The sequence below is a fragment of the Flavobacterium sharifuzzamanii genome (assembly GCF_003254585.1).
In the GTDB taxonomy this organism is placed as follows: domain Bacteria; phylum Bacteroidota; class Bacteroidia; order Flavobacteriales; family Flavobacteriaceae; genus Flavobacterium; species Flavobacterium sharifuzzamanii.
The window spans coordinates 57,672-115,342 of the sequence record NZ_QJGZ01000036.1 but is presented as its reverse complement, the minus strand read 5'-3'; the positions used below and the strand labels follow the sequence as shown (position 1 = coordinate 115,342).

Below are 57,671 nucleotides of genomic sequence, written 5' to 3'. Positions count from 1 at the left end.
AAAATCAAATATTATAATTAAAGGAGCGCAAGTACATAATTTAAAAAATGTAGATGTAGTTATTCCGAGAAATAAACTGGTTGTTATTACAGGTCTTTCAGGATCAGGAAAATCGAGTTTAGCTTTTGATACTTTATATGCCGAAGGACAAAGACGTTATGTAGAAAGTTTGTCGTCTTATGCTCGTCAGTTTTTGGGGCGTTTAGACAAACCGAAAGTAGAATATATTAAAGGTATTGCTCCCGCAATTGCAATTGAGCAAAAAGTAAATACAACCAATGCCCGTTCTACTGTTGGAACTTCTACAGAAATATACGATTACATCAAACTTTTGTTTGCTAGAATTGGGCGCACGTACTCTCCTATTTCTGGACAGGAAGTCAAAAAAAATACGGTTACAGATGTTATCTCTGATGTTAAAAGTCTTCCTCTTGATAGTAGATGGCTTTTGCTTGCTCCTATTCATCTTGAAGAAGGCAGACAGCTTGAAGACAAACTGAAAGTACTTTTACAGCAAGGTTTTGCTCGTATTTTGGTTGATAACGAAATGGTTCGTCTAGATGAATTTTCTGCTTCAGATTTACATCAATTTGATAATAAAGATATTCTACTAATTATTGATCGTATTGTTGTAAAGGATGAAGAAGAATTCTACAATCGTCTAGCCGATGCTGTTCAGACTGCTTTTTTTGAAGGAAAAGGAATCTGCTATCTCCAAGAATTAAATGGCGAAAAAAGATTTTCTTACTCGAATAATTTTGAGCTTGACGGAATGACTTTTCTAGAGCCAAATGTTCATTTATTCAGTTTCAACAATCCATACGGGGCATGTCCTGTTTGTGAGGGCTACGGCAATATAATTGGTATTGATGCCGACCTTGTGGTTCCAAACACTGCATTGTCTATTTATGAAAGTGCCATTTATCCTTGGCGCGGCGAAAGCATGAGCTGGTATAAAGATGAATTGGTAAAACATGCCTACAAATTTGATTTCCCAATTCACAAACCTTATTTCCAATTAACTGAAGAGCAAAAAGATTTAATCTGGACTGGAAATCAATATTTTCAAGGATTGAATGATTTCTTTAGGGAATTAGAAGAAAAAAATTATAAGATTCAAAACCGAGTAATGTTATCACGTTACCGCGGAAAAACCAAATGTTATGCCTGTAAAGGAAAACGCTTACGCGAAGAAGCTTCGTATGTGAAAATCAATGGAAAAACAGTTTCTGATTTGGTTGATTTACCAATTAAACATTTGGTTACATTCTTCAAAAACATCGAATTAAATCAATACGAACAGCAGATTGCCAAACGATTAATGATCGAAATTAATAATCGTTTATCTTTTTTATCTGAAGTTGGTTTAGACTATCTTACCTTAAATAGAAATTCTGCCACTCTTTCTGGAGGTGAATCGCAGCGAATTAACTTGGCTACTTCTCTTGGAAGCAGCTTGGTTGGCTCTATGTATATCCTCGACGAACCAAGTATTGGTCTGCATCCTAAAGATTCTGAAAGATTAATCAAAGTACTGCTTTCTCTTCGTGATCTTGGCAACACGGTAATTGTGGTCGAACATGATGAAGATATCATGAAAGCTGCCGATATGATTATTGATATTGGTCCTGAGGCAGGAACTTTTGGAGGAAAATTGGTTGCTCAAGGAACTTATGATGAAATTCTAAAGTCTGATTCTTTGACAGCGAAATATCTTAATGGAGACTTAGAAATTTCTATTCCAAAGAGAAGAAGAAAATTCAAAAATCATATAGATATTATAGGTGCACGCGAAAACAACTTAAAAAATATTGATGTCACTTTTCCTTTAGATGTTCTAACTGTTGTAACAGGGGTATCTGGAAGTGGGAAAAGTACTTTAATAAAGAAAATTTTGTTTCCTGCCGTTCAGAAAAAATTAGAGAGTGCTGCTGAAAAAGCAGGGCAATTTACCGAGATTTCAGGATCTTTTTCTCACATTAAACATATTGAATACGTTGACCAAAATCCTATTGGGAGAAGCTCTAGATCAAATCCGGTTACCTATATCAAAGCTTATGATGATATTCGTGATTTGTATGCCAAAGAAAAATTGTCAAAAATAAGAGGTTATCAAGCCAAACACTTTTCTTTTAATGTTGACGGTGGACGTTGCGAAACTTGTAAAGGAGAAGGCTCTATAAATGTCGAAATGGTTTTCATGGCCGATGTTTCACTTCCTTGCGAAACCTGCGGAGGAAAACGATTTAAAAAAGAGATTTTAGAAGTTACTTTCGACAATCAAAACATCAATGATATTCTTACGATGACAATTGATGATGCTATTGCTTTTTTCGAAAAAAACAAACAATCTAAAATCACTCAAAAATTGCAGCCTCTGCAAGATGTTGGTTTAGGATATGTTCAATTAGGGCAATCTTCTTCTACTTTATCTGGCGGAGAGGCACAGCGTATTAAGTTGGCTTCTTTCCTTGTAAAAGGTGCAACAAAAGAAAAAGCCTTATTCGTTTTTGACGAACCTACAACTGGTCTGCACTTTCATGACATTAAAAAACTTTTGGCATCGTTTGATGCTTTAATAGAAAAAGGACATTCGATAATTGTAATCGAACATAATCTGGATCTAATTAAATGCGCCGATTGGATACTTGACTTAGGACCTGAAGGTGGAGAAAATGGAGGTCGTTTATTGGCATCTGGAACTCCAGAAGATATTCTAAAAGTAAAAGAATCTGTAACAGGAGTTTATTTAAAAGATAAATTGTAGCACCTCTAGCCGTTTTCAAATAACAAAGCCATAAATACAATTGATTAGTTTGTATTTATGGCTTTATATTTTATTTCTCTTTTTTAATGTTCTTAAGCTACTAAACATCTTTCCTCAAAAGGAAGACCGTCTTCATCAATAGCTACTAAAATCTTTTTCTGTTTTGAAGCCTCAAAAGTGAGATAAAGCCACGCAAATGACCACAAACCTAGAGTTAAACAGAAAATCATAAAATTTAAACTGTGATTCACCACTTTTCCGCCTTTAGATAAGACTGCAAAAAGAAGCTCATCATTTCTTTCTTCTAAAGTAAATCCGTTATGAACTTTGTTTGATATCATATTAGAAAATACTTGCATGCTTTGTTCATGGCTGAGATGATTGTACTTCATAATTACTAATCTACAATTAATTCTGGTTACACTTTTATTCGTAATTTCCTGCAAAAATATTTAATTCTAAAAAATAAAAAAATACCTACATTTAATCGTTTTGTTAGAAAAAAACCTGCGATTTAAGCAAAGTATTGCTAAACATTCATGCTAAAGTTAATTTTTATTCGATTAATTACAAAGTATTCAAGTGTTAAAGTTTTAAATTTAATCACTCGTTATCAATTATTTAACCTTTATTTTTAATATTAAAAACAGGAGATTCATAATCTTCTTTTAAATAATTTGGCGGAATCGTTGTGGTATTTCCGTCGCGCAAAGCACTGTAATGTGGTGACATGATCTCAATACCCGCAGCATTAAAAGAATCTTGAATATTCTGATGAAGCGAAGAATAAATCCGTGGCTGTTTTGTAGGCTCTTTTGTATAAACATTGATTTGATACGAAACATAAAAATCGTCTAAACTGGTTTGAAGCACAAACGGTTTAGGTTCTTTTTCTGTCATTTCTGTTTTTCCGGCAGCATCAATCAAAGCAGCGTGAATGTCTTTCCAAGGAACATCATATCCAATTGTCACTGTCGTATGAATTAATAATCCGTTAGTCGAGTGATTTGTATTTGCCGAATAATTGGTAGAAGTGCTCGATAAAACGGTAGCATTTGGAATCGTAATATCTTCAAATTTTGGTGTTCTTATTCTAGTGACCAAAGCCGTTTTTTCTATCACTTCCCCACTCACATCACCAATTTTTATAAAATCTCCAATCTTAAACGGACGCATGTAGGTAATAACCAAACCTGCCACCATATTGGCAATCGCATTAGAAGAACCAAGCGAAAATAAAACCCCAACAAATACCGAAACTCCTTTAAAAATTGGAGAATCTGAGCCTGGCAAGTACGGAAAAATAATCACCAGCATAAAAGCATACATCAAAAGACGGATAATATTGAATGTCGGCAATGCCCAATCGCTATAAAAACCACTAATCTTAATATTCTCTGATTTTATTTCATAAAAGAAAAACTTAATTATTTTGATTGAATATTTAAAAATAACGATGATTACAATTATGGTAAATAAGCTCGGAAGAAAACCAACAAATCCCATAAAGGCAGATTTTGCAGGAGTTAAAATCCATCTAAGCAATGTTGTAGTGTAGTCTTTTGTTGCTGGAAAAATGCTGAATAAAACAGGAAGCGAAAGATAGACTATTAAAATAAGCGTTATTATCTTTATAACACCAAAAATTCGAAGCAATAGAACCAGTTGCTTCTCCGGAGATAATATTTTAATGGAATTATAACTTACCCCTTTAAAATACTTTGCTCTATTTTTTACAATATATTTTTTAATAAAATTAAATATCCTAGACGTCAAAAATAAAACTATGCCAATTATAAGAACCAATAACGCTGTGTAGCCAATTCGTTTTGGCAATTGTGAATAATTTTCATTCTGAAAAAGTATTGCGCTTTTAATTTTATCCAGATTGCGATTGGCAATAACCTTTATTGTAGTATTTTCCGCTTTTGCATCGGCTTCTAGAACAGACATTATTACCAAATCACTTTGATACACAATATCCATAGAAACATCAGAAGGAATAACTTTTATAGAGTCTTTTTCAAAAAAGGACTCATTGTACAACCTTTTAATTTTATCTGTAATGTATTGTGCCCGCTCTTTTGCAGAAAAGGATCCAACATTATGATAAATAAAAAAAAGCGTGTCGTTAAAAGGCTTAACAGGATAACCTTTTAGTTTTACTGCTATAGAATCTTTTTCAGGGCTTTTCAGATTATTTTTCTGAGCAATTACCGAAAAAGAAAACAAGACAAAAAAGAAAGCTAATGACCTAAGTACTTTTATTTTCATATTCAATTAGAAATAAATTAGTTATCCTTTCTAACAAATATAGAAACAAAAAAGCTACGATTCTTTAAATTGTTTTCTTTTTTACAGAAAAATCACATCAAATTTTAACGCCTAACTTTTTGAGAATCGAATCAATCACATTATTAATATCTGACGAAATCTTGAACTTATAGTTCAAATACAGATATAAAATGGTCACCAATATCGATTTTAAAGCAATACTGATTAATTGAAAAAACGGAAATTCCCAGAAATAAAACAATAAAAACAATGCAAATGTCAGAAGTATTGAATGAATTGTCTGCTTGGTAAAAGGATACAAATCAAGCTTCTTAACTACAAAAAGTAATTTTGCTAAACTGTATAATGTAATAGATAAAAGTGTTGCAAATGCTGAACCCATAATTCCAAAATCAGGGATGAACAACATATTTAAAATCACAGTTAAAACAACCAGCATTAATCCTAAATACAATACCATTCGGTAATATTTGGTATTGAAAATAATGGCGTTATTATTTCCTAAAATCAGATCAAAATATTTTGAAAGACCAATCATAAACACAACTGAGATACCGCCACTGTATTCCTTTGGAACCAATTCATATAATTGTCTGATATTCACAAAAATGCATAACATTACAAATCCGCCGACAATCTGTAAATTAATTGACGTTTTTTTGTATAGCTGATTCAATTCGTCATGTTTATTTTCATGCATTAATTTGGCTGTAATTGGATATACGATTTGATGCATGGCGCGACTCGGCACCGAAATAACCAAAGCGATATAAGTTGCCACAGAATAATAAGCGATATTCTCAATCTTCATGTATTGATTCAGCATCAGTTTATCACCGTCTAGAAGCAAATTGGCTACACTTCCTGACAAGATAATATAAAAAGTATACTCCATTACTGCCTTTACATTTTCAGGTATTGTAATCTGGAAATTCGGCTTTTTGATGTAGAAGGCATAAAACATGGTTACGATAAAAGCAAGAAAATAAATCCCAGCAGTAACGTAAACAAACTGAACTAAGCTGATCCAATTGAAATACAATCCGATCAAAGCAAATGTAGAAAGCAGTCTTAAACCGACTTCTTTAATAAAGTTCCCAAAAACCGAATGCATATGCACTCTCGCCCAGGCATAAAAAATTTCAAAATAAGCCATACAGATTCCGATAAACGGAATAAGAAGCATAAACTCACGAACAACTGGGTTTTCTTTAGAAACAAAATCGGTTATATCGTCATAGAAGAAGATTCCGATAAGTCCTAACGGAATACACATTAAAATTGGAAACAGCGCTGTAAAAGATAAAAACTGCTCTCTTTCTTCTTCTGTTTTATACTGCGAATAAAATTTTACAAGCGTATTCTGCATTCCAATTGCGAACAAAGGCATAATTACGTTTGCTGCAGAAGTAATGTAATTTGTTAATGCGTAATAAGTTGCCCCAAGAAAAACGGGATAAAGATATAATGTATTAATGGCTCCGATACCAAAACCAATGTATGTAATTATAGTGTTTTTAAAAGACTGATTTAAGACAATACCCATTTCTTGAGTTTAGATTGTATTTGATGTTTAATTGATTATCCTTTAATCAGCTGGGCTAATTGTTTGGTTAGGTTTTTTCTTGAATATTGCTGTAAACCAATCCCATGCGATTGCAGCTTCCCTTCCAAAAACTGATTAAAAAAGTCCAAAAGTACACTTTTTAACTTCGCTTTTTCAGAATAATCAAAAAATACTCCAGTATTCGTCTGAGTAACAATATCGGCAAAATCAGAACCTTGAGGCCCAATAGCGATTATTGGACGGTTTGATACCATATATTCGAATAATTTTCCTGGAATAATGCTTTTAGTATCCTCAGAATTAATTTCTATTAAAAGTAAAACTTGAGATTTTCTTTGGTGTGCAACGGCTTCTTTATGAGAAACGTAACCCACTAAATTCAAATAATCTTTTAATTGATGTTCTTGAATAGCATCTAAAACTTCCTGACTTACTGCTCCAATTAATTTTATTTCTAAATGAGACTTAAATTCTGGAACTTCTTGAAGCAATTCAACCAAAACTTCCCATAAAAATGGTGGGTTTCTATCAGACAAGAATGAACCAATATGAGCTAATGTAAATTTTGTATCTAAAGTTTGTTTTTCTACAGTTTCAACATCGTAACCATTTGTAATTACCGTGATGGGTTTGTTAGTAATTGCTTCAAATTCAGCTTTTGTAGTTTTACTTGTTACAATGATTTCATCTGCTGAGTTAAGTACTTTATGCTCTAAATTTTTATGCTTTTTTTCGGCATAAGAAGATAGACGAAGTGCTTTATGATATCCGATTGTTGTCCAAGGATCACGGAAATCGGCAAACCATTTTACTTTTAATTTCTGCTGCAATTCTAAACCAATTAAATGCAAACTGTGCGGTGGTCCAGAAGTTACAATCGTGTCAATATTATTGTCTTTAATGTATTTTTCTAAATAAGAAACAGATGGTTTTACCCAAAAAACACGTGCATCTGGAATAAAAAGATTTCCTCTAACCCAAAGAAATGTCTTATCCAAAAAAGTCTGTTTTTTCTTTTGCGGAAAAATGCCCGAACTAATTTTCTTGGTTTTATTTTTCGAAAAAATGGAAGCCAATTGGTAAGGCTCCCAAATTTTATTCTTTAAAACAATTACTTTATCTAATATTTCGCTTACTAAACCTTCATCAACAATTGGATAAGTCGGGTTTTCTGGAACATAAACTATTGGCTGAACATCAAATTCAGGAAGGTATTTTACAAATTTTAGCCAACGCTGTACCCCTGGCCCACCCGCAGGCGGAAAGTAATAGGTAATTATTAAAAGTTTTTTTTGTTCCAACGAAAATGAGTTTACTATTTTTAAAGTGCAAATTTAGAATTTTGGAATTCTAGACTTCTTTTTTCTTATTAGAATTTCTACTTTCAAAATAAATCCCTCCAGCTAAAAGCAACAGCATTCCAATTGAACTTATTAAAGTAATTGTACCTCCTGTTTTAATAATCTGAGGCTCAAATTTAAATTCAATAGTGTGTTTTCCAGCAGGAATTTCCATTGCTCTTAAAACATAATCAACAGGGAAATGATCTGTTAGTTTACCGTCAATATAAGCGTTCCAGCCATTTTTATAATACATTTCAGAGAAAACAGCTAAACCGTCTCCGTTATTTTCCGATTTGTATTTGATATAATTTGGCTTATAAGTAACAACCTTAATAGCTCCTGTAGTATCGAAAGCTTTCTTTAATCTTGCATTTTGGAATTTGCTTTCATGTTCGTGAACATTAAATACTGCAACTTTTTTAGTATCCAAAGTATTCAACGCTTTCATTACATCATCTGGTTTATTTACCAGTTTTACTGCACCCACAAACCAAGCATTTCCGTTAGCATCTGGGTTAACAGCAGGAATTTGGTTTCCGTCTTTATCCACTTGAATCACATACTTAACATTCAACATATTAAGCACTTCTAAATTATTTTTAGCAATTTGGTAATCATACAATTGCTGCATTCTTCTTGGTCTTACAGCACTATAGCCCCCAATTGTTTTATGGAAATAAGAAGATCGTCCTTGTAATTGTCCTTGAAGATCAAATACACGGTAAACTGAAGTATCTTTTAAAATCTGAGCATCTGCCTGCGTTTCTTGGAAAGGCGCTGCAATTTGAACTGGGCTCACAAAATCTTTAGCAGAAACGTATTTTTTATCCACAAAGAACAGATCAAAAATCATTACGATTCCAACCACAATTAAAGTTGTAGTTTGAGAAAATTTGTTCTTTACAAACATCCAAAGAACCACAAATGTCACTATAATTAAGAATCCAGATCTTAACAAATCTGCATAATACATAGTCATTCTATCTTCTCTTAAAGCATCAACAAATCCTGGTCCGTAACTTTCCAAATAAACATTATCGTTCATTCCTGTAAAATGGAAAAAGCTTTTTGCTATTAAAAGAATAACGAGAACTCCCAAACCAAAAACTCCCGTCTGCACTAATGCTTTCTGCTGTAATTTCGGCTCGTCTTTAGCTTTAAAAAATGACTGTAATCCCATAACGGCTAAAACAGGAAAACATAATTCTAATATAACCTGAATTGAAGATACTGCTCTAAATTTATCGTAAAGCGGAACATATTCAATAAAAAAGTCTGTTAACAAAGAGAAGTTTTTACCCCAAGAAAGCACTAAAGTAAAAAGTGCTCCAGTAAGGAAAACATATTTGATTTTTCTTTCATCAATAAACAAAGCTAAAACTGCCAAAAAGAAAACTACAGCTCCAATATAAGCTGGTGCCGAAACAATTGGCTGATCTCCCCAATACGTTGGCATTCCAGAAACAAAATCTTGAGCTTGAGAAGTAGGAACTCCCTGTTCAAGCATAAATGCATACATACGGCTATCTGTACCTACATTTTCGTGACTAGAACCTCCAAAAATTCTTGGAGCAATTAAATTTAAACTTTCCGCAATACCATAACTATATTCTGTAATATAATCTGTAGTCATCGATGCAGTGGTTTCATTTTTAGATCCGTCTGGATTAAAAGTCAGCTCACTTTTATCTCTGATACTATATTTAGCATATTCGTTTGTTGCCATTAAATTACCAGCGTTGGCACCCAATGCAAAAATTCCAGCAACTAATAAAACTCCGCAAGAAATTAGAAGTCCTTTAAAATCTTTCTCTTTGATATAATTAAAAGCAAAATAACCTGAAAGTATCAATAAGAAAATCAATAAATAATAGGTCATCTGGAAGTGGTTGGCACTAATTTCTAATGCAACAGCAAACATGGTGAGCAGACCACCCTTAATATACTTCTTCTGAAAGACGAGTATAAATCCAGCTATTACCAAAGGCATATAGGCTATTGCATGCGCTTTGGCATTATGTCCAACTCCTAAAATGATAATCATATAAGTTGAAAAACCAAATGCAATTGAACCTATAAAGGCTTTCAAAGGATCTGTTTTTAAAACTAACAATAAGCCATAAAAACCAAGGAAATATAAAAATAAGTAATCTGCAGGACGTGGAAGAAAACGCAAAACGTCATCAACTTTACCAATAAAATCGTTCGGATAATTTGCTCCAAGCTGATACGTTGGCATACCTCCAAAAGCAGAGTTTGTCCAATAAGGCTCAGCATTTTCTGCAGCTCTAAAGTCATTTTGCTCTTTTGCCATTCCGGTGTATTGAGCAATATCAGACTGGAAGATTTGTTTTCCTTGCAGAACTGGATAAAAATAAATTAACGAAACAAAAATAAAGCCCAAGATAACAAGGGCGTGCGGATAGAACTTATTTACTATTTTCAATTTTGGCTAGTTTGGGTTAAAATGAATCCTAAATTTTCAGGACACAAATCTAATCTATTTCTTCGTAATCGACATACTCTCCCACTTTTTTGGTTTCGCGTGGATTTTTAGCATTAGCAGTATTAATGATTATTTCATCATTATTATTTGTATTGCGATTGTTCTGATATGTATTGCCTTGATTATATTGCTGCTGTTGTCTTTGAAAATTTTCACTAGCATTCTCTACCGCCTTTTTAACCAATACTGGCAAAAAGATTCTAGCTAAAAATTTAAAAATGTAATAAAAAGCTATAACCCACATGATGGTCTTAAACAAACCTGAAAATGATGCTTCTTGCATAACTATATATTTTTTTCCAAAATTAATAAATCCATTCCTTAAAAATAAAATATGAATCTTAAATAAATAATAAAATATGTACATTTGAAATGCGTTATTATTTTTTAATCCAAAAAAAATTATATGTCCAAAATTAAAAACTTACTTGCCCCGGTACTTTTTTTTATTCCACAACTATTTTTTGCGCAATACACCGACGTTATTAATTCCAACCGTCCTGGCGAAACTATGTCAGCTTATGCTGTTGGAAAATCTGTAATTCAGGCCGAACTTGGTGTTTATGGCATTAAAGAAAAACACGATTTATTAGACTACGATGGTAGCGGATTTGGCACTGATTTAACCATAAGATTTGGTGCTTTTCTAGAACAATTAGAATTTATTGCTGATCTACAATATCAAGCAGCTAATTATGATACTCCGTACACAAGCTACAAAAAGAACAATTTTAGACAAACTGTTTTAGGAGCTAAATATCTTATTTACGATCCGTATAAAAATTACAAAAGAGAAGTGAATATTTACAGCTACAAAGCCAATCGTAATTTTCAGTGGCGCGAGCTGATTCCTGCGGTTTCGGTATTTGCAGGAGCTAATTTCGTTGGTGCCGACAATCCATATTATTTTTCTCCAGATGGAGCCATTTCTCCTAAGGTTTCGATTATTACCCAAAACCTTCTTGGAGGAGGATCTTGGGTCTTTGTTACCAATATTATTGCAGATTATATCGGTACAGACTATCCAAGTTACGGATATATATTAACTTTGACGCACGGATTTAATGACCGTTGGTCTGGTTTTATTGAAAATCAAGGATATAAAAGCGACTTTTACAGCGATTCAATTCTGCGTACAGGTGCTGCTTATTTGCTTTCTTCAAACTTACAGGTTGATGCTTCTATAAGCACTAATTTTAAGAATACGCCGTCAATTTTATATGGCGGAGTTGGAGTTTCATGGCGCTATGATGGCTGGTACAAAGAAAAACAGATAGAAAACAAAGCAGCCGCAAAAGCAAAAAAGAATCCTGACAATGAGAAACCAATAGATTATCAAGAAAGAGAAAGAAAACGTAAAGCGAAATACGAATAAACATAAATAACTAGATCTTTTTTAAAGACTCTCAATACCATATAATGATTACAATTAAAGAAGCCAAAAGCAAGAAAGAATTAACCGAATACATCAAATTTCCTTTTTCATTATACAAGGACAATCCGTATTGGGTACCGCCTATTATTTCAGATGAATTGGCATCTTTTGATAAAACTAAAAATCCAGCTTTTGATAATGCCGAAGCTTATTTTTATTTAGCATACAGAGACAATAAAATTGTTGGCCGTATTACAGCTATTATCAACTGGTCTGAGGTTAACAATCAACATAAAAGAAAAGTTCGTTTTGGTTGGTTTGATGTAATTGATGATATTGAAGTTACTAAAGCTCTTCTTGAAAAAGTATATGAATTGGGAAGAAAACACAACTTAGAACACGCTGAAGGGCCAATGGGTTTTTCAAATCTAGACAAAGTTGGGGTTCTTACCGAAGGATTTGATCAAGTTGGGACTATGATTACATGGTACAATCATGAATATTATGTGAGACATTTTGAGGAATTAGGCTTTCAGGTTGAAAAACAATATATAGAAAGTATATTTCCTTTTTCTAATGTTAAACCAGAATTTTTCCAAAAAGCACAAGAGTTAATTAAGAAACGTTACGGACTAAAAGCGCTTAATTTTACCAAAACAAAAGACATTATGCCTCACGTAGACAAAATGTTTGATTTGTTTAACGAATCTTATGAAAAACTGGCTTCGTTTGTAGCTATTTCTGATGTACAGAAAGAGTATTTTAAAAAGAAATACATCAGTTTTATCAATCCAGAATACATCAAATTTGTGGTTGATAAAGATGATAAACTAGTAGCTTTTAGTATTGTAATGCCAAGTTTTGTTGAAGCGTTGCAAAAAATAAGAGGCAAACTATTCCCATTTGGTTTTCTGCAATTACTAAAGGCTAAAAAACATAGTAAAGATGTTGTTTTTTACCTCATCGGAGTTCATCCTGAATATCAGAATAAAGGTGTAACCGCTATTATTTTTGATGAATATTACAAGACTTTTTCTGCCAAAGGAATTCAGACTTGCATTAGAACGCCAGAGTTATTAGAAAATAATGCTATTCATTTACTATGGAAAAACTTTGACCCAATTATTCACTGCCAGAGAAAGACTTATTTGAAGAACCTTTAATTTTTTTAGTCATCAGTTTACAGTTTTTAGTGTACAGTTTTAAAGTGAATCTAAAATTCTAGCGCTTTACAAATCAACTTAAATACGAAAATATCTTTAAAAATAAAAAAATCCATTCGCCCCCAAACGAATGGATTTTTCACTTTATAAAACACATCATTACTCTACTTTGCAATCTACTTTAATCAAAGTATTTTTGGCATCAAATTTTAGTTTTGATTTATCTTTAAAAGAAACTTTATTATTTGCTTCTACAACATCTCCGTATCCTTCAATAAAAGCCCCGTCTTTTTGTAGAAAGACAACTTCTCGAACAGATGAAGCACCTTCAGAGTTAAAGGTATAATCAGCAACCAAAGTATCACCTTTCATGTTGCCTATTAAAGTTCCTTCATTTTTATCTTTTCCAACCAAATTATAGCTTAGTTTTCCGTTTACCTCTTGATGTGAGTTAACATTAAAACTCATCTCAATAATACTTCCATTAGATTTCCAAGCATAACATTGATCTCCAGCAGGTTCAACAATTTCAGCTTCTTTTGGCGGACTTGGTGTAATTTGTACTGGCTCTGTTGTCGTTGTTTCTTTTTTACAAGAAGCAAAAACAAACAGCGCTATCACAGCTATTGTAAGTACTTTTTTCATATTTGTCTTTTATTTTGTTGATTATGAAATAAAGTTACTTTAAATAAAAAAAATCCATTCGCATAACGAATGGATTCTTTTACATAATTCCCATGTTTCGAGAATTTATTTTCTTAAGTCATTACGAAACGTCAACAGTTGTACGTTCTGCAATTTCTTTATAAGTTCCGTTAGTCAGTTTCTCGCGGATTGCTTCGAAAGCTGTTAACGTTTCATTGATATCTTCTAATGTATGAGAAGCTGTTGGAATCATTCTCAATAAGATAATTCCTTTTGGAATAACTGGGTAAACTACAATAGAAAGGAAAATACCATAATTTTCTCTTAAATCGTTCACCATCACCATTGCCTCAGGAATACTTCCTTCTAAGTAAACTGGTGTAATACAAGTATTTGTATCTCCAATATTAAATCCTTTTTCTTTAAGACCGTTTTGCAATGCATTTACGTTTTCCCAAAGCTTGTCTTTAATTGCAGAAGATTGACGTAATAACTCTAAACGTTTCAAAGAACCAATTGTTTGAATCATTGGTAAAGCTTTAGCAAACATTTGAGAACGCAAGTTGTATTTCAAATAATCGATAACCGTTTTATCAGCAGCTACGAAAGCACCAATATTAGCCATAGATTTTGCAAAAGTAGAGAAGTAAACATCAATCTGATCTTGAACTCCTTGCTCCTCACCTGCTCCAGCACCAGTTTTACCTAAAGTACCAAAACCGTGAGCATCATCTACTAATAATCTGAAATTGTATTTTTTCTTTAGTTCAGCAATTTCTTTTAATTTCCCTTGCTGTCCGCGCATTCCGAAAACACCTTCAGTAATAAATAAAATACCTCCGCCTGTTTCTTCTGCCATTTTAGTAGCACGCTGCAAGTTTTTTTCCATACTTTCAAGATCATTGTGTTTGTATGTGAAACGTTTCCCCATGTGTAAACGAACACCATCAATGATACAAGCATGTGAATCAACATCATAAACAATAATGTCATTTTTAGTAACCAAAGCATCAATAATAGACACCATTCCTTGGTAACCAAAATTCAATAAATAAGCAGATTCTTTCATTACGAATTCAGCTAATTCATTTTCTAATTGTTCGTGATACGTAGTGTGTCCAGACATCATACGAGCTCCCATTGGATATGCTGCACCAAACTGAATTGCTGCATCTGTATCTGCTTTACGAACCTCTGGATGATTTGCTAAACCTAAATAATCATTTAAACTCCAGTTTAAAATATTTTTTCCGTGAAATTGCATTCTAGGACCCAACTCTCCTTCTAACTTTGGGAAAACATAGTAACCTTCTGCTTGAGAAGCCCATTTTCCTAATGGTCCTTTATTGTCCTGAATTCTTTCGAATAAATCTTTTACCATAATATATTGTAGTAATTTTTTTTACTTAATCAGCGAGCAAAAATAATCATTATTAATTTAAAATGAAGAGCCTCAATTATTTTTATTCAAAAATATTATGCTTACATAAAATAATAAGATTTTACGTATATTTGTTTAATCCCTAAAAGCCCTTAGCTCTGTAATTGTGTAAAAACATGATTAATATCATAATAAAGGATAAAAAAGTCTTTTATTTTTGTTTAGAAATTTAACGCAAAATAAAATCTAAATATATCATGAAAAGAACTAACAAAACCTGGATTAAAACGAGCTTTCTTATGTGCTCGTTATTTATGCTGCTGATTTTGGGCAGCTGCAAAAAAGAAGAAGCTAAAAGTTATTCAGACATTATGACTGAAGGCGAAATGGATGCTGAACTCACATCTCCTCCACACGTTCCAAAACCAGTTGGAAACAGAACCGCCATGAAGCTAAAACTAAACATGGAAATTAAAGAACAAGAAGGAACAATGACTGATGGTGTAAAATATACCTACTGGACATTTGGCGGTTCGGTTCCTGGAAGCTTCATCAGAACACGCGTTGGTGATGAAGTAGAATTTCACTTAAAAAACCATCCTGATAATAAATTACCTCACAATATAGATTTACATGCCGTAACTGGCCCAGGTGGTGGAGCAACCTCATCTCTTGTAGCGCCAGGGCATGAAAAAGTGTTCAGCTTTAAAGTTATAAATCCTGGATTATATGTTTATCACTGTGCTACTGCTCCTGTTGGAATGCATATTGCAAATGGTATGTACGGATTGATTCTTGTTGAACCTGAAGGTGGACTTCCTCCTGTTGATAAAGAATACTATGTAATGCAGGGTGATTTTTATACTCAAGGCGAATATGGAGCAAAAGGTCTTCAGCCATTTGACATGAATAAAGCCGTAAAAGAAACTCCTGATTATGTTGTATTTAATGGAAAAGTTGGGTCTTTAACAAATGGAAATGAATTAACAGCAAAAGTTGGAGAAACTGTTCGTCTGTTTGTTGGAAACGGCGGACCAAATTTGGTTTCTTCTTTCCATGTTATTGGAGAAATTTTCGATAGTGTACATATTGAAGGCGGAAGTACAATCAACAAAAATGTTCAGACAACCTTAATTCCTGCTGGCGGTGCCGCAATTGTTGATTTCAAAGTTGAAACTCCAGGAACTTTCATTTTGGTTGACCACTCTATTTTTAGAGCATTTAATAAAGGAGCACTAGGAATGCTAAAAGTGGAAGGAAAAGAAAATAAGAACATTTATTCTGGAACAATTCAAGAAGGTATTTATCTGCCTGAAGGTGGAACAATCCAAAAAATGCCAGGCGGATCAGCTGCAAAAACTGCAATTCCGAAACGAACAGTTGCTGAGAAAATTAATATTGGTAAAGAAATTTTTGGAACAACTTGTTTTGCTTGCCATCAATCTGAAGGACAAGGAATTCCGAGCACTTTCCCTCCTTTAGCAAAATCAGATTATTTAAACGCTGATTCTAAACGTGCCATAAAAACCATTCTGCATGGTTTAACAGGAGAGGTAACAGTTAATGGTAAAAAATACAACAACGTAATGCCTGCTCAGAATTTATCTGACGATGAAATTGCAAATGTATTGACCTACATTTATAATAGTTGGGGCAACAATAAAACCGAAATTACGCCAGAAATGGTAAAAGCTTTAAGATAAGCAGCAAACATTCAGCATGAAAAAATACATTTTCATACTAACTATCTTTTTCTCTGTGTCTAGTGTCATGAAAGCTCAGGAAAAAGAAATGGCTTTCATAAAAGAGGGATCTTATGTCCCTCTTTATGGAGCTGTTTCTCAAAAACCTGTCGCTGTAAAATCATTTTATATAGACATTTATCCAGTTACAAATAGTGAGTTTTTAGAGTTTGTCAAAAGAAATCCTTCTTATCAAAAATCGAAAATTAAAGGAATTTTTGCTGATAAAAGTTATCTCTCTTATTGGGCAACTGATTTTGATTTTGGAAATGCCAAACCTAAATCGCCCGTAACAAGTGTTTCTTGGTTTGCAGCAAAAAAATACTGCGAATGCCAAGGAAAACGTCTGGCAACAATGGATGAATGGGAATATGTAGCAATGGCAGACACAAAAAAAATAGATGCTAGAACCAAAAAGGAATTCAACGAATACATTTTGTCTTGGTATGAGAAATCAAGAACGTATGAAAATGAAATTGGAAAAACTTTCAAAAATTATTGGGGAGTTTACGATATGCACGGTTTGGTTTGGGAATGGACTTCTGATTTCAACAGTATCTTTTTATCAGGAGAATCTAGAAAAGATAAAAGTACAGACAAAAACCTCTTTTGCGGAAGCGGATCTGTAAACGCATCCGATTTAATGGATTATGCAGCATTTATGCGTTACGCGTTCCGTGGGAGCTTGAAAGCGCAATATTCAACACGAAATCTGGGCTTTAGATGCGCCAGCACAACAAAACCGAAAATCTAATTTAAAATTAGTTTACAATGAAAAAAATAGCAATTGCTTTTCTTCTCCTATTCTCATTTTACAGCTGTAAGGAAGCAGATAAAAAAGAGGTTAAAGCAGAAACAAAAAAGGAAATCAGCGATTTATCAATTTATAATCTTCCCTCAAAATGGACAACACAAGACGGAAAGGATATTGAATTGAAATCGCTTAGAGGAAATGTCCTTGTAATGGTTATGATTTATACCAGTTGCAAATCGGCTTGTCCTAGATTAGTGGCAGATATGCGGGATATTGAATCAAAACTGGAGAAACAAACAAAACAGCATGTAAAACTGATTTTGGTCAGTATAGATCCAAATACAGATACTCCAGAAAGATTAAAATCGTTCGCAATTGAAAATAAAATGAATCAAGATCCTTGGATTTTTCTTCGTTCAACAGAAGAAAACACACGAGAATTTGCTGCAGTTTTGGCTGTCAATTATAAAAAAATCTCTCCAATAGATTTCTCACATTCGAACATTATTAGTGTTTTTAATCCAGAAGGAGAATTGGTTTTTCAGCAAGAAGGTTTAGGTGTAAATAATGAAAAAACAATCGAAACAATAAATTTAGAAGCAGGAAAAATATAGACATAATTTTTAAACACATAGAAACATAGATTTTTAAGAAAGTAAAAAAAGATAATTTTAAAAAATCTAGATTTTAACACATAGCTATGTGCATTGATGTAAGTGAAACTCCTTTTATGCGTTTGCAATCCCGATAGCTATCGGGAATGTTTCTATGTGTTTAAAATAAAAAAATCATTAGATAAATAGGTTAATTAGTAAGAAGCAAGAGCAAGTTTAGAAATAAATTGACTCTTGTTTTTTATTTAAAAAGCTAAGTTAAGCTTCGGAGAAGCAAAATATTTATAGAAAAATCTAAACCAACTACATAGAGCTCCAGTGAAGCGAAATATTTATCAGGTTAACAAATTACAATCCTAATATGATTCTATAATTATGTCGCTCCGCTGGAGCTTTTTATCTTTGCCAAACGCTTTCTATAAATATTTCGCTTCTCCGAAGCTTTACAATATGTCATCTCTCAGCTATAAAAATGCCGTCCTGCTCGGACTTATTTACTATGACAATATGATTTTCGTTTAACTATTGAAGTCATTATTAAAACCAACCCCAAAACCAAAAGAATACTAAAAATCAAAATACTCTGAAAATATCCTGGAATGCTTCCTTCTCCAAAAAAGAAAAACCAGCCTTGCAGAAACAATAAAACTTCGGTTGTAATATATCCTAAAATAAAACACTTCACTCCTATTTTCAATATTGAAGAATCAGCAGAAAGTATTTTATTCTGCAGTAAAATTCCAAACAAAAATCCTGTTATGATTCCCAAAGTAGTTAAGTGAATAAATCCAATTACAAAATTTCTAATTTGATGTGAAACTTCGGCCAAATTTGGAAAAAGAGTCAGCAATTGAATTCCGACTTTCAAAAACAAAGAACATAAAGCCAAACCGTAAACCATTTTAGTTGTTTTATCTAAAGTATTTTTGAAATGACTGATTTGAGGCTGTAACATTTTATAAAAACAAATAAATGCTCCTAATTGTATTAAAACCCCCAAGCCATTGATATAACTCAAAATATCATTTTCGATAAACCAACGCACTGGAAAACAAACTGTCAATAGCGTAGAAGCAACCATTAGAAAGTAAAACTTCTTAAACTTTACCTCATCAATTTTATTTTGAAATTGCTTTAAAAACAAAGCCAAAATCGCCAGTATAAACCAGCCGTTAAATTGAAAATGAAGAAAAAACTGAATCGCAATTTGATAAAAAGCACTTTGTTTTCCTAACGTGCTCACGGCCGGACCCAGACACCAAACTCCAAAAGTCGACAAAACCATAAATAAAATTGAAGTCAATAAAAGTCTTTGCGATGACGATTTATCTCTTAAGCCGTCTTTCCAAACTAAACGGCAAAAAACATAACTCAGCAAAATATGCATGGTTGAAAATACGATCGAAAACAAAGCATATCCTTGAATTGGAAAAGCAATCATCATTCCGATTACTGAAAATTCTGTCAGCCAAAATAAACGGTTATAAATTGGTTTCTGGCTTTTTTCTTTTGGAATAAAAAAATGAACAACCAAAACATAAACGATCATATAAACCCAGCCTAACATCGCAACATGCGAATGCGCATGAAGCAGAAAACTATAGTTCAAAAAATCTAAAGGAAAGAGATACATAAAACGCATTAATAATCCGAAAACGCAGGCCATCAGAAAATTAAAAAAACAGCACAGTATCCAGCTTTTTTGAGAATTCATAGATTATATTTTTATTTAAACACATAGAAACATAGATTTTCTAGACGCTTAAAAGGCGTTTCACTTGCATTAATACACATAGCTATGTGTGAAAATCTAGATTTTCTAAAATCATCTTTTTAAGCTTTAAAATCTATGTTTCTATGTGTTTAATTTCAATTAAAAGTAAGATTTCTTGAAATAAAAAACACCGATAATTATCATGTTTAGATATTTTATCGGTGCTTTTTCCACTATTAAAATTAACCTTTATTCTACTTCAACAAAGTCTTTTTCTAAAATCACAGCTTTTGGAAACAAAATATTATTTTCCAAATGAATGTGTTTATGCAGATCTGCTTCAAACTCTTTCAGCATAGCAAAAGTCACTCTGTAAGTCGTACAAGCATCTGCTGGCGGAGTATAATTATCTGTCAACGTAGCGATTTCTCTAAAACGTTCGCCTTCATTGTCGTGTTCATGCATCATCATCGCAATCGGATTAGAAACGGTTCCGAAAGATGGCTGATGTAAAATTCCGTCTGTATCTTTCGTTTTCACCATCCTTTTTACAAATGGAAATAAAACCAATTCTTCTTTTTTCATGTGCTGAGATAATTCTCCTGCACAGCCAATAAACAGTTCATTGATTTTGAATAACTCAGGATGATTTGCACCATGCACTTTGCATAATTTATCTAAAAACGGAAGTAAAACGTTTATTTTTTCTTCGACATAACGATGGTGTGTTTTCTCAATATAATCTGCCAATAAATCTAATGGCCATGAATTGAAATCGATCGTTCCATTGTTTTCTGATTGTACAACTTGCAATACATTTTCTAGTAAAGCATCTGCATCAATATTTTGTTTTTCGCAAACTTCAGTAACTGTCCTGTTTCCTTTGCAGCAAAAATCAATTCTATATTTAGAGAATACTGCAGCTGTTCTAAAATCTTCAGCTACAAATGATCCTATTGTTTTATTTTTTAAATTTTCCATGATAATTAATTTTAACGTGTTTTTATTTTTTGTTTTTTAATGTCAGTTCAAATACAAACCAAGCCATTGTAATAAATCCAATTCCGAAAATAGAATCTCCAATTGCGCGAAGCCATTTTAAAGTAATCATTGCTGGCTGCTGCATCAATTCTGATGAACGAGCATACCACATTCCGTTACTGATACTTTCAATTGCCTGCCACACTCCAATTGGAAGCAAACTCAAGATTGCCATCAGAAATAATCCAATATTTAATGACCAAAAAGTGATTTTAAGCAGTTTAGTATTCCAGCTTACATTTCGGTATAAACTTCTCAATACAAATAATACCAGCCCAATTCCCAACATTCCATAAACCCCAAATAGAGCTGTATGTCCATGCAAAGGCGTTGTGTTTAATCCTTGAACATAGTACAAGGCAATTGGCGGATTAATTATAAATCCGAAGATTCCGGCTCCGAGAAAATTCCAAAATGCTACAGAAATCATAAAATAAATTGGCCATTTGTAATCGGCAATCCATTGTGTTGATTTTGAGATTTTATAGTTTTGATACGCTTCAAAACCTATTAAAGTTAGAGGCACAACTTCTAAAGCACTAAATGTTGCTCCTAAAGCCATAATTGCCGTTGGCGTTCCTGAGAAATATAAGTGGTGAAATGTTCCTAAAATACCTCCAGACATGAAAATAATGGTTGCAAAAAGCACATTTAAAGTAGCCGTTTTTGTTTTTAATAATCCCAAACGAACAAACAAAAACGCAATTACAACTGTTGCAAATACTTCAAAGAAACCTTCAACCCAAAGATGAACGACCCACCATCTCCAATATTCTGCAATGGCTAGATTGGTTTGTCTTCCCCACATTAATCCAGCTCCGTAGAACATGGCAATTGCAGTACAAGAAACTAAGAACAAAATGATTAGATTTTTCTCTTCTGTTTTTTTCTTTAAAACTGGAAGTAACGGACGAATCATTAAAGCCAGCCATAAAAACAGTCCAACTAAAAGGAAAATCTGCCAGAAACGACCTAAATCAACATATTCATAACCTTGATGTCCAAACCAGAAATTTTGAACTAAATTCAGCTTTTGCATTACTCCAAACCATTGCCCAACCATTGAGCCCAAAACAATAATTAGTAAAGCGACAAATAAGAAGTTAATTCCAAAACATTGAAATTTAGGATCTTTCCCCGAAACTGCCGGAGCAATGTACAATCCAGTTGCCAGCCAAGCCGTAGCAATCCAGAAAATCGCCAATTGTGTGTGCCATGTACGTGTTACAGCATAAGGCAGGATTTTATCAATCGGAATTCCGTATAAACCATTTCCTTCAACTCCATAATGCGCTGTTATGATTCCGAAAACCATTTGCAGAACCATCAGTAGACTTACAATCCAGAAATATTTGGTCACCAAGCCCATAGATTTGGTTTTTCCCTGCTTAATAAGCGGATCTTCTTTTGGAAGCGGAAATTCTTCTTCTTCACCCGATTTTGCATGATAGAAAACTAAGATTCCAACACTTAAAATCAATAAAATAATACTTACTCCAGACCAAGCCAAAAGTTCTGTTGTGGCAGTATTTCCAACCAAATCATCTGACGGCCAGTTATGTGTATACGAAATATCTCCATTAGGACGATTGGTAACTGTTGCCCAAGTTGCCCAGAAGAAAAAGGCATTCATTTTATGCATTCTCTCCACATCTTTAATCGAGTTTTTCGGAATCGCATATTCTTCTCTCAACTTATCAAATTGAGGATCATTTGTAAAAAGTCCTTTATAATATTCGCTTAAATGTTGAATCGCTGCCAAACGGTTTTCAGAAATGGTAAGTATACCTGTTTGAGCATCATATCGATTGGTTCTTAAATCTTTCTGCAAGCGAACCTTTAGAGCTGATTGTTTTTCGGCATCCAATTCTTCATACTTTTTATTGAAGTCTTTTTTAGCATAAATATCCAATATAAAAACGGCTTCCCTATGCAGCCAATCTGCAGTCCAGTCTGGGGCCACATAGGCGCCGTGTCCCCAGATTGATCCTACTTCCTGGCCTCCTATACTTTGCCAGATATTTTGTCCATCCTTAATTTCGCTTTCGCTAAAAACAACTTTTCCAGAATCGGTTACAATTTCTTTTGGTACTGGTGGCGCTTGCTGATAAATCTCATAACCATAATAACCTAGCACTGCAAATGATATACTCATTACCAATGCAAATACTATCCATAATTTTTTTTCTCTTTTCATTCTTTTTTCATTCAATAAAAGACATTTTTATCTTTTATTAGTTTTTAAAAAAACTCCAAAGCCAGTTACAGCATTTGGAGCTTTTGTTTATTTACTCAACAATTAATACACCTTTCATCATGGCTACGTGACCAGGGAAAGAGCAAATAAATGGGTATGATCCTTTTTTATCAATTGTAAACTCGATTGTGTCTTCTTCTCCACCACCAATTAATTTAGTGTGTGCAATGATTGAAGCTTTTTCAGATTCAGGAATATAATCAGTCGCTTTGGCATCATTAGCTTTTAAAGCAAAAGCAGCTTGATCTGTTCCTTCCTGTAAAATCACTAAATTGTGTCCCATTGCTTCTTTCGGAATTTTTCCAACGTGTTTCAAAGTCAATTTAATTGGTTTTCCAGCAACAGCTTTCAATTCACTTGTATTAAACTGCATTTGGTCATTTCCTTCAATAACTAAAACATTTTCTTCCGTTGAAGTTACAGGAGCAGCTTCACCCTCTGTAGACTGTTCAGTTGTTTCTGTTTGATCAGCTGGAGCTGTTTCTTTTTTACCGCAAGAAGTAACTGCTAGAAATCCCATTAGGATTAGTACTGAAATTTTGGTTTTTGTATTCATTTTTAAGATATTTAATAATATTAATTGTTCGCATTTGTTGCTTTAAGAAAGAAATCTCCCGATTTTACATCAGAAGCAAGCTGTTCTAAAGTTGTATTTTTAAGCATTTCTAATAGCAGTCCACGTATTTTCTTGAATTCGTGATGAACTGGGCAAGGATGTTCTTCTGAGCATTCTTTTAATCCAATTCCGCAGCCGCTGTAAATTTTGTTTCCATCAATAGCATCTACAATCTGAATTAACTTAATAGATTTTGATGCCTCTGGCGAAACTTCAAATCCGCCTCCTACTCCTTTTGTCGAATTAATTATGCCACTTTTTGTCAAAATCTGCATAATCTTGGCTGTAAATGGTTCTGGCGAATCAATTTCTTTTGCTACATCTTTTATTCCAACCCTAATCCCTTTAGAAGATTTGGTCGCAATAAATATTGAAGCTCTTATTCCGTATTCACACGCTTTTGAAAACATACATCCTTAATTAATTCTAGACAAAGATAGAGAGGTTTTTAATAAAAGACAAATTTATCTTTAATTATTTTCCTAAAGAGCAAACATTATTTATAATGAAACTAATTAATAGTCATAAAAACATATATTCATCATTCAATTCTGATAAAAACCAATTTTAATTTTAACTTTGAGAGTATTAAATTTTAAATATTTAACAAATGCCTTTAAGCAATTCAAAAGATTTAAAACTGGCAGTTCTTATTGACGCTGACAATGTGCCCTACAGCAATGTAAAAGGTATGATGGAAGAAATTGCAAAACTAGGAACACCAACTACGAAAAGGATTTATGCCGATTGGACAAAACCAAATGCAAATGGCTGGAAAGGTGTTTTATTAGAACATGCTATCACTCCTATTCAACAATATAGTTACACGGTCGGAAAAAATTCATCAGATTCTGCTCTAATTATTGATGCTATGGATTTGCTTTATTCTGGAAAATTAGATGGCTTTTGCATTGTTTCTAGCGACAGCGATTTTACAAGACTTGCTGTGAGGCTTCGCGAATCGGGAATGAAAGTAATCGGAATTGGAGAAAAGAAAACGCCAAACTCGTTTATTGTGGCCTGCGACCGATTTATTTATATTGAGGTTTTGGATGGAGCAATTCAAAAGAAAAAACCTAAAACAACCGCTACTGATACCAAAAAGCCAATTGAAAAACCAGCAGAAAAAGCTCTTCATAAAATTGATAAACAGACTATAGAACTAATTGAAGCTACTATAGAAGACATTGAAGATGATGATGGCTGGGCGTTTCTTGGGGATGTCGGAAATCTAATCGTAAAGAAAAAACCTGAATTTGATCCTCGAAATTATGGTTATTCAAAACTGACTCCAATGCTTAAATCGCTTACAGATATTTTGGAAATCGATGAAAGGGAGTCAGACAAAAAAGGAATCAAACACGTCTATGTACGTTTAAGATTCAACTAATTATCGCATTTATTACTATTTAATTTTTTTAAAACATGAGAAAAAAATTCTTCATTTACGGATTCTTATTGTTTATAATTGTTGCTGCAATTTATTATTATACCGGACGAGGCTATTTACTCGTATTTATTATTCCGCTTTTGCTAATTGTCGGAGTCTACAACGCATCTCAAGAAAAACATGCTATTTTAAGGAACTTTCCAGTTTTGGGATATTTCAGATATTTATTTGAAATGATTGCGCCTGAGATTCAGCAATATTTTATCGAAAGATCTACAGACGGAAAACCTTTTTCAAGAAATCAGCGTTCTTTAGTGTATCAAAGAGCTAAAAACATTGATTCTAGTACACCTTTCGGAACGCAATTAAACTTAAATACAGAAAATTACGAAGGAATAAAACATTCTATTTTTCCAGCAAAAGTAAACGAAGAATTACCTCGCGTATTAGTGGGTGGAAAAGATTGTAAACAGCCTTACTCTGCTTCTTTATTTAACGTTTCGGCAATGAGTTTTGGTTCGTTGAGCGAACATGCTGTTCGTGCCATTAATATTGGAGCGCAAAAAGGAAATTTTTATCAAAATACAGGAGAAGGCGGATTAACAGAATTTCACCTTGCTGGAGGCGGAGACATTACTTGGCAGATTGGAACAGGATATTTTGGTTGCCGTGATGCAGAAGGAAATTTCAGCCCTGAAAACTTCAAAGAAAAAGCCAATCTTCCAAATGTAAAGATGATCGAAATCAAAATTTCTCAAGGTGCTAAACCAGGTCATGGTGGTGTTCTTCCTGCAAGAAAAAACACAGAACAAATTGCTAAAATTAGAGGCGTCGTGCCACACACGATGATTCTTTCTCCTCCAGGCCATCATGCTTTTTCTGATGCTAATGGACTAATTCAGTTTATTAAACAATTACGTGATCTATCTAATGGTAAACCAATCGGATTTAAATTATGTATAGGAAATACAGCTGAGTTTGAAGCTATCTGTCAAGAAATGATCAACGAAGATACTTACCCAGATTTTATTACTGTTGACGGTGCAGAAGGCGGTACAGGAGCTGCTCCTCTTGAATTTGCAGACGGAGTAGGAATGCCTTTTGAACCTGCTTTGATTTTTGTAAATAAAACATTGGTACGTTTAGGTATTCGTGATAAAATGCGCATTATTGGAAGCGGAAAAATCATCTCTGGTTATTCTATTCTACATGCGATTGCGTTGGGCGCAGATATGTGTAACAGCGCAAGAGGATTTATGTTTTCTTTAGGCTGCATTCAAGCATTGCGCTGTCATAATAATGAATGCCCAACTGGAGTTGCCACACAAAATAAGATGTTGATGAAAGGTTTGGTTGTTACAGATAAATCTGAAAGAGTGTATCACTTTCATAAAAACACGCTTCATGCGGCAAATGAACTTTTGGCTGCGGCTGGAAAAACTTCATTTGCAGATGTTGATATCAACATATTTATGCGTGGAGATGAGTTTACTAATTTATCAGAACTTTATTTCCCAGATAACTTGAAAAACGTTACTCAGTTCTCATAAACAAAAAGCCTCTTCAAAACTGAAGAGGCTTTTTGTTAAAATCTATTTTAATTACAATTTTGCTGTCTCTTTTGATTTAGCTGTTCCTTCCAAAACTGCCAGCTCATCTTGGTCAACTAATTCCTGCGCCAAAATAGCATTATTATAAGCTAAGAAATACACATCAAACTTTACTCCTTCAGCAATAAGAGAAGAAGAAATCTGGTCGTTCTTAATCATCTCTTTCAATAAATCTGGAAAAGATTCTTTGTAGGCTAATTTATTTGCATCGTTTTCTTCTAAATTGGTTTCGATTCTAATTTCGATTTTATTATCATCCAGAAAAGCTTTTGCTGCTGTACTGGTAATACCACTTCCTTTTATAGAAACAGAATTATTGTAATTACTTACATGTTCCTGAATTTTCTGTTTGGTATTTTTACAGCTAATTAAAAATAATGCAAAAGTAAGCACGAATGCGATTTGGGTAATTTTTTTCATAATTTTTTGATTTAATAGTTATTTTTTAACTCAAACATAATTAATTCATAACATAAAAACAACATTCGATTACAAAAAGCACACATATAATTCTTTGAATACAAACCGATTATCTGCCTAAAAGAGTAAAATTTGTAAGAATAAAAACGTCTCATTTACACTTAATTTTTAACTGTAATTACAAAAAAATCTCTTTAAATAAACTTTAAAGAGACTTTTAATATGTAAGAATCAAAATGATCGGTTTCCTGTAAAAATGTGATTTATTATTTCAAAATATATTTAAGAGATTCCCCTGTAAGCACCTCTTTATCTAAAACAGTATTATCATTTGCCAAAAAGTAAACATCAAATTGTACCCCCTCTTCTATTAATTGTCTTGGAATCTCATCTTTTTCAATCATCGATCTTATCAACTTTACAAATGATATAGAAGAAGCTAATTTATTGCCTTCATTTTGGTCTAAGCCAGTTTCAAATCTCAATTCAATTTTATTATCATTAATGTAACCTCTTGCTGTAGTAAGCGTTACATTTTCGGCTCTAAAACTTGGAGCAATGTTTTTATTGTACGTAACAACATACTCTTGAAGTTTCTGTTTGGTATTTTTACAGCTTACAAGCATCAATACCATCATTATTGCAAAGGCAATCTGGCTTATTTTCTTTAGCATAATTTTCTATTTTAATTTTTGAAGTCTTAATAATGCCTCAAGATAGTAATAATCTGCGTAATTTATAGAACAATCTATCTCACTATTTGCAGGTTTATGTCCTGTTGAATGCAGTAAAAATGCCGAATTTACATCATGGCTTTGGTAATTATTTGAAAGCGAAACAATCATCTTTTTGGCTTTCGTCAAATATTCTGCTTTTAGATTCTTGTCTTTTGTGTACGAACTTAATTCTAAAAGTGCCGAAGAAACAATTGCCGCCGCCGAAGCATCTCGAGGTTCATTAGGAATATTTGGCGCATTAAAATCCCAATACGGCACTAAATCTTCGGTAGTTAATTTATCTAAATAAACACGAGCCAATTTATGAGCAAAATCTAAAAATTTAACATCCTTTGTTTCTCTATAGGTCATCGTAAAACCGTAAATCGCCCAAGCCTGACCGCGCGCCCACATACTGTCATCACTATATCCTTGCGCTGTTCTTCCTTTGATCTTTTTTCCAGTTTCATAATCATAAATTATAACATGATAAGACGTATTATCTGGTCTAAAATGATTTGCCATTGTAGTTTCGGCATGTTTTACAGCTATGTCGTATAATTTTTTACTTCCGCCATTTTTTGAAGCCCAAAACAAAAGCTCCAAATTCATCATATTGTCTATAATAGTATTGTGTCCGCCCATTTTATTGTGAGGCCAAGACTGAATCGTCCCTACTTTTGGATTAAAAAGCGTTGCCAATGTATCGGCAGTTCTTAAAATAATTTGCTTGTATTCTGGATTTTTAGTCAATCTGTATCCATTTCCAAAACTATTAAAAACTTGAAAACCTAAATCATGATCAGCAGCTTTACTAGTAGATAATGGCGTTAAAAAACGACTAAATTTATCAGCCTCTTTTTCCCATTTTTTATCTTTCGTTGCTTCATACAAAAACCACAATTCTCCAGGCCAGAATCCGCTTGTCCAATCTTTATAACCTACAAATTTCCATTCTTTACTTCCGTTTGGAACCGTTCTAGGAGAAGTCCCATCATTTGGAATTACTTTTAAAGTTTTTGAAGCTTGTTCTGCGCAATAATCCAATTGCTTTTTAATATTAAACGAATTGTCTTTTTGAGAATAGCCTTGGTTTCCTAAAAGAAACAAAGCTGCAATCAGGGTAAAAAATTTTGCCTTCATGTGGTTATTTTGATAGATAATTAATTAACTGATAAATTTATAAAATAAAGTGACTCTATTCCGTTTTTGTACTTTTTGTTACCTAAAAATGGATTATTGATGTACTATTTTATTTAGACTTTTTCCTGTTATGCTTCTCTTTGTCAAAGTTTAAAACCAATATTATAAGGTACTTTGATAAAAAATAAATCATAAAGCTATTTTTTACGCATTTTTGTCATTTCGACGAAGGAGAAATCTTCACAAATAACTCCGCAAAGAAAATCCAATCTTTGTCGAGCTTCTTAGAGAGATTTCTCCTTCGTCGAAATGACAAAAATTGTGGCTATTCTGTGTAAAACTAAAATTTCTTATACTCTTGTTTTTAAACTTTGACAAAGAGGAATTACAACTGATTATATACATTTGTTTTAACTAAAACCCAATATCAACTTGAACAAAACCAGAATTACCTATTTCTTAGCTTTTCTAAGTATCACTTTCCTCGGGATCCTTTCTAGAAAAATATCCTTTATTCCATTATGGATTGGTGATTTTCTGTACGCAGTGATGATTTATTTTCTGGTTAGAATATTTCTTCCATTCAGAAATGCTTTCGCAATTGCATTCCTTTCTCTATTGATTTGTTATGGAATTGAATTTCTACAATTGTATCAAGGCGAATGGATGATAGAACTCAGAAAAACATTTTTTGGAAGATATGTTTTAGGTCAGGGATTTCTTTGGGAAGATATTCTGGCTTACACTTTTGGAATTTTTGTTGTTTTTATGACTGAGAAAATTACACTGAATTATTTCAATCAAAAGTCTGTGTGATTTTTTCAATATTCAAACTATTGGCCATTGCCATAAATATTTGATAATATGTTCCTTTATTATCATACAATTCATCATGAGTTCCTTTTTCTACACATCTTCCCTTTTCTAAAACTATAATATTAGAAGCATCAATAATCTGGGAAATGCTGTGCGATATAATAATCACGGTTCTATCTTTTTTGATGGCATCCAAAGATTTCTTAATCTGTTCTGTCGCGATGGCGTCCAAACTTGCCGTTGGTTCATCAAGAAAAATAATCGGCGGATTTTTTAGAAAAAGTCTAGCAATAGCGATGCGCTGCTGCTGGCCGCCTGAAAGCAAATGCGCATCTGAATCGTAACCTTTTGGCAGTTGCACCACTTGTTCATGAATATAAGCTTGTTTTGCCGCTTCAATAACTTCTTCATGCGACGCTTCAGGATTTCCGTATAAAATATTCTCTGCAATTGTGCCTTTAAAAATGTGATTTTTCTGAAGTACCAAACCAATATTTTTACGCAAAAAGTCTGTATTGTATTCCACCAAATCAACTCCATCTAGAAAAATCTGTCCTGATGTGGGAAGATAAAATTTATCCAGCAAATTGATAATAGTACTTTTTCCTGCTCCACTTAATCCAACCAAAGCTGATGTTTCATTTGGTTTGACGGTAAAATTAATATCGTAAAGTGCTTGGGTTCCGTTTGGATATACAAAATCGACATTTTTGACTTCGATTAATCCAACAATTTTTTCTGGAATATAATCTCCACTGGTTTCAACTTCTTTTTCTGCTTCCAAGATATCAAAGAATCCTTCAGAATAGATAAGCGCATCATTTACCTCGTCATAAATTCGGTGTAATTGTCTAATTGGTGACGAAACATTATTAAACAGCATAATATGAAACATAATCGCACCAATTGTCATTTGATTATTCAAAACGAAATAAGCAGTCAAAATAATGATAATTACCACTCCAATCTGTTCGACAAAGCTTTTAACGCTTTCAAAAATAAAACTGGTTTTTCTGGTTTGCAGCTGATTTTCGGTCATCTCAAACTGAATCTTTTCATGACGATCGGCTTCTGTAGATTCGCGTACAAAGGACTTAATTACCGTTATGGATTCAATTAAACTAATGATCCCGTTGTTTTTAGTTTCACGATAATTGCGCATTCTTCGTCGGAATCCACTCAATCTCGTTGCTTGCAATTGACTAATATAAAAGTAAATCGGAATAATACACAAACTTACCAAACCCACATAAACATTAGCATAAAACATAATTACCAAAGCCACGAAAGCGTTAGCAAACAAAGGCAAAATATCAATAAAGAAATTTTGCACCAAACGCGTTAAACTGCTAATTCCTGCATCAATTCTAGTCTGCAGTTTTCCGCTTTCATTTTCATCAGAAGTATAAAACTCCATTCTATAGCTTAGAATTTTTTCTACTATGGTTTGAGAAATATCACGCGTAATAAAAATTCGGAGTTTTTCGCCATAGAATTTTTGTCCAAATTGAACCACAGAATTAACCAATTCTTTAGTTAACAAGACGATACTAATAATTCCTAAAAGATGAAATCCTTTTGATAATGGTTCATGCGCTACCATCAGATTATTTATGGTATCTACGGTATATTTTAGAATTACGGCATTTACCTGCGCTGCAAATGACCCTAAAAATGTGAGCAGTAAAGTAGCAATTACCATTTTTCTGTACGGCTTTACAAAAGGCAAGATTTTTTTATAAAGTACTGATAATTGCATTTATTTGAATTTTAGCTAACATATCAAATATAAGAATTCTAAATTTGTGTTGAAAATCATTTAAACACAATATTCTATGAAACTCGTTTTCGCTTCAAACAACAAAAATAAAATCGCAGAAATTCAAAGCATGCTCCCAGAAAGCATCAAAATATTAAGCTTAGAAGATATTAATTGTTTTGAAGATATTCCGGAAACAGCCGATACCATTGAAGGAAATGCCATTTTAAAAGCCGATTATGTAACCAAAAAATATGGTTATGATTGTTTTGCCGATGATACAGGTTTAGAAGTAAATGCTTTAAATGGAGAACCTGGAGTTTATTCTGCGAGATATGCAGGCGAACAAAAAAACGCTGATGATAATATGAACAAGCTCCTGGAAGCTTTAAAAAATGAAGAAAACCGCAGTGCCCAGTTCAAGACCGTTATAACATTAAACCTAAATGGAAAGCAATATTTGTTTACCGGAATTGCAAAAGGAGACATTACCTTAACCAAAACAGGCACAAATGGTTTTGGCTATGACCCCATTTTTAAACCTGAAAATTTCAATGAGACCTTTGCAGAATTGCCTTTAACAACCAAAAACACTATAGGTCATCGCGGAAAAGCGGTTAAGCAACTAATTGATTTTCTGAGCACCACAAAATAATTGTTTAAAATACAACATTTTAGAGGCTAAATTTTACATTTCACGACGTATTTTTTGGCGTGTTTCCTCATTTCTTGCAAAAAATTATTTTAATAAAACTGTAACTTTTTGATAATCAATTCTTAACAAATACATAATTCTTAAAATTGCATTAGTTTATCTGAATAATTAACAGTAATTTTGCACCCTATTTTAAAACACATATGAATAAATTTGAACAATTAGGATTGAATGAATCGTTACTGAAGGCGATTTTAGATCTAGGATTTGAAAATCCGTCAGAGGTACAGGAAAAGGCGATTCCCCTATTATTGGAAAAAGACACGGATATGGTTGCGTTGGCTCAAACAGGGACAGGGAAAACGGCAGCTTTCGGTTTTCCGCTAATTCAAAAAATTGATGCCGACAACAGAAATACACAAGCATTAGTTTTATCGCCAACACGCGAGTTATGTTTACAGATTACTAACGAACTTAAAAACTACTCAAAATACGAAAAAGGTATTAATGTGGTAGCAGTTTACGGAGGAGCTAGTATAACAGAGCAAGCAAGAGAAATAAAGAGAGGTGCACAAATTATTGTGGCAACTCCAGGAAGAATGCAAGACATGATTAACAGAGGTTTAGTAAACATTAAAAACATAGATTACTGTGTTCTTGATGAGGCTGATGAGATGTTAAACATGGGATTCTATGATGATATCGTATCTATTTTATCAGATACTCCAGACGAAAAAAGCACATGGTTGTTCTCTGCAACTATGCCGCAAGAGGTTGCTAGAATTGCAAAACAATTCATGAGCGAACCATTAGAAATTACTGTAGGAACTAAAAACTCAGGTTCATCTACAGTTTCTCACGAATTTTATTTAGTTAATGCTCGTGACCGTTACGAAGCTTTGAAACGTTTAGCTGATGCTAATCCAGACATTTTCTCAGTGGTTTTCTGTCGTACAAAAAGAGACACACAAGCTATTGCTGAGAAATTAATTGAAGATGGTTATAGCGCCGCTGCGTTACACGGAGATTTATCTCAAGCGCAACGTGATGGTGTAATGAAATCGTTCCGTGGAAGACAAATTCAGATGCTTGTTGCTACTGACGTTGCTGCACGTGGTATTGATGTTGATAATGTAACTCACGTTGTTAACTACCAATTACCTGACGAAATCGAAACTTACAACCACCGTTCAGGACGTACTGGTAGAGCTGGAAAATTAGGAACTTCTATTGTAATTGTTACAAAAAGCGAGTTACGTAAAATTTCTTCTATCGAGAGAATCATCAAACAAAAATTCGAAGAAAAATCTATTCCATCTGGAATCGAAATCTGCGAAATTCAGTTATTACACTTAGCAAACAAAATTAAAGACACTGAAGTTGATCACGAAATTGACAACTATTTACCAGCAATCAATAATGTTCTTGAAGATTTATCTAAAGAAGAATTGATTAAGAAAATGGTTTCAGTAGAATTTAACCGTTTCATCACTTATTACAAGAAGAATAGAGATATCTCTGTAGGTGGCGGCGAAAGACGCGAAAGAGGTGATTCTGAGCCAAGAGAATTCAGCAATAATGGAGCAGTTCGTTATTTTGTAAACATCGGTTCTAGAGATAATTTCGATTGGATGTCATTAAAAGATTACTTGAAAGAAACATTAGATTTAGGTCGCGATGATATCTTTAAAGTAGATGTAAAAGAAGGTTTCTCTTTCTTTAACACAGATCCACAGCATACTGACAAAGTAATGGATGTTTTAAACAACGTTCAATTGGAAGGTCGTCGTATCAATGTTGAGATTTCTAAAAATGATGGCGGAGGAAGACGTGATCACAACAACCGTGGTGGAAGACGTGATTCTGGAAGAAGAGAAGGAAATTTTGCTCCAAGACGTGAAGGCGGATTCAGAAGCGATAGAAATTCTTCAAGAGATGGAGGTTCACGCGAAGGCGGATCTCGTGATGGAGGTTTTAGAGGCGACAGAAACTCATCTCCAAGAAGAGAAGGCGGTTTCAGAAGCTCTGCCCCAAGAAGCGAAGGCGGTTCAGACAGAGCTCCAAGACGTTCAGAAAACTTTGGCGATAGCTCAAGACCAAGAAGATCAAGAAGAGATTAATACTTCAATTTCTTAAAATACAAAATCCCAAATTCCAATTTTATACGGAATTTGGGATTTTTTCTTATATCTAATAATCTTATCAATGTCTTTGTTAATTTTCTTATAATTAAATTCCAAGACTGCGAGATATTTAATCCCTATTTACTACTTTTAGAACTTTAAATCAGGATATGAAATATTTCGCAATTTTCTTTTTTACACTTCTCGCCAACATTGGTTTTGCACAAGATACGCAAGATACACAACCAACAGTTCCACAAAGAGTTTCAGGTTACGTTATTAATGACGACAGCAAACAACCACTTGCCGGAGTAAATATTATCAACACCAACAAAGTGCGTGGTGCAAAATCTGACGAAAAAGGATATTTTGAAATTGACGTACAAGTCAACGATACACTTCATTTTTCTATTCTAGGATTTCAATCATTAAGAATTAGAGTTACAAATGACTGGATAAAAAATAAAGTAACTAGAATTCAGCTTACTGAAAAAGCAATTGCTTTAGAAGAGGTTGTTATTGCTCCTTTCTCTCTAACAGGTTATCTTGAAATTGACTCTAAATTAATTCCGACAAAAGAAAACTATCGTTACAGCATTTCTGGACTTACTCAGGGTTATGAAGCTGGAGAATATGCGCCAAATGCTTTTGGAAAAGTCCTTGGTTCGATTTTTAACCCCGCCGATATGCTCTATAATTTCTTTGGAAAGAACGGAAAAGAACTCAAGAAGTTAAAAGAGATGAAAAAAGACGATACCGTACGAACGCTTTTAGAATCGAAATATGATCGTGAAACCGTTGCAGTATTATTAGGCATCAGCAAAGACGAAATTCCTGAAATTATGCATCGCTGCAACTATTCTGATTCATTTATTCAGACAGCAAACGACCTCCAGATTATGGATGCAATAAGCGCTTGTTATGAACAATATAAAGTTTTGAAACGAAATTAAACTCACAACATAAAAAAATCAATCCTCATTTTTAAAACTGAGGATTTTTTTTGTTTTAAATATAACTACTAACTATCTAAACCACAAAAAAAATGTCTACAATACCTTTTCAGACGATTGATTGGAGTCAAATTGAAAAAACAGAACACATAGGAGAAACCGGAACTGCTTATTGGCAGACCATACAATTAGGAGGTTTACGTGTTCGAAAAGTTGTTTACAGTAAAAATTATCTTGCTGATCACTGGTGCCAAAAAGGACACATTGTGCATTGTTTGAAAGGAGATTTCATCAGCGAATTAGATAACGGTGAAAAAATGACATTAACAAAAGGAATGACTTATATTGTTTCTGACGATATGAGTTCTCATCGCTCTATTACAACTAAAGGTGTCGAATTGCTAATAATAGACGGGGACTTTCTAGTTTAATCTAGTCTCAGTATACAGTCTCAGTGTACAGTTTGATAAAACCGAGTACTGAGACTGTGACTGAAAACTAATATTATTTAACTGGTATATTTGAAAGAATTTCCAATACGAATTTCCAATATTTTTGAGCTGAAGAAATACTTGCTCTTTCGTCTGGCGAGTGAGCTCCATGAATTGTTGGGCCGAAAGAAATCATATCCATATCTGGATAATTTGTTCCTAAAATCCCGCACTCTAAACCTGCGTGGCAAGCTACAACTTTTGGCTGTTCTCCGTTTTGTTTTTCGTAGATTTCTTTTAAAACTTCTAAGATTTCAGAGTTTACATTAGGCGTCCAACCTGGATAAGAACCAGAAAGTTCTACTTCACATCCAACCAATTCAAAAGCAGAACGTAAAGAATTAGCCAAATCAAATTTTGAAGATTCTACAGAAGAACGTGTTAAACATCCAACCAAAATTTCTCCATCTTTTATAACTACACGAGCAATATTATTTGAAGTTTCAACCAAATCAGCCATATCAGCACTCATTTTATAAACTCCATTCTGAGCTGCATAAATCGCTCTGATAATTCCTTCTTGAACTCCAAGATCCATTACTTTCTCAGGCAAATCACCTTTTACGATTTCAATAGATAAGTTTGGTTCAGTCGTTTTATATTCCGCTTTGATATCAGAAATAATTTCCTGCATATCATATACGTAAGCTTCATCAAACATTTGAGAAATAATTACTTTGGCAACGCTTTCTCTCGGAATTGCATTTCTAAGACTTCCTCCATTAATTTCAACAATCTGTAAACCAAAGTTTTCAAATGCATCAAATAATAAACGGTTCATAATTTTGTTGGCATTTCCTAAACCTTTATTAATATCCATTCCTGAATGCCCTCCATTTAATCCTTTTACTGTAATAGTATAACCAACAGAACCTTCTGGAACTTCTTCTTCATGATAGGTTCTAGTTGCAGTTACATCAATTCCACCAGCACATCCAATATCAATTTCATCATCCTCTTCTGTATCCAAATTCAGTAAAATCTGACCTTGTAAAATACCTCCTTTTAGATTTAAAGCACCTGTCATTCCCGTTTCTTCATCAATTGTAAATAAAGCTTCAATTGCAGGATGCGGAATGTCTTTACTTTCTAGAATAGCCATAATAGTCGCCACTCCTAGCCCATTATCAGCCCCAAGTGTTGTGCCGCGCGCGCGAACCCAATCACCATCAACGTACATATCGATTCCTTGCGTATCAAAATCAAAGACAGTGTCTGCATTTTTTTGATGCACCATATCTAAATGCCCTTGCATTACAATTGGTTTACGATTTTCCATTCCTGGAGTAGCCGGTTTCCTGATGATTACATTTCTGATTTCATCTTCGAAAGTTTCTAAACCTAAGCTGTTTCCAAAGTTCTTCATAAACTCAATTACACGTTCTTCTTTTTTAGATGGACGCGGAACAGCATTTAAATCTGCGAATTTATTCCAAAGTGCTTTAGGCTCCAGATTTCTAATTTCTTGACTCATTATATTTTGTTTGATGTTTAACAATTAAGAGCCTCAAAGTTACAAAGTTTATATTTTTTTTCGCCACAAATTTCACGAATTAGCACTAATTATCCACTTTAAAATCAAATCTCACAAATACTATTCTTTTTAGTTGTAAATAATTGTGTTTATATTTACGTATCTAAAAATTATACTGTGAAATCAAAATACGTTTTGCCTTTATTTCTCTTAGTTCAAATTATTTTTTACAAAATCCTACCATACTTTCCAGACTTCGTGGAAGGCTTTTACAGCAAAAATTTATTCGTTAGAATTTCTCATTTTTCTAGAACAGTTTTAGGTAATATTCCGTTTTCTGTCGGCGACATAATTTATGCTCTTTTAATGATTTCTATAATTAGTTGGTTTTGGAAAGTCAGAAAAACTTGGAAAACAGATTGGAAAGATCATTTTCTCAAAATCTTAGGTAAGATCTCTGTTTTTTACTTTTTCTTTCACCTGCTTTGGGCTTTCAACTACTATCGCAAACCTCTTTTTGAAAAAATGGAAATTAAAAGGGAATATACTGATGCTGATCTTTTGGTTTTCACTAAAAGATTAATTGCAAAGACGAATGAAGTTCAGTTTCAAATTACAAAAAATAAAAGCTCAAAAATTGTCTTTCCATATTCACAGAAAGAGTCATTTAACATGATTTTAAACGGTTATGATAATTTAGCAAAAGAACATCCTTATTTTGAATACAAAACGTTAAGCGTAAAAAAATCACTGTTTAGCCTTCCTTTAACTTATATGGGATTTGGCGGTTATTTAAATCCATTTACAAACGAAGCCCAAATTAATGACTTATTGCCAATGTACACTTTTCCGCTAACTACATCTCATGAAATGGCGCATCAGATTGGTTTTGCAAGTGAAAGTGAATGCAATTTTATTGGCCTTTTGGCTTCTGTCAAAAATGATAATTTATATTATCAATATGCAGGATATAGTTTTGCATTACGCTATTGTCTCGGAATATGGCAGTTTAAAAACGAGAAAATTTTTGAAATACTAAAGAAACAAGTAAATACTGGAATTTTAAAAAACTATCAAGAAGACCAAGATTTCTGGAAAAAATATGACACATTTATAGATAAAGGTTTCCATTTTCTATGGGATAGTTTTTTAAAAACAAATAACCAAAAAGACGGAATGAAAAGTTATAGCAAGTTCATCGATTTGACGATTAATTACTATAAAACAAGGCAACTATAAAGTTTACCCATGAATTACACAAATTAGCACAAATTTTAAAAAACTCAACTTTTATCTATTCTGTTTGAAAAGTAATTCGAGAAATTTTTATAATTCGTGGCAAAAATAAAATATCAACTGTAACAAAAATGATTTTATAACTACTAATACATTATGAGTGAAAATCTAGAACAGTCATTTGTTGCGCAGCTGCAGGCAAATCAGAATATAATCCACAAGATTTGTAGATTATATACTGCTGGAGAAGATGCTCATAAAGACTTGTTTCAAGAAATTACCATTCAGCTTTGGAAGGCTTATCCAAAATTTAGAGGCGACAGTAAATTTTCGACTTGGACGTATCGTGTTGCCTTAAACACAGCGATTACCTTATACCGCAAAACCAAAAGAACTATATCGACCGTAGATTATGAAAATCATCAGCATTTTGTAAAAGATGTTGACTACAATTATGAAGAAGAAGAACAAATTAAATTGATGTACAAAGCGGTTTATCAATTGAATGACATTGAAAAGGCATTAGTTTTTATGTATTTAGAAGACAAAGATTATCAAGAAATAGCTGAAACCTTAGGAATCAGCGAAGTGAATGCGCGCGTGAAAATGAACAGAATTAAGGGGAAACTTAAAAAAATACTAAATCCTTAAAAATTATTATGAAAGAACTGGATTTATTAAAAAAAGACTGGCAAAAGAACTCTGATTCTTTTCAACAAATTTCTGAAAATGAAATCTACAAGATGATTCATAAAAAATCGTCATCTATAGTAAAATGGATTTTAATCATCAGTATTTTGGAGATTTCATTTTGGACGTTTTCAAATTTATTCATTAATACAGACGATGTATTGCACAAAATGAATCATCCTGAAATCGTAACTGCCTTAGAGTTTCTAACGTATTTCAATTATGTGGTCGTTTTAATTTTTGTGTACATCTTCTACAAAAATTATAAAACAATTTCGACCACAATAGCTACAAAGTCTTTGATGAGCGCTATTTTAAAAACCCGTAAAACGGTTCAATATTATGTTTGGTACAATTTAGGAATGATTGTTATTACAGCTATTTTGAGCTTTTTCATTGCTTTTGTCTACAATCCAGATATGGAATTTCTTAGAGAGAAATTAGCCATGAATGGAAAAGCTATGTTTGTTACAATCGGAATATTGTTCCTAGTAATTTTAGGCTTTTTTGGATTGTTCTGGTGTTTCTATAGAATTATCTACGGAACTCTTTTAAGACGATTATACGCTAACTATAAAGAGTTGAAGAAGATAGATTTCTGAAAAAGTTTCTAAGGTTCTGAGATGCTAAGGCTCTAAGCTTTTTTAACTTGAAACCTGAAACTTAAAACAAGAAAAAACTACATTAATAATCCCATTGCCTCATTTTGTTAAGTTCTTCTTGTGCTTTTATTTCTTCAGCAGGAATAACTTTTAAAAATGAAGGATGCTGTTCAATTGCGTATTCTACTTTTTCCACGATTTGTTCGATGGTGTCATTTTCATAATCAATATCAAGAGGTTCTTTGATGATGAAAGATTGCAGGATTCCTTTTTTCTTCATTCGAAGTCCTTTCTTATCGAATGATCTACGGAAACCATCAATTACAATTGGAATAACGATTGGTTTGTGCTGTTTAATGATATGAGCAGTTCCTTTACGAACGGGTTTGAATGATTTTGTAGTTCCTTGCGGAAAAGTAATAACCCAGCCGTCTTCAAGCGCTATTCTAATATTTTCAGTATCATTCGGGTTCACATCACGTTTTTCGGTCACATCAACTCCTTTAGAACGCCATGTACGCTCTACTGTAATTGCACCAACATAAGCTAAAATTCTTGGCAATAATCCAGCTTGCATAGTCTCTTTGGCCGCCACATAATAAATATTCATTTTTGGTTGCCACAAATAACTAATATTCTTAATCGTGTCTTGACGTCCAGATAAACTGGCATTAAAAACATGAAACATCGCTACAACGTCTGCAAAGTAAGTCTGGTGATTGGAAATAAATAAAACATTAGTGTCTGGGAGTGTTTTAATAATTTCAGATCCTTCAATCTGTAATTCATTAAAACCTCTATATCTCTTATGAGTCATGGCACCTAGAACTCGGATCAACCATTTCTTGATGAATAATATATGCCCAAAAGGATTTCGTTTAAACAATCCCATAACTAATTTATCTTATTTTTTTGTTAGGTCGCAAACATACAAAAATTATTCTTTTAGCAACACTATAAAACAATTTCTCGAATTAAGAGATATTCTAATGAATATCAAATCGTTAAATAAACTTTATCGAACTTATTTCACCATCGCTTCTTTTAAGACATCTCGCAGTTCGCTCAAAATCATTGCCGTGGCTCCCCAAACAACATGATTCTGAATATTAAACGCAGGAACTAAAATATTTGCTCCATAAGAAGTTGATAATCTGGCTTCGATAATAATATCATCATTTAAAAAAACAGATAAGGGCAGTTCGATAATTCCGGCTACTTCCCTTATATCGGGGTAAAAAGAAAGTTCTTCTGTTGCAATTCCTAAAAACGGATGCACCAAAAAGTTGCTTGGCGGAATATACATCGGCGAGAAATGTTTAATAATATCTATTTTATCGCTTGTTATTCCGACCTCTTCATGAGTTTCTCTAAGTGCTGTGGTTTCAAAATTTAAATCTTCTTTTTCATACTTCCCGCCTGGAAATGCAATCTGTGCCGAATGAACACCTTCATAAGCATTTCTAACAATCAAAACCAGATGTGTTTTTTCCTGTTTGGGATAAAACAGCATCATGACTCCCGCCATTCTGGCGTTTAACGTATTAATATCAAGATTTTTTAATCCCTCTATACGCTCTTTTGGAGCCATTTTTAAATGTGAAGTTACTGCTGGCAGGTCTACTGGAATTATATTGGGAACATATTTCAAAAAGTCTTGAAAATTCATAATCAAAGCTTATTTTTGTACTTTCAAATAAAACATAAATATACTCCAGAAAACGCAGTGCTACAAGTTTTCTATTATTAAAGCATAAAAAAATGTACAGCAAAGAAGAATCGCAAAGAATAAAAAGAGAATTTTGGGTAGCTTTTGCCGAAAAATATCCTCGTAAATGGGTGCTTTATGATACAAAGATTAAAGACTTTTCTTTTAAGTTTTATGTTGACAACAAAAAAGCTCAGGTTTTAATTGACATCGAACAAAGAAGTGATGAAAAACGAATTGCTTATTTTGAAAAACTAGAAGCTTTAAAAAATATCCTAGAAGAAGAATTTATTAAAGATTTAGTTTTTGAGAAAAATTATACTCTTGAAAGCGGCAAAACAATCAGTAGAATTTGGGTTGAGAAACTTGGCGTTGGTTTCAGCAATAAAAATACTTGGGATACTATTTTTGATTTTTTCAACGAAAATATGCACGCTCTGGAAATGTTCTATTTAGAATATGATGAGTTTATTAAGGATGTGGAGAATTGAGGTTCTAAGATGCTAAGGTACTGAGTTACTAAGCTCTGAGTTTATATAGCAAACCCGACAGGCTTTAAAAACCTGTCGGGTTTATTATTTTATCTAAATCCTAAAAAAACTTAGCACCTTAGAAGCTTAGCATCTTAGAACCTTATTATACTGTAATAATATTATACACAATTATATGATCGTCGTAATTGATATAAAGCTGTTTTCGATAGTCTTGTTTTTTTCGAGTTATGATTGATAATTTACATTCCCGTCCGTCATTATCTTTGCAAATGAAAGAGTAGGTAATATCAGTATCGTTTTCTTCTCTTTCGATATAATCCAAAATATTGTAAAGCTGGATTTCTTGAGAATAGACTACAATTCTATGCTTATCGGTATCTAAAACAACTGAAAGATTTACCAAATCTAGATTAGACCATTCACCCCACTTTCCTCTTTCATTTTTTTCCAGAACACTAAACCCTGAAGTTTTAAAATGATAAGACTGACTCTGAATCTGTTGCAATCCAAAAGCTAAAAATAGTAACAATATGTAGGGGCGTAGGAAATTCATAAAATATTTCTTGCAGGTAATTAAAACTCAAATGTAATCTTTTCTTTGGATGCGGTTTCAAATTCAGCCATCATTTGTTGAACAATTTCTTCAACTGGTAAAATTTTATGGATTAGACCTGCTACTTGTCCAATTTCTAATTCTCCCTCATCCAAATCTCCTTCAAACATTCCTTTTTTAGCTCTTGCTCTTCCTAAAAGCTGAACTAATTCTTCTTTAGAAGGGCATTTTTGATACAAATCCTGAACATCCTGATAAAATTTGTTCTTTATCAATCGAACTGGTGCTAATTCTTTCAAAGTCAATTGTGTACCTCCTTCTATAGTATTAACTATGGTTTCTTTAAAATTATTGTGTGAAGAAGATTCTATAGAAGCAGCAAAACGACTTCCAACCTGAACGCCATCTGCTCCCAAAATCATTGCAGCCAACATTCCTCTTCCTGTAGCGATTCCTCCTGCAGCAATCAATGGAATCTTGATTTTTTCTTTTACCATCGGAATCAAAGTCAATGTTGTAGTTTCTTCACGACCGTTATGTCCACCCGCTTCGAAACCCTCGGCGACAACTGCATCTACTCCAGCATCTTGTGCTTTCAAAGCAAAAAGACTACTGCTAACCACATGAACAACTGTAATTCCTCTTTCTTTCAAAAATGAAGTCCAAGTTTTAGGATTCCCAGCCGAAGTAAAGACAATTTTTACGCCTTCTTCGACTACTATATTCATAATTTCTTCAATGTTTGGATATAACATCGGAATGTTTACTCCAAAAGGTTTATCAGTTGCTTTTTTGCATTTTTGAATGTGTTCTCTTAAAACTTCTGGATACATCGAACCTGCACCAATAAGCCCTAAACCTCCTGCATTACTTACGGCCGAAGCCAATTTATAACCGCTGTTCCAGATCATTCCGCCTTGAATGATTGGATATTTTATATTGAAAAGTTGGGTGATTTTATTCATTAAAATTATTGCTTGATTATTTTTCCTGTTTTATGCAGATTATCGGCATCAAAACTATAGATATACAATCCGCTTTGAAGTGATTGTAAGGAAAGAACTGGATTTGAATTATTGATTTTTTCTTCTATTAATTTTTGTCCTAAGATAGAATAAATGGTTATTGATGCAGTATTATTTTCATTTAAAAAAGAAAACGAAACCTCATTTTTAGCTGGATTTGGATACACCGCAAACGAAGCTTCTGCAATAAAGCTGTCAACGCTTAATGTTGCACCAAAATTTGGAATTCCATATCCATAATTGTTATTTGGATTCGCATACCTATCAGCAGAAGCCAAAATCATTTGTCTAATTTCTTTATTCGTTTTAGTTGGAAATGCCTGCCATAAAGAAGCCGCCATTCCCGCCATTATTGGGCATGAAAATGAAGTTCCGTTTGCTGTACCAATATTCCCATTTGCATCAGAAACTACCGCCGATACTCCTTGTGCCATAACATCTGGCTTCATTCTTCCATCATAACTTGGCCCGATTGAACTTGAACTAGCTCTTACTTTAGAAGCATTAACAGAACCGATTGCCAACACTGAAACAGCATCTGCAGGAGCACCAATGTGTTTTTCTGGTTGAGTTCCTTCATTTCCAGCAGATGCCAAAACCAAAATTCCTTTGCTAAAAGCAATTTCAGCACCGCGAGAAATAAAAGTCGTAGTTCCATTCATCTCGCTATAGGTGTGATTGTATCTAATTTCGTCTCTATCCAAAAAATACCCCAATGAAGTAGTAATTATATCAACACCTAGAGCATCAGCCTTTTCCGCAGCTTCTACCCACAGCGACTCTTCCAACGGAATCTCTTGAGCTTGAATTTCTGTAATAAAAAGATAATATGAGGCATTTGGAGCTGTGCCAACTAACGAATTTGTTTTAAAACCTCCCATTGTTGAAAGCACCGAAGTCCCATGAGAATCACCCGTATAGAAATTACTGTTTCTGGTAGTATAATCATAACCGCCTAGAATTTTATTATTATTTCTAAGATTTTCAAATGGTTGCGCAGTATTAACGCCTGGAAAACCGCCATCCATAACCGCTATAATTTTTCCTTCTCCTGTAAAATTCTGCTGATGGAGAACTTGTCCATTTAGCATCTGAATTTGATTCGCAGAATTTCCGTAAGAATAATCAATTGTAGTCTTTAACTGTTCGTGAACTTGGTTTACCGAAGCTTCAGAAACTCTTTTCCCTGTAGTATTTAAAGTTCTATCGGCAAACTCTACCCTAGAAACAAAAGACAGTGTTTTTAAGGCATTAATATTCGATTGAGTTCCTTGAATATGAAGTGCATTCAGCCATTTTGATTGCGCTTTCACAGTAATTCCTGTACTTGAAGCAATTTGGTTTACATACGAAGTTTCCAGAGGAGCATCTGTAATAGCTAATGGGATATTTTGGTTCGTTCTTCGATCCAAAGCCCTTTGCGAAAGTTCGGTTAGCGGATTATCATAGAAAGTTTGTGCATTAGGTTTTCCATTAAAATAGACCCACGCATCTTCTTGTGAAAATACTGTAAACGAAAGAAGTAATAAAAGAAAAGTAAAGCTACATCTCATATATTTATACCTTTAAGGGATTTACTCCCAAATAAAGTATAAAGCTAAGAAATTACTCCCGAACCAACTAATTCATTTTCTAAATACCAAGCAACAAATTGTCCTTCTGTAATAGCAGACTGTGGCTCTTCAAACTCCACATACATTCCTTCTTCAAACTGATACAAAACTGCTTTTTGTAAAGGCTGGCGGTAACGAATTCTAGCCATTACTTCCATTTTCTCACCCGCTTTCAGAGTCATGTCTTCTCTGATCCAGTGCACTTCAGATTTTCCAACAAAAAGCGCTTTTTTAAATAAACCTGGATGCTCGCTAGACATACCTGTGTAAATGGTATTCGTATCTACATCAGTAGCAATTACAAATAAAGGATCTACCGTTCCTCCTACATTTAAACCTTTTCTTTGTCCAACTGTAAAATAATGAGCGCCTTGGTGTTTCCCAACCACTTTTCCCATTGTTGGAATATAGTCTAGTTTCTGAGACTCCAATTTTAGTCTTTCTTCTAAAGAAAGTTCAGCCGATTTCTCAATAGTATAGATAGGATCATTTTTATCAACCTGAACAATCTTGCCATCTTTTGGCTGTAGTTTTTGCTGTAAAAATTCAGGAAGACGAACTTTTCCAATAAAACATAAACCTTGAGAATCTTTCTTTTCAGCTGTAACCAATTCCATTTCGGCAGCAATTTCGCGTACTTCTGGTTTTGTTAAAGCTCCAATAGGAAACAAAGCTTTTGACAATTGCTCTTGAGACAACTGGCATAAAAAGTATGACTGATCTTTGTTAAGGTCATTTCCAGCAATTAATTGATAAACTGGTTTTCCGTCCACTTCAATTTCGCTTTTTTGGCAATAATGTCCTGTTGCTACATAATCTGCACCAAGACTTAAAGCGATTTTCATAAAAACATCAAATTTGATTTCGCGATTACAAAGCACGTCAGGATTTGGAGTTCTCCCTTTTTCGTATTCGTTAAACATGTAGTCAACGATTTTTTCTTTGTATTCTTCGCTTAAATCAACAGTTTGAAACGGTATTCCGAGTTTTTCAGCAACAAGTAAAGCATCGTTACTGTCTTCCAGCCACGGACATTCGTTAGAAATAGTAACCGAATCATCGTGCCAGTTCTTCATGAAAAGGCCAATAACTTCGTATCCCTGCTGTTGCAATAAATATGCTGCAACACTAGAATCTACTCCACCTGAAAGTCCAACAACTACTCGTTTCATTTTGAAATGTTTAATTTTTTAAGGTTGCAAAGGTACACCAAATAATAGAAAATTTCACCATGGTTTTCATTAGTTTAAGCAATCCCGCAGTAGATAAAACTTATTACTTTTTTAATTACATTTAGTCATACATTTTTAAAACATGAAAAAATACATTTACAGCCTGTTTTTCTTTCTTGCCCTAACTTCTTTATGTGCGCAGCGATTTAGCGCGTCCCTGCCAAATTATGAAGCTTACAAGGCATTTAGAGGAAAACCTTTGTCTGATAAATTTTCAAACATCGAATCTGTAAAAGTGATTTATGATCTTCGAAAACAGAAAATGTATTATTTCAACAGTAGCGTTATTTTACTTCACTATGATTTCGTTGTCAATTATTTGGGCTACAGTCATGATCTTGAAATTTTTAACAATGAAAATTATAGCGATACGGAGAAAAACAGAGATTTTCTTCTCGGAAATTTAAACCACATCAAAGGAACTGATAAATGGATTTTTGAACTCGCCGCTTCAGATCATATGCCTTTGCCATTGATTGAACGTTTTTTCAATATGGTCAAAAATTCCACTTTTATTGGTGAAAAACTAAAATTTTATCTGAATAATCCAGAAATGATGGAATGGTTTCAACAGCAGAAATTCAAAATTCCGTGTGTCAAATCAGATCATATTTTTGGAGAAATTAAATATCAGGAAGTTGTTCGAGGCAGTAATATCGGAATTCTGAAGAAATACAAAATCAAAGAATTAGAGACCGCAAAACCTAATTCTGATGAAATCATTATTTTAGACGGAACTCCAGATATTCTTCCAAATGTTCGAGGAATTATAGTAAATGAACTTCAAACTCCGTTAAGCCACTTGGTTCTGTTAGGGAAAAACAGAAAGATTCCGATTATGGCTTATACTGACATTGAAAAAGACAACAATATCAAAAGACTTCTTTCTAAAAAAGTAGAATTAAAAATAGAAGTTGATACTTTTTTCATAAAAGAAACAACTAAAAAAATTCCAGTGAAATCTTCTGGAAAAAAGAAAAATCTAATTATTGATAATAGCGTTACCGAATTAGTCAACTTATCTGAAATTCCAAAAAAAGGAGTTAATTACATTGGTTCGAAAGCACAAAACATGGCGTATTTAATTGCGATTTCAAAAGAAATTCCGTTTAAAGTACCCGAAAATGCACATGCTATTCCGTTTTATTTTTATACGAAACACATTCAGAAGGCATCTATCTCTCCTTTAATTGCAGAACTTTTGGCTTTTCCTCAAAAAGATTCTACAGTTTGGATTAATAATCAGCTTAAGAAGATTAGAGATGCTATAAAAAAAGAACCTATTGATCCTGAATTAATTTCGAAATTGAACATTGCATTTAAAGATGCTAAATTCAAAAATTTTAGATTTCGTTCATCAACAAACGCAGAAGATCTGGATGACTTTAATGGTGCTGGATTGTACGATTCTAAAACTGGAATTTTAGGAGATTCTATCAAAACTTTCGAAAAAGCAATCAAACAAGTTTGGGCAAGTGTCTGGAATGAGGCTTCGTATAACGAAAGAGAACTTTTTGGAATTGATCAGCAAAATATTGCAATGGGCGTTTTAGTGCATCGTTCTTTTCCTGACGAACTAGCAAATGGTGTCATTATCACTAAAAATATATTTAGAGAAAATTTTTCTGGAATTACGGTTAATGTCCAAAAAGGAGAAAACTCGGTTGTAAAACCCGAAAAAGGAGAAATCTGCGAACAATTTGTGGCCTATCATTTTAATGACGGAAAAGACGAAACCGATTTTGATATCGATTATACTTCTAATTCAAATTTAAACAATAATGAACCTTTATTGACCAGAAAAGAAATGAGCAATCTGTATGATGTCAGTAAAAAAATTGAAACCAAAATGTATCGATATTGGCGAAAAAATCAATTTCATCCTGTAGATATCGAGTTTAAAATTGTGGGAGAAAAAAGAGATTTATACATTAAACAAGTTCGTCCTTTTAACGATTAATAGAATACTAACAAATCTATTTCGTTGCTTGAAGTGTTGATTAGTACAATTCTAAAATCGAAATCTTCAATCTTAATTTTCTCCTGAATTGATTTTCGAATTGCTTCTGAATTTAAAGAAAAATTATCGTCAAGCGGAATTTTTAGATCTACAGAATTCAGGTATTTTGAAGCTTTTTTGTTGACAATAATTGAAGCAACAATATAAAATCCGATTATAATAATTTGAAAAAACAATAATAATTCAATCTTTTCAAACGGATACATAATGTCTAAAATAGATAATGTAATCGTTGCAAAAAGAAAGATGATTGCATTTACGGTAAAGGATTGTGTTCTAAAACGAAGTATCGAAAAAATCGCAAATAATCCAAACCCGATTCCGACTCCGATTTCGATTTTAGTAAAAAGGTAACAAAGAGAAAAAGTACAAAGCCCAACAATAACCATCAACGGATTTATGGTTGCATTATCTTTTCTGTTGGAAAAAAAATACAGAACTAAAATTGAGCAAAACAACAGTGAAAATCGTCCTAAAAGTTCATTTAAATCCATTGGTTAGAATAAATTGGTTACTCAAATGTAAACAATTTATTCTTTACCTATTTTATTTTTTAATGAATGAGTTCTGAACTTTTTAGACTACTACTTTTTCGGCGCTGCGCCTTTTTCAGAAGCCTTATTAGTATTTTTAGGATCACTCATATTCACTTCTTTTACCAATTTCCCTTTTTGATAGAACTGCCAGATTCCTGCCTTTTTACCATTTACAAATTTCCCCTTAGAAGCAACAGATTTGTCTGAATCATAGAAAACAGTCTGTCCGTTGTATTCGTTATTTACAAAATAGGATTCTTCTAAAAGCGTTCCGTCCTGTCCTATTTTTTTATACGGTCCTTCTTTCAAACCATTTTTATATGTCATCTCTTCTGCTAATTGAGCATTTGGATAATAAATAGTTTTTAAACCTTCTAGTTTTCCGTTTCTATAATTCTCAACTGTCATCAAAACTTTAGAAGCTTTATGATAATATTTCCATTCTCCTTCGCGAGCTTTTCCAATCTCTTTTCCTTCGCTCACTTTGTTTTTATTCTGATCATAAAAAATAGTGTATGAACTTCCATCATTTTCACTAAAATCTCTCGTAGCTATAATATCTCCTTTTTTTGTATCATCAAAAAATTTAAAAACACCAGTTTCTTTTCCGTGATCAAAAGTTCCTTCGTAGCGAGGACGTTTAGATTCGGTATAAGTACCTTTCCAAAGTCCGTCTTTTTTCCCTCCTGCATCAACTTTATTAATATCAGTTTGGGCATTTGAAACTAATGCAGTTAGGAATAATAGTCCAAATATGATTTTTTTTGAGATCATGGTAAATTCTATTTTTAAGCTAAACGAAAATCTTAATTATAAATTATAATGGTATAAAAAAATCCCGATTAAATCGAGATTTTTTTTATTGAGAATTATTTTTTCTTATTCTGAGCTTTTGCTGCTTCTTGTTGTTCCATTACTTCTTGAAGACGCTGTTGGAACTTACTTGGCTTTTTAGGCTCTCTTTGTTTATTTTCTTGAATTTGAGCGTGAATCTTATCACTGTCTACAATATAATTCTTGATAACAAACATAATTCCGATTGTAATTAAGTTTGAAATAAAGTTGTACAAACTCAATCCAGCTCCGTAACTATTGAAGAAAATCAACATCATTAATGGCGAAACATAAATCATGATTTTCATCATTTTTGCCATATCTGGCATACCTTCTTGTTGAGGAGCTGCCATTTGTTGGTCTCCTGAAGTCATTTTCATGTAGAAGAAAATCGCAATTGCCGCCAAGATTGGGAACAAACTGATGTGATCTCCATACATTGGAATGTTGAATGGTAATTTTACAATCGAGTCAAAAGATGATAAATCGTCTGCCCAAAGGAAGCTTTTTTGTCTTAATTCAAACGCTGCAGGGAAAAACTGGAACGATGCATACATAAATGGAAGCTGAATCAATGCTGGAATACATCCTGCCATTGGGTTTACTCCTGCTTTATTGTACAGTTTCATTGTTTCTTGTTGTTTCTTCATTGGGTCTTTTTTGAATTTCTCTCCCAACTCAGCGATATCAGGTCTTAAAACTTTCATTTTAGCCTGAGACAAGAATGACTTATAGGTAATTGGCGACATGGCCAATTTGATGATAATCGTAAAAATGATAATAGCAATTCCTAATGACAATCCAACTGTTGAACTTAAGAATCCGAATAATGGGATGAAAATTAATTTGTTAATCCATCCAAAAATTCCCCATCCTAAAGGAATGATTTTATCGAAATTTTTATCGTAAGCTTTTAATGTTTTGTAATCCACAGGACCCATGTACAAATTCATTTTGTAATCGATCTCTCCGTTTGTAAACGCTAAAGGTAAATTTGCTCTAAACTGTTTAGTAAAAACAGTATCAATCTTTTCATCCTTAACTAAATCGTCAGATTGCAATTTTGAAGTTTCGAAAGGCTTTTCTGTAGATAAAATAGTAGCAAAGAAATGCTGTTTAAAAGCTACATAACTAAGTTTCTCAGGCGTTTCTTCTTTTCCTTGCCCATGACTATTTACATAACTATATTTTGCATCTCCATACTTGTAGTTAATTTCAGCAAAACGATTTTCATAAGAAACACTTTTTTCGTTTCTGTATGTTTTTAAATCCCATGCTAAATTTAATGGTTTAGCAGAATTTAAAACTCTGTTTAATCCTTGAGAGCGAATATCAAAACCTACTAAATAATCATTTGGTTTAAGAATATATTTGTATTCTAAAAACTCATTTGCTCCAGCTTTCAAACGCATAGAAAGAACTTGGTCTGCTCCAATTTTTTCTAATGTTGGTTCAAAATATAAATCTTTAGAATTTAATGTTCTATTGTCTGTAGTAAGAAGCTGTAAGTTTAAGTTTGAGTTGTTGTCTTTAATTAACTCAACTAACTGCCCAGAACCTTTTTTAAACTTTTCAAATTCTTTTAAAGTAGCTTCAACAATATAACCACCTTTATTAGCAATCTTTAATCTTAATTTTTCGTTTTCGATTGTAGTAAAAGCTTCTTTTGCAGAAGGAAGTGTTGCAGAATAAGCAAATCCTCCTAAAGTTTTTTGCAATTGAGCCAATTGAACTGTATCTCCAGGAGTTACAGCTGCAGCTGGTAATGACGCAGTTTTAGCTTTATCTGCTTTTGCTTGTGCTTCTTGTTTAGCAACTAATTCTTTCTTGGCTTTTTCAGCAGCGATTTCTTTTTCAGAAGGCTGATTTTGATACATAATCCAAATCAAAATTCCAAAGATCAATACAAAACCAATGATTGAATTGAGGTCTAATTTTTTTTCTTCCATTATTAATTTAAAAAAGTTACTCGTTGAAGGTTATTAGTAATGAGTTTAACTCAAATGTTACATCTTCACAGAATATAATTATTATTTTTTATGTGCATTTACAGCAGCTGCCACAAAGTTCACAAAAATAGGGTGCGGATTTGCAACTGTACTTTTGTATTCTGGGTGGTATTGTACACCAATGAAGAATGGGTGATTTTCAAGCTCTACGATTTCAACTAATCCTGTATCAGGATTAACTCCAGAAGCTTTTAAACCAGCTTTTTGCAATTCATCAGCATATTTATTGTTATACTCATAACGGTGGCGGTGACGCTCCGAAATAGTTTTTTGTCCGTAAATTTTGTACGCTAAAGTGTCTGGTTTAATATCACATTTCCAAGCACCTAAACGCATTGTTCCTCCTTTATCGGTTACATTTTTCTGCTCTTCCATTAAACTTACAACTGGATGAGGCGTTTTGTCATTCATCTCTGTTGAGTTTGCTTCTGCGTAACCTAAAATATTTCTAGAATATTCGATAACAGACATTTGCATTCCTAAACAAATTCCAAAGAAAGGAATGTTGTTTTCACGCACAAAACGAACTGCTTCGATTTTTCCTTCAATACCTCTTTCTCCAAAACCTGGAGCAACTAAAACTCCGTCAAGAGTACCTAATTTCTCTTCCACGTTATCCGCATTAATATGCTCTGAGTGAATAGAAATTACGTTTACTTTTGTTTCGTTTGCAGCTCCTGCATGAATGAACGCCTCTAAAATAGATTTGTAACAATCCTGCATTTCTACATATTTACCAACCAAACCAATGTTTACAGTTTGTTTTGGACTTTTTAATCTTTTTAAGAAAGTATTCCAGTTTTTAAGATCTGGAGATGCTTTTTTAGGTAAATCTAATTTCTTTAAAGCGACAACGTCTAATCCTTCTTCAAGCATTAAATTTGGAACTTCATATATAGTAGAAGCATCAATTGACTGAATAACTGCTTCTTTTTTCACATTACAGAATAAAGCTAATTTCTGGCGTAATTCCTGAGACAATTCGTGCTCTGTTCTACAAACCAAAATATCTGCTTTAATACCACTTTCCATTAAAGTTTTAACAGAGTGCTGTGTTGGTTTTGTTTTCAACTCTCCTGCTGCAGCCAAATAAGGAACTAATGTCAAATGAATCACGATTCCGTTATTTTCACCTAATTCCCAAACCAATTGACGAACAGATTCTATATAAGGTAGAGATTCAATATCACCAACTGTACCACCAATTTCAGTAATTACAATATCATAATCGCCAGATTTACCTAGCAATTGCATTCTGTCTTTGATTTCGTTTGTGATATGAGGAACAACTTGAACTGTTTTTCCTAAAAACTCTCCTCTTCTTTCTTTTTCAATAACCGAAAGATAGACTCTTCCTGTAGTAACGTTATTAGCCTGAGAAGTAGGAACGTTCAAGAAACGCTCGTAGTGTCCTAAGTCTAAGTCAGTTTCAGCTCCATCATCTGTCACATAACATTCTCCGTGCTCGTACGGGTTTAGTGTCCCCGGATCTACGTTAATATATGGATCAAATTTCTGAATTGTTGTACGGTATCCTCTTCCTTGTAACAATTTTGCCAAAGATGCCGCGATAATTCCTTTTCCTAATGAAGAGGTCACACCTCCTGTAACAAAAATATATTTTGTTTGATTCATTCTGTTGTTTGTTTGTAAGTAGTTGTGTAAAAAACTTGGCAAAAGTACAAATTTAATTAGACAATTTATCAATTCCAGAATGAGATAATTTTTTAAATTTTAAGCACATTTTATTTTATATACTTCCCTATCAATTATATTATCAAAATGAATGCTTTTTATCATTATTAGTTAAAAATCCACAACTAAAACACAAAAACACAATCTAATTAATTTCTAGTAAGGAAGTATTAAATTATAAAAACAGAAGAGGAAAAAAATTACACTTATTGATACATCAAAAATTAATACCTTTTTGAATAGAGGAAAAGAAATAATCCAATTGATCAAAAACCTAGCGATAAGCTGAAAGAAAAAGAAACAAAAAATTTTTACAGAAAATGGATTGTAAGCGATTGCTTCATGAAAATGAAGCCTCAGTATTTGAGAAAAAGCTCTGGTAAGTCCGCGGCTTTTACAGTATGTCAACGGCAATCCTTCACAAGATGATTGCAAACCGAAATTTAAATAGGGAAGAAAAAAGCAATAAAAAAAGATAAACATAATTATGAAAATCAAAATTACATTTATCTTTTTATAAGAATCAATTTCTTGATAAACAGACATTTTATTCAAGAAGTTATTTTACAGTAGTTTCAATTGTAGTAGAATCTACCTGCACTTTTACATTTAAAGAATCATCTGTTTGTATTTGTTCCACTTTGACAGAATCTAACGCTCTCTGAATCTCATCTTTATGCTCTAATGCCATAGAACCTACTGAGCCTACAAAAATTGCAACCCAGATAATAACAAAAATTGTTGCAGCAATTCCTAAATAAAGACCAGCTTTTGGCAAAGAAGTCGATGCATTTTCTTTTTTTGCTTGATTCAAAGCAATTGCTCCGAATACTATTGCAAGAATTCCGAATAAAACTGCAATAAATCCAAAGCAAGGGATAAATGCCGCTAATACACCGATAATACCAAAAATTAAAGCGATAATACCTAGTGATTGGCCAGCATTTGAAGAAGGTAAATTGTTTTCCATAAAAAATTGTTTTGTTAGTTCTGACAAAAATAGAAAACGACTTACACAAACTAGGGCAATCCAATCTAAGTTATCAACAATTAAATTAACCTTCTTTTTCTGAATTAAGGTTTCGGATATTGTTTTTTGATATTTCGAATCAATTCTTCCAATCCGTTTAATTTCAATTCATAAATCAATTGCAATTGCCGCCCTAATTCTCCTTTTGGAAATCCTTTATTATGATACCAAACCACGTAATATTCAGGCAAATCAATTAAGTATCTTCCTTCGTATTTTCCGAAAGGCATTTTGGTGTGGGCTAATTTTATGAGTTGTTTTTTGTCTTGATCCATGGTTTTTAAGAAGAAAGAAGCAAGAGGAAAGACTTATACTTTCTTCTTGCTTCAATTATATGCAAAGCTATTATTTATTTGCCACAGATTAAAAGGATTCTCACAGATTATTAAATCAAAGATTAAAAAACTTAGAACCTTAGCACCTCAGTATCTTAGCATCTTTAAAAAAAGAAGCAAGAAAAAAGAACATTATTTCATTCTCTCTTCCTGCTTCAAAAATACTATTTGAAAAAAGTTCAGCCCAGATTAGAAACCTCTGTCCCTTTGTCCCTCTGAACCTTTGTCACTTTTTAATAGTGCCATCTCACGAAAGCTTCCATTGCAGCATAAGTTGCCAAACCTAATTGGTGGTATAATTCAGCTGTTTCGCGGTTTCTATCTTCTGCTCTCTGCCAGAACTCTCTTGCATCTGTTCCTTGAAAAACAACTCCGTCTTTTTGAGACTGGTGTTTAAAGATTCCGTGACGTTTTGCTAAAACCTGATCTGGACTCATTGGAACAGCCATTTCAACTTCGTCAATTCCCCACTCTTGCCAAGCTCCACGGTATAACCATAACCAGCAGTCGTTCATGAATTCTTTTGGTTTTAAAACTTTAACCGCCTCAAAAATTGCATCTAAACAAACTTTGTGCGTTCCGTGCGGATCTGCTAAATCTCCAGCCGCATAAATTTGATGCGGTTTAATTTTTTCAATTAAATCAACTGTCAACTGAATATCTTCTGGTCCGATTGGTTTTTTCTCGATTGTTCCAGTTTCATAGAAAGGCAATTCCATAAAGTGAATCTGAGAATCTGGAAGCCCCACAAAATAACTTGTAGCTCTCGCCTCTCCTTTTCTGATTAAACCTTTAATGTAACGAACTTCTGGAATATCAATTTCACTGTTCTTTTTGTTCTGCAAAAATGCTTCTGCTTTTTTGTAGATGTTATCTGCTTCTTCGCTTTTGATTCCGAATTTCTCGTTGTAGTCAATTACGAATCTTGCAAAACGCAATGCTTCATCATCTGCCACCGCAATGTTTCCAGACGTTTGGTACGCTACGTGCACTTCATGTCCTTGCTCTTGCAGACGCATAAAAGTTCCTCCCATACTGATAATATCGTCATCAGGATGCGGACTGAAAATCAATACACGTTTTTTAGCAGGTTCTGCTCTTTCAGGACGATTTGTATCGTCTGCATTTGGTTTTCCACCTGGCCAACCTGTAATTGTATTTTGTAATTTATTAAATATCTTAATGTTAGTATCGTAAGCTGGACCTGAATCTGCCAACAAATCGCTCATACCGTTTTCGATATAATCTGCATCAGTAAGCATTAAAATTGGTTTTTTAAGATCTAATGCCAATCCTAAAACTGCTTTACGAGTCAATTTATCTGTCCAAACGATTTTTTCAACCAACCAAGGCTTGTTGATTCTCGTTAATTTTGAAGAAGCTTCTTTATCTAAAACAAAAACCGCATTGTTATGTTCTTGCAAGAATGAAGCAGGAACGCGGTTTGTAACTTCATCTTCAACAGATTTTTTTACAATGTTTGCTTTTCCTTCACCCCAAGCTAACAAGATCACTCTTTTTGCTTCCATGATTTTTTTAACACCAAGCGTAATCGCAGTTCTTGGCGTATTATTTAAACCAAAGAAATCTTTACTTGCAGCCACTCTTGTAATATGATCTAAAGCCACCAAACGAGTTTTAGAGTTTTGAAGCGAACCAGACTCATTAAATCCGATGTGTCCATTTCCTCCAATTCCAAGAATCTGAAGATCAATTCCGCCTAAAGCTTCAATTTTAGCTTCATATTCGTGGCAATAATCTGCGATTTGTTCTTTTGTTAAAAGTCCGTCTGGAACGTGAGCATTTTCAGGTAAAATATCGACATGATCAAACAAAAGTTCTTTCATGAAACGAACATAACTGTTGATTGAATTTGGTTCCATTGGATAATATTCATCCAAGTTAAAACTGATTACGTTTTTGAAACTCAAACCTTCTTCTTTATGAAGACGCACTAATTCCGCATACAAACCTTTTGGAGAAGAACCAGTTGCCAAACCTAAAATACATGGTTTTCCTTCTTTTTGTTTTTCTTTAATTAAAGCTGCAATTTCTTGCGCTACCTCTTTTGAAGCATCTGTTGAATTTTCAAAAACAACTGTGTTAATGTTTTCGAATCGTTTTTCGAAACCTGTTGCTTTGTCGATTTTACTTTTTAACATGATATATTAATTTTTATTTTTTGTTCAACTATTCCATTTCCTGTATTTATGCCCTTTAACAGCATAAAACAAAATCATTGCATAAGAAGGCAGTAGCATTAGATATGCCAATTGATTACCGCTTTTTGAAACACCTTGCATATTTTTTGCAAGATTTGCAGAATTAATGCTTTCAGTGATCATTCCGTAAAAAAGTGGAAAAACCGCTCCACCTATAATTCCCATAATCAGAATAGCGCTTCCTATTTTTGTATATCCTCCTAAATCCTCTAATGCCATTGGCCAGATTGCTGGCCAGCATAATGCATTTGCCAATCCTAAAAGTGCTACTAAAAATATTACCAATGGTATATTTGGAGTTCCAGGCAATGCAATCATTATTTTCGGAGAGATCAAAACAATCGCTAAAACTAGCACCAAACCAAGCATTCCAGACACTTTTAAAGCAGTGACTTGCGAAACATATTTAGGAATCAGGACTATTCCAAGAACGTATCCAATAACCATTGCTGACATGGTAAATGATGTCAATTTAAGATAGAAATTTCCTCCTTCACCGTATACTCC

The 57,671-nt window shown here is 33.3% G+C and carries 51 protein-coding genes (2 of these 51 cut by a window edge); 18 read left to right on the top strand and 33 right to left on the bottom strand.

What is annotated here, in order from left to right; translation table 11 throughout:
* Positions 1-2,767, top strand: the 3' portion of a protein-coding gene (gene uvrA, locus DMA14_RS07135) for an excinuclease ABC subunit UvrA (protein ID WP_111424075.1). Its footprint begins 29 nt before the window's first position; only the last 2,767 of its 2,796 coding nucleotides appear in the window; its start codon lies beyond the left edge, outside the window; its stop codon occupies positions 2,765-2,767.
* A 92-nt stretch (positions 2,768-2,859) separates the two neighbouring features.
* On the opposite strand, the gene DMA14_RS07130 is transcribed toward uvrA, so the two are convergent.
* The 6 genes from DMA14_RS07130 to DMA14_RS07105 all read right to left on the bottom strand — a co-directional run bounded on the left by DMA14_RS07130 (position 2,860) and on the right by DMA14_RS07105 (position 10,761).
* Positions 2,860-3,108 carry a hypothetical protein gene (locus tag DMA14_RS07130; RefSeq protein ID WP_236940403.1) on the bottom strand — a complete coding sequence of 83 codons (249 nt, stop codon included), beginning with the start codon at positions 3,106-3,108 and terminating at the stop codon, positions 2,860-2,862.
* A gap of 280 nt (positions 3,109-3,388) precedes the next feature.
* Complete coding sequence (locus tag DMA14_RS07125; protein WP_111424074.1) at positions 3,389-5,041, bottom strand: mechanosensitive ion channel family protein; 1,653 nt, start codon at positions 5,039-5,041, stop codon at positions 3,389-3,391.
* Positions 5,042-5,138: 97 nt separating this feature from the next.
* Positions 5,139-6,608: an oligosaccharide flippase family protein gene (locus DMA14_RS07120; protein WP_111424073.1), complete on the bottom strand. Its 1,470-nt coding sequence runs from the start codon at positions 6,606-6,608 to the stop codon at positions 5,139-5,141.
* Positions 6,609-6,643: 35 nt separating this feature from the next.
* Positions 6,644-7,930: a glycosyltransferase family 4 protein gene (locus DMA14_RS07115; RefSeq protein ID WP_111424072.1), complete on the bottom strand. Its 1,287-nt coding sequence runs from the start codon at positions 7,928-7,930 to the stop codon at positions 6,644-6,646.
* A 49-nt stretch (positions 7,931-7,979) separates the two neighbouring features.
* A complete protein-coding gene (locus tag DMA14_RS07110; RefSeq protein WP_111424071.1) occupies positions 7,980-10,418 on the bottom strand; it encodes a YfhO family protein in 2,439 nt (812 codons plus the stop codon).
* 49 nt (positions 10,419-10,467) lie between these two features.
* Positions 10,468-10,761: a DUF4834 family protein gene (locus DMA14_RS07105; RefSeq protein ID WP_111378714.1), complete on the bottom strand. Its 294-nt coding sequence runs from the start codon at positions 10,759-10,761 to the stop codon at positions 10,468-10,470.
* A 123-nt stretch (positions 10,762-10,884) separates the two neighbouring features.
* Between DMA14_RS07105 and DMA14_RS07100 the strand changes: the two genes are divergently transcribed.
* Together DMA14_RS07100 and DMA14_RS07095 are read left to right on the top strand one after the other, a co-directional pair.
* Positions 10,885-11,853, top strand: coding sequence for a transporter (locus DMA14_RS07100; RefSeq protein WP_111424070.1), 969 nt, complete (start codon positions 10,885-10,887; stop codon positions 11,851-11,853).
* Positions 11,854-11,897: 44 nt separating this feature from the next.
* Complete coding sequence (locus DMA14_RS07095) at positions 11,898-13,016, top strand: GTP cyclohydrolase (RefSeq protein ID WP_111378627.1); 1,119 nt, start codon at positions 11,898-11,900, stop codon at positions 13,014-13,016.
* Positions 13,017-13,175: 159 nt separating this feature from the next.
* Here DMA14_RS07095 and DMA14_RS07090 read toward each other — a convergent pair whose 3' ends face one another.
* Entirely contained in the window at positions 13,176-13,661 is a 486-nt protein-coding gene (locus DMA14_RS07090; protein WP_111424069.1) for a hypothetical protein, read from the bottom strand.
* A gap of 121 nt (positions 13,662-13,782) precedes the next feature.
* Positions 13,783-15,042, bottom strand: a complete 1,260-nt coding sequence (locus DMA14_RS07085; RefSeq protein ID WP_111424068.1) for an aminotransferase class I/II-fold pyridoxal phosphate-dependent enzyme — start codon at positions 15,040-15,042, stop codon at positions 13,783-13,785.
* Positions 15,043-15,299: 257 nt separating this feature from the next.
* Here DMA14_RS07085 and nirK point away from each other — a divergent pair, with 257 nt between their 5' ends.
* From nirK to DMA14_RS07070, 3 genes are read left to right on the top strand one after another with little or no spacing between them, the layout of a single operon-like run.
* Positions 15,300-16,745 (top strand): copper-containing nitrite reductase, encoded by a 1,446-nt coding sequence (gene nirK / locus DMA14_RS07080; RefSeq protein WP_111424067.1) that lies wholly within the window; start codon positions 15,300-15,302, stop codon positions 16,743-16,745.
* 16 nt (positions 16,746-16,761) lie between these two features.
* Positions 16,762-17,538 carry a formylglycine-generating enzyme family protein gene (locus tag DMA14_RS07075; protein ID WP_111424066.1) on the top strand — a complete coding sequence of 259 codons (777 nt, stop codon included), beginning with the start codon at positions 16,762-16,764 and terminating at the stop codon, positions 17,536-17,538.
* Between the two features lie 17 nt (positions 17,539-17,555).
* Positions 17,556-18,152, top strand: a complete 597-nt coding sequence (locus DMA14_RS07070; RefSeq protein ID WP_111424065.1) for an SCO family protein — start codon at positions 17,556-17,558, stop codon at positions 18,150-18,152.
* A gap of 490 nt (positions 18,153-18,642) precedes the next feature.
* Here DMA14_RS07070 and DMA14_RS07065 read toward each other — a convergent pair whose 3' ends face one another.
* From DMA14_RS07065 to DMA14_RS07045, 5 genes are all read right to left on the bottom strand, one after another.
* Positions 18,643-19,866: a hypothetical protein gene (locus DMA14_RS07065; protein WP_111424064.1), complete on the bottom strand. Its 1,224-nt coding sequence runs from the start codon at positions 19,864-19,866 to the stop codon at positions 18,643-18,645.
* 249 nt (positions 19,867-20,115) lie between these two features.
* On the bottom strand, positions 20,116-20,847 hold the full coding sequence (gene ric, locus DMA14_RS07060) for an iron-sulfur cluster repair di-iron protein (protein WP_111424063.1): 732 nt from the start codon (positions 20,845-20,847) through the stop codon (positions 20,116-20,118).
* Positions 20,848-20,869: 22 nt separating this feature from the next.
* Complete coding sequence (locus DMA14_RS07055) at positions 20,870-23,104, bottom strand: nitric-oxide reductase large subunit (protein ID WP_111424310.1); 2,235 nt, start codon at positions 23,102-23,104, stop codon at positions 20,870-20,872.
* Between the two features lie 91 nt (positions 23,105-23,195).
* On the bottom strand, positions 23,196-23,720 hold the full coding sequence (gene azu, locus DMA14_RS07050; RefSeq protein WP_111424062.1) for an azurin: 525 nt from the start codon (positions 23,718-23,720) through the stop codon (positions 23,196-23,198).
* A 20-nt stretch (positions 23,721-23,740) separates the two neighbouring features.
* Positions 23,741-24,190, bottom strand: coding sequence for an RrF2 family transcriptional regulator (locus tag DMA14_RS07045; protein ID WP_111424061.1), 450 nt, complete (start codon positions 24,188-24,190; stop codon positions 23,741-23,743).
* A 200-nt stretch (positions 24,191-24,390) separates the two neighbouring features.
* Between DMA14_RS07045 and DMA14_RS07040 the strand changes: the two genes are divergently transcribed.
* Together DMA14_RS07040 and DMA14_RS07035 are read left to right on the top strand one after the other, a co-directional pair.
* Positions 24,391-25,170: an NYN domain-containing protein gene (locus DMA14_RS07040; RefSeq protein ID WP_111424060.1), complete on the top strand. Its 780-nt coding sequence runs from the start codon at positions 24,391-24,393 to the stop codon at positions 25,168-25,170.
* Positions 25,171-25,205: 35 nt separating this feature from the next.
* Entirely contained in the window at positions 25,206-26,720 is a 1,515-nt protein-coding gene (locus DMA14_RS07035; protein ID WP_111424059.1) for an FMN-binding glutamate synthase family protein, read from the top strand.
* 51 nt (positions 26,721-26,771) lie between these two features.
* Here the strand turns inward: DMA14_RS07035 and DMA14_RS07030 are convergent, their stop codons facing one another.
* The 3 genes from DMA14_RS07030 to DMA14_RS07020 form a co-directional block, all read right to left on the bottom strand.
* Complete coding sequence (locus DMA14_RS07030) at positions 26,772-27,200, bottom strand: hypothetical protein (RefSeq protein ID WP_111424058.1); 429 nt, start codon at positions 27,198-27,200, stop codon at positions 26,772-26,774.
* A 266-nt stretch (positions 27,201-27,466) separates the two neighbouring features.
* Positions 27,467-27,874, bottom strand: a complete 408-nt coding sequence (locus DMA14_RS07025) for a hypothetical protein (RefSeq protein ID WP_111424057.1) — start codon at positions 27,872-27,874, stop codon at positions 27,467-27,469.
* Between the two features lie 6 nt (positions 27,875-27,880).
* Positions 27,881-29,059, bottom strand: coding sequence for a glycoside hydrolase family 88 protein (locus DMA14_RS07020; RefSeq protein ID WP_111424056.1), 1,179 nt, complete (start codon positions 29,057-29,059; stop codon positions 27,881-27,883).
* Between the two features lie 432 nt (positions 29,060-29,491).
* Between DMA14_RS07020 and DMA14_RS07015 the strand changes: the two genes are divergently transcribed.
* A complete protein-coding gene (locus DMA14_RS07015) occupies positions 29,492-29,875 on the top strand; it encodes a ribosomal maturation YjgA family protein (RefSeq protein WP_111424055.1) in 384 nt (127 codons plus the stop codon).
* Here DMA14_RS07015 and DMA14_RS07010 read toward each other — a convergent pair.
* The gene (locus DMA14_RS07010) at positions 29,856-31,634 is read right to left on the bottom strand and encodes an ABC transporter ATP-binding protein (protein ID WP_111424054.1); all 1,779 of its coding nucleotides are present in this window, start codon (positions 31,632-31,634) and stop codon (positions 29,856-29,858) included. The genes DMA14_RS07015 and DMA14_RS07010 overlap by 20 nt on opposite strands.
* A 76-nt stretch (positions 31,635-31,710) precedes the next feature.
* On the opposite strand from DMA14_RS07010, the gene DMA14_RS07005 reads away from it, so the two are divergent.
* From DMA14_RS07005 to DMA14_RS06990, 4 genes are all read left to right on the top strand, one after another.
* Positions 31,711-32,289, top strand: coding sequence for a non-canonical purine NTP diphosphatase (locus tag DMA14_RS07005; protein WP_111424053.1), 579 nt, complete (start codon positions 31,711-31,713; stop codon positions 32,287-32,289).
* A 203-nt stretch (positions 32,290-32,492) separates the two neighbouring features.
* Positions 32,493-34,409, top strand: a complete 1,917-nt coding sequence (locus DMA14_RS07000; RefSeq protein WP_111424052.1) for a DEAD/DEAH box helicase — start codon at positions 32,493-32,495, stop codon at positions 34,407-34,409.
* A gap of 173 nt (positions 34,410-34,582) precedes the next feature.
* Entirely contained in the window at positions 34,583-35,365 is a 783-nt protein-coding gene (locus DMA14_RS06995) for a carboxypeptidase-like regulatory domain-containing protein (RefSeq protein ID WP_111366840.1), read from the top strand.
* A gap of 92 nt (positions 35,366-35,457) precedes the next feature.
* Positions 35,458-35,796, top strand: coding sequence for a DHCW motif cupin fold protein (locus DMA14_RS06990; RefSeq protein WP_111378646.1), 339 nt, complete (start codon positions 35,458-35,460; stop codon positions 35,794-35,796).
* A 73-nt stretch (positions 35,797-35,869) separates the two neighbouring features.
* On the opposite strand, the gene DMA14_RS06985 is transcribed toward DMA14_RS06990, so the two are convergent.
* A complete protein-coding gene (locus DMA14_RS06985) occupies positions 35,870-37,330 on the bottom strand; it encodes an aminoacyl-histidine dipeptidase (protein WP_111424051.1) in 1,461 nt (486 codons plus the stop codon).
* A 177-nt stretch (positions 37,331-37,507) separates the two neighbouring features.
* On the opposite strand from DMA14_RS06985, the gene DMA14_RS06980 reads away from it, so the two are divergent.
* From DMA14_RS06980 to DMA14_RS06970, 3 genes are all read left to right on the top strand, one after another.
* Complete coding sequence (locus DMA14_RS06980) at positions 37,508-38,569, top strand: DUF3810 domain-containing protein (RefSeq protein ID WP_111424050.1); 1,062 nt, start codon at positions 37,508-37,510, stop codon at positions 38,567-38,569.
* 153 nt (positions 38,570-38,722) lie between these two features.
* Positions 38,723-39,217: an RNA polymerase sigma factor gene (locus DMA14_RS06975; protein WP_008462500.1), complete on the top strand. Its 495-nt coding sequence runs from the start codon at positions 38,723-38,725 to the stop codon at positions 39,215-39,217.
* 8 nt (positions 39,218-39,225) lie between these two features.
* Positions 39,226-39,858 (top strand): hypothetical protein, encoded by a 633-nt coding sequence (locus DMA14_RS06970; protein ID WP_111424049.1) that lies wholly within the window; start codon positions 39,226-39,228, stop codon positions 39,856-39,858.
* 82 nt (positions 39,859-39,940) lie between these two features.
* Here DMA14_RS06970 and DMA14_RS06965 read toward each other — a convergent pair whose 3' ends face one another.
* Both DMA14_RS06965 and DMA14_RS06960 read right to left on the bottom strand, forming a co-directional pair.
* Positions 39,941-40,750, bottom strand: coding sequence for a lysophospholipid acyltransferase family protein (locus tag DMA14_RS06965; RefSeq protein ID WP_111424048.1), 810 nt, complete (start codon positions 40,748-40,750; stop codon positions 39,941-39,943).
* Positions 40,751-40,882: 132 nt separating this feature from the next.
* Positions 40,883-41,527, bottom strand: a complete 645-nt coding sequence (locus DMA14_RS06960) for an NUDIX hydrolase (protein ID WP_111424047.1) — start codon at positions 41,525-41,527, stop codon at positions 40,883-40,885.
* Positions 41,528-41,619: 92 nt separating this feature from the next.
* Here DMA14_RS06960 and DMA14_RS06955 point away from each other — a divergent pair, with 92 nt between their 5' ends.
* Positions 41,620-42,057 (top strand): DUF4268 domain-containing protein, encoded by a 438-nt coding sequence (locus DMA14_RS06955; RefSeq protein ID WP_111378652.1) that lies wholly within the window; start codon positions 41,620-41,622, stop codon positions 42,055-42,057.
* Between the two features lie 145 nt (positions 42,058-42,202).
* Here DMA14_RS06955 and DMA14_RS06950 read toward each other — a convergent pair whose 3' ends face one another.
* Genes DMA14_RS06950 through mnmA form a run of 4 tightly spaced genes read right to left on the bottom strand, consistent with a single transcriptional unit; the run spans position 42,203 to position 46,423 of the window.
* Complete coding sequence (locus tag DMA14_RS06950) at positions 42,203-42,613, bottom strand: hypothetical protein (RefSeq protein WP_111424046.1); 411 nt, start codon at positions 42,611-42,613, stop codon at positions 42,203-42,205.
* A 20-nt stretch (positions 42,614-42,633) separates the two neighbouring features.
* Positions 42,634-43,578: an NAD(P)H-dependent flavin oxidoreductase gene (locus DMA14_RS06945; RefSeq protein ID WP_111424045.1), complete on the bottom strand. Its 945-nt coding sequence runs from the start codon at positions 43,576-43,578 to the stop codon at positions 42,634-42,636.
* A gap of 5 nt (positions 43,579-43,583) precedes the next feature.
* Entirely contained in the window at positions 43,584-45,191 is a 1,608-nt protein-coding gene (locus DMA14_RS06940; RefSeq protein WP_111424044.1) for a S8 family serine peptidase, read from the bottom strand.
* 44 nt (positions 45,192-45,235) lie between these two features.
* Positions 45,236-46,423 (bottom strand): tRNA 2-thiouridine(34) synthase MnmA, encoded by a 1,188-nt coding sequence (gene mnmA / locus DMA14_RS06935; protein WP_111424043.1) that lies wholly within the window; start codon positions 46,421-46,423, stop codon positions 45,236-45,238.
* Between the two features lie 142 nt (positions 46,424-46,565).
* Between mnmA and DMA14_RS06930 the strand changes: the two genes are divergently transcribed.
* On the top strand, positions 46,566-48,443 hold the full coding sequence (locus DMA14_RS06930; protein ID WP_111424042.1) for a PEP/pyruvate-binding domain-containing protein: 1,878 nt from the start codon (positions 46,566-46,568) through the stop codon (positions 48,441-48,443).
* Here the strand turns inward: DMA14_RS06930 and DMA14_RS06925 are convergent.
* The 9 genes from DMA14_RS06925 to DMA14_RS06880 all read right to left on the bottom strand — a co-directional run.
* Positions 48,440-48,997 (bottom strand): DUF4956 domain-containing protein, encoded by a 558-nt coding sequence (locus DMA14_RS06925; RefSeq protein ID WP_111424041.1) that lies wholly within the window; start codon positions 48,995-48,997, stop codon positions 48,440-48,442. The two genes, DMA14_RS06930 and DMA14_RS06925, sit on opposite strands and share 4 nt — an antisense overlap.
* Before the next feature lie 90 nt (positions 48,998-49,087).
* Complete coding sequence (locus DMA14_RS06920; RefSeq protein ID WP_111424040.1) at positions 49,088-49,813, bottom strand: toxin-antitoxin system YwqK family antitoxin; 726 nt, start codon at positions 49,811-49,813, stop codon at positions 49,088-49,090.
* A gap of 95 nt (positions 49,814-49,908) precedes the next feature.
* Positions 49,909-51,822 carry a membrane protein insertase YidC gene (gene yidC, locus DMA14_RS06915; RefSeq protein WP_111424039.1) on the bottom strand — a complete coding sequence of 638 codons (1,914 nt, stop codon included), beginning with the start codon at positions 51,820-51,822 and terminating at the stop codon, positions 49,909-49,911.
* An 81-nt stretch (positions 51,823-51,903) separates the two neighbouring features.
* On the bottom strand, positions 51,904-53,517 hold the full coding sequence (locus tag DMA14_RS06910) for a CTP synthase (RefSeq protein ID WP_111424038.1): 1,614 nt from the start codon (positions 53,515-53,517) through the stop codon (positions 51,904-51,906).
* A gap of 216 nt (positions 53,518-53,733) precedes the next feature.
* A complete protein-coding gene (locus DMA14_RS23135; RefSeq protein WP_394336011.1) occupies positions 53,734-54,060 on the bottom strand; it encodes a DUF2752 domain-containing protein in 327 nt (108 codons plus the stop codon).
* Positions 54,061-54,136: 76 nt separating this feature from the next.
* Entirely contained in the window at positions 54,137-54,547 is a 411-nt protein-coding gene (locus tag DMA14_RS06900) for a DUF4190 domain-containing protein (protein ID WP_111424036.1), read from the bottom strand.
* Positions 54,548-54,651: 104 nt separating this feature from the next.
* Complete coding sequence (locus DMA14_RS06895; protein WP_111424035.1) at positions 54,652-54,882, bottom strand: DUF3820 family protein; 231 nt, start codon at positions 54,880-54,882, stop codon at positions 54,652-54,654.
* 293 nt (positions 54,883-55,175) lie between these two features.
* Positions 55,176-57,104, bottom strand: coding sequence for a glucosamine-6-phosphate deaminase (gene nagB / locus DMA14_RS06885; RefSeq protein WP_111424033.1), 1,929 nt, complete (start codon positions 57,102-57,104; stop codon positions 55,176-55,178).
* 24 nt (positions 57,105-57,128) lie between these two features.
* Positions 57,129-57,671 carry the end of a sugar MFS transporter gene (locus DMA14_RS06880; RefSeq protein ID WP_111424032.1) on the bottom strand. Its footprint extends 837 nt past the window's final position, so only the last 543 of its 1,380 coding nucleotides appear in the window; the start codon falls outside the window, past its right edge; it ends in the stop codon at positions 57,129-57,131.

Bases quoted from the DNA above. Each gene is read 5' to 3' on its own strand.
- DMA14_RS06940 (WP_111424044.1), bottom strand. From the start codon at position 45,191: ATGAGATGTAGCTTTACTTTTCTTTTATTACTTCTTTCGTTTACAGTA.
- DMA14_RS07005 (WP_111424053.1), top strand. From the start codon at position 31,711: ATGAAACTCGTTTTCGCTTCAAACAACAAAAATAAAATCGCAGAAATT.
- DMA14_RS06970 (WP_111424049.1), top strand. From the start codon at position 39,226: ATGAAAGAACTGGATTTATTAAAAAAAGACTGGCAAAAGAACTCTGAT.
- DMA14_RS07085 (WP_111424068.1), bottom strand. From the start codon at position 15,042: ATGGTAAAAGATTTATTCGAAAGAATTCAGGACAATAAAGGACCATTA.
- DMA14_RS06990 (WP_111378646.1), top strand. From the start codon at position 35,458: ATGTCTACAATACCTTTTCAGACGATTGATTGGAGTCAAATTGAAAAA.
- DMA14_RS07065 (WP_111424064.1), bottom strand. From the start codon at position 19,866: ATGAATTCTCAAAAAAGCTGGATACTGTGCTGTTTTTTTAATTTTCTG.
- DMA14_RS06950 (WP_111424046.1), bottom strand. From the start codon at position 42,613: ATGAATTTCCTACGCCCCTACATATTGTTACTATTTTTAGCTTTTGGA.
- DMA14_RS06975 (WP_008462500.1), top strand. From the start codon at position 38,723: ATGAGTGAAAATCTAGAACAGTCATTTGTTGCGCAGCTGCAGGCAAAT.
- DMA14_RS07030 (WP_111424058.1), bottom strand. From the start codon at position 27,200: ATGAAAAAAATTACCCAAATCGCATTCGTGCTTACTTTTGCATTATTT.
- DMA14_RS07070 (WP_111424065.1), top strand. From the start codon at position 17,556: ATGAAAAAAATAGCAATTGCTTTTCTTCTCCTATTCTCATTTTACAGC.
- DMA14_RS06995 (WP_111366840.1), top strand. From the start codon at position 34,583: ATGAAATATTTCGCAATTTTCTTTTTTACACTTCTCGCCAACATTGGT.
- DMA14_RS06985 (WP_111424051.1), bottom strand. From the start codon at position 37,330: ATGAGTCAAGAAATTAGAAATCTGGAGCCTAAAGCACTTTGGAATAAA.
- DMA14_RS07020 (WP_111424056.1), bottom strand. From the start codon at position 29,059: ATGAAGGCAAAATTTTTTACCCTGATTGCAGCTTTGTTTCTTTTAGGA.
- nagB (WP_111424033.1), bottom strand. From the start codon at position 57,104: ATGTTAAAAAGTAAAATCGACAAAGCAACAGGTTTCGAAAAACGATTC.
- DMA14_RS07035 (WP_111424059.1), top strand. From the start codon at position 25,206: ATGAGAAAAAAATTCTTCATTTACGGATTCTTATTGTTTATAATTGTT.
- DMA14_RS06930 (WP_111424042.1), top strand. From the start codon at position 46,566: ATGAAAAAATACATTTACAGCCTGTTTTTCTTTCTTGCCCTAACTTCT.
- DMA14_RS07025 (WP_111424057.1), bottom strand. From the start codon at position 27,874: ATGCTAAAGAAAATAAGCCAGATTGCCTTTGCAATAATGATGGTATTG.
- nirK (WP_111424067.1), top strand. From the start codon at position 15,300: ATGAAAAGAACTAACAAAACCTGGATTAAAACGAGCTTTCTTATGTGC.
- DMA14_RS06895 (WP_111424035.1), bottom strand. From the start codon at position 54,882: ATGGATCAAGACAAAAAACAACTCATAAAATTAGCCCACACCAAAATG.
- mnmA (WP_111424043.1), bottom strand. From the start codon at position 46,423: ATGAAACGAGTAGTTGTTGGACTTTCAGGTGGAGTAGATTCTAGTGTT.
- DMA14_RS07000 (WP_111424052.1), top strand. From the start codon at position 32,493: ATGAATAAATTTGAACAATTAGGATTGAATGAATCGTTACTGAAGGCG.
- DMA14_RS06965 (WP_111424048.1), bottom strand. From the start codon at position 40,750: ATGGGATTGTTTAAACGAAATCCTTTTGGGCATATATTATTCATCAAG.
- DMA14_RS07040 (WP_111424060.1), top strand. From the start codon at position 24,391: ATGCCTTTAAGCAATTCAAAAGATTTAAAACTGGCAGTTCTTATTGAC.
- DMA14_RS06960 (WP_111424047.1), bottom strand. From the start codon at position 41,527: ATGAATTTTCAAGACTTTTTGAAATATGTTCCCAATATAATTCCAGTA.
- DMA14_RS06945 (WP_111424045.1), bottom strand. From the start codon at position 43,578: ATGAATAAAATCACCCAACTTTTCAATATAAAATATCCAATCATTCAA.
- DMA14_RS07090 (WP_111424069.1), bottom strand. From the start codon at position 13,661: ATGAAAAAAGTACTTACAATAGCTGTGATAGCGCTGTTTGTTTTTGCT.
- DMA14_RS06925 (WP_111424041.1), bottom strand. From the start codon at position 48,997: ATGGATTTAAATGAACTTTTAGGACGATTTTCACTGTTGTTTTGCTCA.
- DMA14_RS07100 (WP_111424070.1), top strand. From the start codon at position 10,885: ATGTCCAAAATTAAAAACTTACTTGCCCCGGTACTTTTTTTTATTCCA.
- ric (WP_111424063.1), bottom strand. From the start codon at position 20,847: ATGGAAAATTTAAAAAATAAAACAATAGGATCATTTGTAGCTGAAGAT.
- DMA14_RS06920 (WP_111424040.1), bottom strand. From the start codon at position 49,813: ATGATCTCAAAAAAAATCATATTTGGACTATTATTCCTAACTGCATTA.
- DMA14_RS06955 (WP_111378652.1), top strand. From the start codon at position 41,620: ATGTACAGCAAAGAAGAATCGCAAAGAATAAAAAGAGAATTTTGGGTA.
- DMA14_RS07055 (WP_111424310.1), bottom strand. From the start codon at position 23,104: ATGAAAAGAGAAAAAAAATTATGGATAGTATTTGCATTGGTAATGAGT.
- DMA14_RS07010 (WP_111424054.1), bottom strand. From the start codon at position 31,634: ATGCAATTATCAGTACTTTATAAAAAAATCTTGCCTTTTGTAAAGCCG.
- DMA14_RS23135 (WP_394336011.1), bottom strand. From the start codon at position 54,060: ATGTTTATCTTTTTTTATTGCTTTTTTCTTCCCTATTTAAATTTCGGT.
- yidC (WP_111424039.1), bottom strand. From the start codon at position 51,822: ATGGAAGAAAAAAAATTAGACCTCAATTCAATCATTGGTTTTGTATTG.
- DMA14_RS07045 (WP_111424061.1), bottom strand. From the start codon at position 24,190: ATGTTTTCAAAAGCGTGTGAATACGGAATAAGAGCTTCAATATTTATT.
- azu (WP_111424062.1), bottom strand. From the start codon at position 23,720: ATGAATACAAAAACCAAAATTTCAGTACTAATCCTAATGGGATTTCTA.
- DMA14_RS07125 (WP_111424074.1), bottom strand. From the start codon at position 5,041: ATGAAAATAAAAGTACTTAGGTCATTAGCTTTCTTTTTTGTCTTGTTT.
- DMA14_RS07130 (WP_236940403.1), bottom strand. From the start codon at position 3,108: ATGATATCAAACAAAGTTCATAACGGATTTACTTTAGAAGAAAGAAAT.
- DMA14_RS06910 (WP_111424038.1), bottom strand. From the start codon at position 53,517: ATGAATCAAACAAAATATATTTTTGTTACAGGAGGTGTGACCTCTTCA.
- DMA14_RS07095 (WP_111378627.1), top strand. From the start codon at position 11,898: ATGATTACAATTAAAGAAGCCAAAAGCAAGAAAGAATTAACCGAATAC.
- DMA14_RS07105 (WP_111378714.1), bottom strand. From the start codon at position 10,761: ATGCAAGAAGCATCATTTTCAGGTTTGTTTAAGACCATCATGTGGGTT.
- DMA14_RS07120 (WP_111424073.1), bottom strand. From the start codon at position 6,608: ATGGGTATTGTCTTAAATCAGTCTTTTAAAAACACTATAATTACATAC.
- DMA14_RS06900 (WP_111424036.1), bottom strand. From the start codon at position 54,547: ATGGAAAACAATTTACCTTCTTCAAATGCTGGCCAATCACTAGGTATT.
- DMA14_RS07075 (WP_111424066.1), top strand. From the start codon at position 16,762: ATGAAAAAATACATTTTCATACTAACTATCTTTTTCTCTGTGTCTAGT.